This is a genomic window from Endozoicomonas sp. ALB091 (assembly GCF_049310265.1).
In the GTDB taxonomy this organism is placed as follows: domain Bacteria; phylum Pseudomonadota; class Gammaproteobacteria; order Pseudomonadales; family Endozoicomonadaceae; genus Endozoicomonas.
The window spans coordinates 1-57671 of record NZ_JBLYNQ010000007.1; the positions used below are offsets into that span (position 1 = coordinate 1).

Annotated in this window: 42 protein-coding genes (1 of these 42 running past the window's edge); 11 read left to right on the plus strand and 31 right to left on the minus strand. The window is 51.4% G+C overall.

Going from position 1 to position 57671, the window contains the following annotated elements:
- The first annotated feature begins 440 nt into the window (after positions 1 to 440).
- From ACO6UX_RS12280 to ACO6UX_RS12290, 3 genes are all read left to right on the plus strand, one after another.
- On the plus strand, positions 441 to 1280 hold the full coding sequence (locus tag ACO6UX_RS12280) for an AAA family ATPase (RefSeq protein WP_422447965.1): 840 nt from the start codon (positions 441 to 443) through the stop codon (positions 1278 to 1280).
- A gap of 18 nt (positions 1281 to 1298) precedes the next feature.
- On the plus strand, positions 1299 to 2474 hold the full coding sequence (locus tag ACO6UX_RS12285; RefSeq protein WP_422447967.1) for a vWA domain-containing protein: 1176 nt from the start codon (positions 1299 to 1301) through the stop codon (positions 2472 to 2474).
- A 305-nt stretch (positions 2475 to 2779) separates the two neighbouring features.
- On the plus strand, positions 2780 to 3391 hold the full coding sequence (locus ACO6UX_RS12290; protein WP_422447969.1) for a hypothetical protein: 612 nt from the start codon (positions 2780 to 2782) through the stop codon (positions 3389 to 3391).
- Positions 3392 to 3671: 280 nt separating this feature from the next.
- Here ACO6UX_RS12290 and ACO6UX_RS12295 read toward each other — a convergent pair whose 3' ends face one another.
- The 4 genes from ACO6UX_RS12295 to ACO6UX_RS12310 form a co-directional block, all read right to left on the minus strand.
- A complete protein-coding gene (locus ACO6UX_RS12295; RefSeq protein ID WP_422447971.1) occupies positions 3672 to 4622 on the minus strand; it encodes a hypothetical protein in 951 nt (316 codons plus the stop codon).
- A gap of 147 nt (positions 4623 to 4769) precedes the next feature.
- Positions 4770 to 5465 carry a Sir2 family NAD+-dependent deacetylase gene (gene cobB, locus ACO6UX_RS12300; RefSeq protein WP_422447973.1) on the minus strand — a complete coding sequence of 232 codons (696 nt, stop codon included), beginning with the start codon at positions 5463 to 5465 and terminating at the stop codon, positions 4770 to 4772.
- A 15-nt stretch (positions 5466 to 5480) separates the two neighbouring features.
- Positions 5481 to 6854 carry a hypothetical protein gene (locus ACO6UX_RS12305; RefSeq protein WP_422447975.1) on the minus strand — a complete coding sequence of 458 codons (1374 nt, stop codon included), beginning with the start codon at positions 6852 to 6854 and terminating at the stop codon, positions 5481 to 5483.
- 118 nt (positions 6855 to 6972) lie between these two features.
- Positions 6973 to 8817, minus strand: coding sequence for a beta-ketoacyl synthase (locus ACO6UX_RS12310; RefSeq protein ID WP_422447977.1), 1845 nt, complete (start codon positions 8815 to 8817; stop codon positions 6973 to 6975).
- Between the two features lie 181 nt (positions 8818 to 8998).
- Here ACO6UX_RS12310 and ACO6UX_RS12315 point away from each other — a divergent pair, with 181 nt between their 5' ends.
- The 3 genes from ACO6UX_RS12315 to ACO6UX_RS12325 are packed head-to-tail and all read left to right on the plus strand — an operon-like array spanning position 8999 to position 11055.
- On the plus strand, positions 8999 to 10024 hold the full coding sequence (locus tag ACO6UX_RS12315) for a GlxA family transcriptional regulator (protein WP_422447979.1): 1026 nt from the start codon (positions 8999 to 9001) through the stop codon (positions 10022 to 10024).
- A gap of 46 nt (positions 10025 to 10070) precedes the next feature.
- Positions 10071 to 10514, plus strand: a complete 444-nt coding sequence (locus tag ACO6UX_RS12320; protein ID WP_422447981.1) for a DUF2147 domain-containing protein — start codon at positions 10071 to 10073, stop codon at positions 10512 to 10514.
- Between the two features lie 22 nt (positions 10515 to 10536).
- Positions 10537 to 11055, plus strand: coding sequence for a hypothetical protein (locus ACO6UX_RS12325; protein ID WP_422447983.1), 519 nt, complete (start codon positions 10537 to 10539; stop codon positions 11053 to 11055).
- 13 nt (positions 11056 to 11068) lie between these two features.
- Here ACO6UX_RS12325 and ACO6UX_RS12330 read toward each other — a convergent pair whose 3' ends face one another.
- From ACO6UX_RS12330 to ACO6UX_RS12350, 5 genes are all read right to left on the minus strand, one after another.
- The gene (locus ACO6UX_RS12330) at positions 11069 to 11440 is read right to left on the minus strand and encodes a hypothetical protein (RefSeq protein WP_422447985.1); all 372 of its coding nucleotides are present in this window, start codon (positions 11438 to 11440) and stop codon (positions 11069 to 11071) included.
- Positions 11441 to 11701: 261 nt separating this feature from the next.
- Positions 11702 to 11959 carry a FeoC-like transcriptional regulator gene (locus ACO6UX_RS12335; RefSeq protein WP_422447987.1) on the minus strand — a complete coding sequence of 86 codons (258 nt, stop codon included), beginning with the start codon at positions 11957 to 11959 and terminating at the stop codon, positions 11702 to 11704.
- Positions 11960 to 12035: 76 nt separating this feature from the next.
- Positions 12036 to 14369, minus strand: coding sequence for a Fe(2+) transporter permease subunit FeoB (gene feoB / locus ACO6UX_RS12340; RefSeq protein WP_422447989.1), 2334 nt, complete (start codon positions 14367 to 14369; stop codon positions 12036 to 12038).
- A complete protein-coding gene (locus ACO6UX_RS12345) occupies positions 14366 to 14599 on the minus strand; it encodes a FeoA family protein (RefSeq protein WP_101747532.1) in 234 nt (77 codons plus the stop codon). The genes feoB and ACO6UX_RS12345 overlap by 4 nt, the downstream gene beginning before the upstream one ends.
- Positions 14600 to 14979: 380 nt before the next feature.
- Positions 14980 to 16413 carry a glyceraldehyde-3-phosphate dehydrogenase gene (locus ACO6UX_RS12350; protein ID WP_422447992.1) on the minus strand — a complete coding sequence of 478 codons (1434 nt, stop codon included), beginning with the start codon at positions 16411 to 16413 and terminating at the stop codon, positions 14980 to 14982.
- Positions 16414 to 16671: 258 nt separating this feature from the next.
- Here ACO6UX_RS12350 and mfd point away from each other — a divergent pair, with 258 nt between their 5' ends.
- Both mfd and ACO6UX_RS12360 read left to right on the plus strand, forming a co-directional pair.
- Positions 16672 to 20130 (plus strand): transcription-repair coupling factor, encoded by a 3459-nt coding sequence (gene mfd, locus ACO6UX_RS12355; protein ID WP_422447994.1) that lies wholly within the window; start codon positions 16672 to 16674, stop codon positions 20128 to 20130.
- A gap of 108 nt (positions 20131 to 20238) precedes the next feature.
- Positions 20239 to 21075 (plus strand): CsiV family protein, encoded by an 837-nt coding sequence (locus ACO6UX_RS12360; protein WP_422447996.1) that lies wholly within the window; start codon positions 20239 to 20241, stop codon positions 21073 to 21075.
- A gap of 232 nt (positions 21076 to 21307) precedes the next feature.
- Here the strand turns inward: ACO6UX_RS12360 and ACO6UX_RS12365 are convergent, their stop codons facing one another.
- From ACO6UX_RS12365 to ACO6UX_RS12395, 7 genes are all read right to left on the minus strand, one after another.
- The gene (locus ACO6UX_RS12365; protein WP_422447998.1) at positions 21308 to 21748 is read right to left on the minus strand and encodes an ATP-binding protein; all 441 of its coding nucleotides are present in this window, start codon (positions 21746 to 21748) and stop codon (positions 21308 to 21310) included.
- A gap of 2 nt (positions 21749 to 21750) precedes the next feature.
- Positions 21751 to 22083, minus strand: a complete 333-nt coding sequence (locus ACO6UX_RS12370; RefSeq protein WP_101747520.1) for an STAS domain-containing protein — start codon at positions 22081 to 22083, stop codon at positions 21751 to 21753.
- A 50-nt stretch (positions 22084 to 22133) separates the two neighbouring features.
- Positions 22134 to 23303 (minus strand): PP2C family protein-serine/threonine phosphatase, encoded by a 1170-nt coding sequence (locus ACO6UX_RS12375; protein ID WP_422448000.1) that lies wholly within the window; start codon positions 23301 to 23303, stop codon positions 22134 to 22136.
- Between the two features lie 36 nt (positions 23304 to 23339).
- Complete coding sequence (locus ACO6UX_RS12380) at positions 23340 to 24389, minus strand: mechanosensitive ion channel family protein (RefSeq protein WP_422448004.1); 1050 nt, start codon at positions 24387 to 24389, stop codon at positions 23340 to 23342.
- A gap of 134 nt (positions 24390 to 24523) precedes the next feature.
- Positions 24524 to 25543, minus strand: a complete 1020-nt coding sequence (gene nagZ, locus ACO6UX_RS12385) for a beta-N-acetylhexosaminidase (RefSeq protein ID WP_422448006.1) — start codon at positions 25541 to 25543, stop codon at positions 24524 to 24526.
- 26 nt (positions 25544 to 25569) lie between these two features.
- Positions 25570 to 26052, minus strand: coding sequence for a L,D-transpeptidase family protein (locus ACO6UX_RS12390; protein WP_422448008.1), 483 nt, complete (start codon positions 26050 to 26052; stop codon positions 25570 to 25572).
- Between the two features lie 34 nt (positions 26053 to 26086).
- Positions 26087 to 26716, minus strand: coding sequence for a TetR/AcrR family transcriptional regulator (locus ACO6UX_RS12395; protein ID WP_422448010.1), 630 nt, complete (start codon positions 26714 to 26716; stop codon positions 26087 to 26089).
- A gap of 146 nt (positions 26717 to 26862) precedes the next feature.
- Between ACO6UX_RS12395 and lexA the strand changes: the two genes are divergently transcribed.
- Together lexA and ACO6UX_RS12405 are read left to right on the plus strand one after the other, a co-directional pair.
- Positions 26863 to 27459, plus strand: coding sequence for a transcriptional repressor LexA (lexA, locus tag ACO6UX_RS12400; protein ID WP_422448012.1), 597 nt, complete (start codon positions 26863 to 26865; stop codon positions 27457 to 27459).
- 194 nt (positions 27460 to 27653) lie between these two features.
- Positions 27654 to 28085: a hypothetical protein gene (locus tag ACO6UX_RS12405; protein ID WP_422448014.1), complete on the plus strand. Its 432-nt coding sequence runs from the start codon at positions 27654 to 27656 to the stop codon at positions 28083 to 28085.
- A 20-nt stretch (positions 28086 to 28105) separates the two neighbouring features.
- On the opposite strand, the gene ACO6UX_RS12410 is transcribed toward ACO6UX_RS12405, so the two are convergent.
- From ACO6UX_RS12410 to ACO6UX_RS12445, 8 genes are all read right to left on the minus strand, one after another.
- Positions 28106 to 28348, minus strand: coding sequence for a hypothetical protein (locus ACO6UX_RS12410; protein WP_101747527.1), 243 nt, complete (start codon positions 28346 to 28348; stop codon positions 28106 to 28108).
- 128 nt (positions 28349 to 28476) lie between these two features.
- Positions 28477 to 28953 carry a DUF6586 family protein gene (locus ACO6UX_RS12415; protein ID WP_146000036.1) on the minus strand — a complete coding sequence of 159 codons (477 nt, stop codon included), beginning with the start codon at positions 28951 to 28953 and terminating at the stop codon, positions 28477 to 28479.
- 282 nt (positions 28954 to 29235) lie between these two features.
- Positions 29236 to 31878: a type I DNA topoisomerase gene (gene topA, locus ACO6UX_RS12420; protein ID WP_422448016.1), complete on the minus strand. Its 2643-nt coding sequence runs from the start codon at positions 31876 to 31878 to the stop codon at positions 29236 to 29238.
- Positions 31879 to 32657: 779 nt separating this feature from the next.
- On the minus strand, positions 32658 to 34910 hold the full coding sequence (locus ACO6UX_RS12425) for a hypothetical protein (RefSeq protein WP_422448018.1): 2253 nt from the start codon (positions 34908 to 34910) through the stop codon (positions 32658 to 32660).
- A gap of 240 nt (positions 34911 to 35150) precedes the next feature.
- Positions 35151 to 36665, minus strand: coding sequence for an FAD-dependent oxidoreductase (locus ACO6UX_RS12430; RefSeq protein WP_422448020.1), 1515 nt, complete (start codon positions 36663 to 36665; stop codon positions 35151 to 35153).
- Between the two features lie 388 nt (positions 36666 to 37053).
- Complete coding sequence (locus tag ACO6UX_RS12435; protein ID WP_422448022.1) at positions 37054 to 37755, minus strand: hypothetical protein; 702 nt, start codon at positions 37753 to 37755, stop codon at positions 37054 to 37056.
- 22 nt (positions 37756 to 37777) lie between these two features.
- Positions 37778 to 38266 (minus strand): hypothetical protein, encoded by a 489-nt coding sequence (locus ACO6UX_RS12440; protein WP_422448024.1) that lies wholly within the window; start codon positions 38264 to 38266, stop codon positions 37778 to 37780.
- Positions 38239 to 38646 (minus strand): hypothetical protein, encoded by a 408-nt coding sequence (locus ACO6UX_RS12445; protein WP_422448026.1) that lies wholly within the window; start codon positions 38644 to 38646, stop codon positions 38239 to 38241. The genes ACO6UX_RS12440 and ACO6UX_RS12445 overlap by 28 nt, the downstream gene beginning before the upstream one ends.
- 454 nt (positions 38647 to 39100) lie before the next feature.
- Here ACO6UX_RS12445 and ACO6UX_RS12450 point away from each other — a divergent pair, with 454 nt between their 5' ends.
- Positions 39101 to 41500: an ankyrin repeat domain-containing protein gene (locus tag ACO6UX_RS12450; protein WP_422448028.1), complete on the plus strand. Its 2400-nt coding sequence runs from the start codon at positions 39101 to 39103 to the stop codon at positions 41498 to 41500.
- Between the two features lie 55 nt (positions 41501 to 41555).
- On the opposite strand, the gene ACO6UX_RS12455 is transcribed toward ACO6UX_RS12450, so the two are convergent.
- The 7 genes from ACO6UX_RS12455 to fadA form a co-directional block, all read right to left on the minus strand.
- Positions 41556 to 44762 (minus strand): hypothetical protein, encoded by a 3207-nt coding sequence (locus ACO6UX_RS12455; RefSeq protein ID WP_422448030.1) that lies wholly within the window; start codon positions 44760 to 44762, stop codon positions 41556 to 41558.
- 960 nt (positions 44763 to 45722) lie between these two features.
- Entirely contained in the window at positions 45723 to 47216 is a 1494-nt protein-coding gene (locus tag ACO6UX_RS12460; RefSeq protein ID WP_422448032.1) for a hypothetical protein, read from the minus strand.
- 207 nt (positions 47217 to 47423) lie between these two features.
- Positions 47424 to 47708 (minus strand): IS66 family transposase, encoded by a 285-nt coding sequence (locus ACO6UX_RS12465; protein WP_422448034.1) that lies wholly within the window; start codon positions 47706 to 47708, stop codon positions 47424 to 47426.
- A gap of 114 nt (positions 47709 to 47822) precedes the next feature.
- Positions 47823 to 52226: a hypothetical protein gene (locus tag ACO6UX_RS12470; RefSeq protein ID WP_422448036.1), complete on the minus strand. Its 4404-nt coding sequence runs from the start codon at positions 52224 to 52226 to the stop codon at positions 47823 to 47825.
- 197 nt (positions 52227 to 52423) lie between these two features.
- A complete protein-coding gene (locus tag ACO6UX_RS12475) occupies positions 52424 to 55267 on the minus strand; it encodes a hypothetical protein (protein WP_422448038.1) in 2844 nt (947 codons plus the stop codon).
- A gap of 171 nt (positions 55268 to 55438) precedes the next feature.
- Positions 55439 to 56911 (minus strand): LDL receptor domain-containing protein, encoded by a 1473-nt coding sequence (locus ACO6UX_RS12480; protein ID WP_422448040.1) that lies wholly within the window; start codon positions 56909 to 56911, stop codon positions 55439 to 55441.
- A gap of 495 nt (positions 56912 to 57406) precedes the next feature.
- Positions 57407 to 57671 carry the final stretch of an acetyl-CoA C-acyltransferase FadA gene (fadA, locus tag ACO6UX_RS12485; RefSeq protein WP_422448042.1) on the minus strand. 908 nt of this gene lie beyond the right edge of the window, so 265 of the gene's 1173 nt are visible here — the last part of the coding sequence; its start codon lies off the right edge, out of view — the gene reads right to left on this strand; its stop codon occupies positions 57407 to 57409.

Below are 57671 nucleotides of genomic sequence, written 5' to 3' on the forward strand. Positions count from 1 at the left end.
GTAGACATCCTGGCACAGCAGCATGGCTCTGTATCACTTACTCAAACGCGGGGGGCAGGTGAGCGATATGTTACTGCCGATAAAGGATGGCAAGATCACTGTGACTTAACTAACGAAGGACATTCAGTAAAGCAAACAGGTAAACCAAAAAGTAGAAAAAAGAAGAGAAAATAAGGCCAATAACCTCTTCCCTTCCATCATGACTCAAGAACCGTTTTCACATTGCTGGGAAGGCGGGCTTCCAACTTTTCAATACCTGCCATCCAGGATGGTATTACTGTTTGCATTCATCAACTGAAAAGATCCCCCCTGACAACAGCCGATGACTATCCATCCTCCTCCCTTTTGCGTTACCCTTACCCACAACCTGATGCACGATAAATAAGAGAAACACGTCTGTTGTATTGCGTATTTCCGAATAAAAAGAAGATAACTGCCTTATGAGCTTTGAAAGTACCGACCAGTATATCGCTACCGATGACCTGAAAATGGCCGTCAATGCTGCTGTAACGTTACAACGCCCTCTCCTTATTAAAGGAGAACCCGGCACCGGCAAAACCATGCTGGCAGAACAGGTGGCCCGCTCCCTGGGCAAAGAGCTGCTGCAATGGCATATCAAATCCACCACCAAGGCCCAGCAGGGGCTCTACGAATACGATGCGGTATCCCGCCTTCGAGACTCTCAACTGGGTGATGAGCGGGTGCACGATATCAGCAATTACATTGTCAAAGGCAAACTCTGGGAAGCCTTTGAGTCAGACCAGCAGTCGGTTTTGCTGATCGATGAGATAGACAAGGCAGATATTGAATTCCCCAATGACCTGCTGCAAGAGCTGGACAAGATGGAGTTCAATGTTTACGAGACCCAACAACAGATAAAAGCCCGACAACGCCCTATAGTCATTATCACCAGTAACAACGAGAAAGAGCTGCCCGATGCGTTTTTAAGACGCTGCTTCTTTCATTACATCAGCTTTCCTGATGCAGAAACCATGAGGGAAATTGTCCGGGTACACTTTCCTGACCTGCAGAAAAAACTGGTCGATGAGGCCCTTCAGGTATTTTTCGAACTCAGGGAGATCCCCGGTCTCAAGAAGAAGCCCTCGACTTCCGAGCTGATCGACTGGCTGAAACTGCTCAATTCCGACGATATCCCGGCAGATATTCTTCAAAACCATGATACCAGAAGTGCCATTCCCCCGCTGCATGGAGCGCTGGTGAAAAATGAGCAGGATGTCCATCTGCTGGAACGGCTGGCCTTTATGAGCCGACGCGGTTAACCGGCCTGAGGACTCACCATGCTGACCAATTTTTTTGCAACCGTCCGGGCATTTGGTGTACCTGCCACCACCCGGGAATATCTCGACCTGCTGGCAGCACTGGATGCAAAACTGATCTACGCCGATCAGGAAGGCTTTTACCAGTTAGCGCGAACCATTCTGGTCAAGGATGAAAGGCATTACGACAAGTTTGATAAAGCCTGCCAGGCTTTTTTCAACGACCTTGACGCCATGGATGACATACTGGAAGCACTGATACCTGAAGAATGGTTAAGGCAGGCGTTTATCCGACAGTTGTCCGATGATGACAAGGCAAACATCCAGGGCATGAAAAACCTCCAGGAATTACTCGATACATTCCGACAGAGAATGGAGGAACAGAAAAGTCGTCACCAGGGCGGTAATAAATGGATTGGCACCGGCGGAACCTCACCGTTTGGCGCTTATGGCTATAACCCTTCCGGCATTCGGATTGGTCAGGATCAATCCAGACACCGTAAAGCCACCAAAGTCTGGGATAAGCGGGAGTTTAAAAACCTGGATGATAACGAGCAACTCGGCAGCCGCAATATGAAAATGGCACTGCGCCGATTACGCCGCTTTGCCCGCCAGGGGGCAGCAGACCAGCTGGATCTTGACGATACCGTCCGCTCAACCGCCAGCAAGGGTATGCTGGATATCAAGATGGTGCCTGAACGCCATAATGCCGTGAAAGTGCTGCTGTTCATGGATATTGGCGGCTCAATGGACGATTACGTTCGCCTGTGTGAGGAGTTGTTTGCCTGCTGCCGAACCGAGTTTAAACACCTTGAGTTCTATTACTTCCATAACTATCTCTATGAAAGTGTCTGGCAGGATAACCGTCGTCGCCAGCAGGAGCGCATCAGCCTCTGGGATGTGATTCACCGCTACGGCAAGGATTACCGGGTGATTTTTGTGGGCGACGCCGCTATGTCTCCCTATGAAATTACCTCACCCGGCGGCAGTGTCGAACATTTCAATGAAGAGGCCGGTCAGGTCTGGATGTCACGGCTGAAAGCGCACTTTGACCGGGTCGCATGGCTGAACCCCTCCCCGGAACATGCCTGGCAATATACCTCATCAACACGACTGATTGATGAGCAGATGGAAGGCAAAATGTTCCCGCTGACCATTAATGGCCTGGAAGAGGCAATGGGCTATCTTGCTGGATAAATAATTTTTTAAAGAGGGAACGATTTTCGTGTCAAACAGTCCGATTAGGTAAGAGTGTATCAGTAAGAGTTTCTGAATGATTCATTACTCTTCACCATTCGAATGTTAAGTAGCTGGCCATATGGAATCATATATTTCTGGCTACTTGGGCAGGTGCTATGCGAGGCACAACGGAGGGAGCATAGCCGTAGCTATGTGACCGGAGTTGTAACGAAGCAGAGTGCCTGAACAAGTAGTCAGAAATATATGATTTCATATGGTTAGCTACTTAACATCTACTTCTAATTAGCGAGGAAGGTCTTTCAATGCTGAACCCACCAGGAAGTTATCGCCTGCCACAATCACCAGATTTCAACTCTTATGCAACTGCAATAAGTGAAGAGGATCAGGGGAAATTTAATGATTTTGTAACAAAAATTATCAAAACGGCTGATGATGGTATTGAAAATGCCGCTTTAGAATTAGGCTGCACACCCAAACAAGTTGTCCAACCATTGAGTGATTATTTGATAAAGCATTATTCATTGTCAGCACCGCAAGATTCGAGGATCAGTACCGCTTCAAAAAATCCTGACAACCCCGATAATTGGAGATGGGATCTCTGGGAAAAAAAACTTTATACGCCTAAGGGTTATTTTGTATCAGATGAGATAGAAAGGAAAATTTCTTTTGCATTTGATGGTGAGCTATTCGGGAAAAAGCTTCAATCATGCAAAGATGCGTTGCCTCTCATGCATGTAGCTACACCAAGTTCAGCTTATGAATGTAAAAATGGTTATGCAATCGTAACCAAATTCTGTCAAAATTTAAAACCGATTACCCCATTGATTCGCTATTGTATTAGTAAAGGTATGTTCTCATATGAATTCATTAATAATTTGTACAAAATGTCCGAAAAAATAAACATGGAAACATGAAGTACACAAATTTTCATGACGATGGTTTCTCACCCTCTGTCATGGAAGCTTTAGCCACAGAGTCACGGAGACACAGAGGAAAAGCTTTTTTCTCTCCTCCGTGTCTCTGTGCTTCCGTGGCAATTTTCTTTCACGGCAAAGAACACGAAGGAAAAGAAAATCTCTTCTTTGTGTTCTTCGTGGCTTCGTCTTCAACCTCCCGAAGCTGGGAGTAAGCGCTTAATGTTTTCCCTAAGAGTGCCGCCGAGCTCAGATATACAACTTACAGGTAGCACAACCATTAACACCTGTACGACAGTATCCGTAATGGATTGTTCTTGTAATGGTGTTCAATACGCTCTTCAATTTCTGATGTGGCTGCTTTCCCTCCCAACAGCTGCCATTGTTTTGCCTGGGTCAGATCCTCGTCAGATACTGCCGCCATTAAATTTTGGTTAAGTTTGTCCTCAGGATAAAACCGCGCCAATACCTTATCGTATTCCCCAACCTGGAAAAGATTATTTTCTGCAGCGTACCTTAACTTATCATCCAGAAACTTGTCGTCTATTCGGCCACCGAATTCAATCCAGGCTTTGATATTCTCAGCAGGAGTCTCCACAGCCATCGAACGTCTCAGACAGTGATCTTTTTCCTCTTGAGTAAACGTGCTGATGCCTAGCTTTAACAGCGTCTGTGCGACAGTAAAATCCGCTGACTTAGCAGCTTCACTGCGGACTTCCGGAATTATTTTCTCAACTTTCGGCCCACCTGCCTTCAACGCCCATTTTGCTGCTTCCGTATGGCCCATAAATACAACCTCCCTGAAAAAATTCTCAATAGGATCATCTTCATAGATTTCCCGACTAAGTGAACGAATATAAAAAAGGAATTCAATATAAGATAAATTTATGCCTGGTTCTTTATGAAATGGTCTAAACAGACGTAATAGACTTTTTAATTTATCATCAACTAACTTACCATGATGACCAGATAATAAGCTCGGTTGTATTTGTCGGTGACATGAAACAGGAAGCCCCAGGCTCTTGGCGTCGATTGAAATCATTGACACATCAAGTAATGCCCTTCTGATTACTCTTGCTGATAATTCTTGCAGTGATTCAGTTCCGGTTATTTCAGACTCACCTGAATTTATTATATAAGTTTTAAGAGTATCTACATCTTCAGCTTCCAGAACTCTTTGATATTTAAAAAAGGCAGGCGCTTCTCGCGCCTCACGGGCTTGTTCTTGCACAAGCCCGGGATCCTGTCTATGCCGATATGTCGATAGTTCAGCAAGAGAGAGATTAGCAACATTGTCAGGTAACATTTTCTGGTTCTCAAGCAGAAATATATTTCTGCATCAGACCAATTTTTCTGCATTAAGTTTCCCAAACCCATATCACAACAGCGAACTGAAGAAACGGTCAACCACTTTGGTAGCTGCACCGTAATACTGTTCATCAAAAAAAGAGCCGTGATTGCCCGGCTCAAGGTTCAATTCAACCGTCTTTGCTCCTGCAGCAGCCGCCTCCTGAAAGAACCCGGCAGCGGGATAGACGTTTCCCGACGTACCAATGGAAACAAAGAGATCACAGACGGACAGTGCCTGATAAATCTCATCCATCCGTAAAGGCATCTCACCAAACCAGACAATATGTGGGCGAAGATTACCGGCAACACCGCAGCATTCACAGGGAGTGTCGACGGTAACATCCTGATCCCAATAAAAAACCTGCCCTGTCTCCTGGCAGTGAACTTTCAATAACTCACCATGCATGTGAATCAGCCGGTTGCTCCCTGCCCGCTCATGGAGATCATCAACATTTTGCGTCACCAGAAGAAAACTTCCGGAGAAATGACGTTCAAACGCGGCAAGTACCTGGTGAGCACGGTTTGGTTTGACTGACTTCAGCTGCCGCCTTCGGTCGTTGTAAAAGCGTTGTACCAGTGCGGGGTTTCTGGCATAGCCTTCAGGGGTTGCCACATCGTCAACAGGATGATTCCCCCAGAGCCCGTCACTGGCCCGGAATGTTCTGATTCCAGACTCGGCGGAGATACCCGCACCGGTCAGAACAACAATGGATGAATAGCGCAAACCAACCTCCTGTCATCAACGACGGTATTTAGTCGTATAATGTATGGTTTTGCGGGTACCGGCAGCCACCTCAACACGAAGCTGATCCGGCTTTTCCAGCGTGGCTCCCCTGACACTGTCGAACTTTATCAGGTTGCTGTCACGCTCTCTTAACAACAGCGTAATACTGTCTTGCTGGTCATTAGAGACCGTTGCCTGCCATTTTACCACCAGCTCTTTATCACTCTTCTGTTCAAGATCAAGACGGTTACGCTCAACACGAACGGCCAGCGCTTCTCCCATGGTCAACCAGGCACTATCTCCTGAGGTAGTTTTGGGTAACCATGAGTGACCACTGATGATATAGCCACCCTCCGGATCCTGTTCATACAGACGAACCTGTGCAGGTGGGAGATCCAGGGGGGCCGCAAATTTCCAGGTCAGCCTGGGTCGTTCAACCGTGGCCGTTCTGCCACCGGTGGAGCGGCCATATACGTCAAGGGTATACAGCTTTTCAAGATGCAGTGGTTCTGAGAAAAGATCCACCAGCTGTCTGCTATTGGCGGGAAGAACGGTGTCCTTTGGTAAGGTGGTCAGCAACACTTCACCGACACGCTCCCCGTAGTCAACGGTTTCTGCCATCGCCGAGGCTTTAAGCATCCGGTTCTTTTGGTAAAACTCGGCAACGCCTCCTTCACCACCGGCCACAAGGCGAATGGTTGCCTGATCGAAGTTGATATTGGCACTGTTGGTTAGCAGCGTTTTTAATTCCAGACGTCCCTGGTTGTGGGATAAAAGCGTTAACCGATAATGGCTGTCATAGCTTAATTGAGGCGTAATATACGAGAGCTTCAGGGAACCACTCACCGGCTGCTGGCCAAAATCCGCCTTTACGTACTGGAGATTTTCTCCCTGAGTCTCCGAAGCGGCCAGTGACAGTATCCTCAACCCCTGGGGATCATGATAATCAATCAAATACTGACGGCCATTGTTGCCTTCCACCAGCCCGATTCCCTGCTGGTAGCTGACCAGTTTTCCCTGAATGGCAACGTTAAGACCGCCACCAAACAATTCAACGTTTTTGCCAAGCTGATTCCGATAGTAATTATCGCGATCCAGGCCGCCCTGATGCCAGAAAACGTCATCAGGCCGGTAAACGGTATCACCATCGACGTATTCAAGATTCAGACTGCCATCAAGCCGGTTGATCGGCAGACCGGCAATCTTCAGGCTGCCCTGCCCATCGGGTCGGGTATCGAACCTCTGGCTGACCAGGGCTTTATCACTGTAGAGCGTCACTACCGTTGACTGTGGTTGCTCAACGTTCAATCTGCCTGGTAAAGATTCACCTGATGCCCGGGTTATCACGAACCCAGACAACAGCAGAATCAGTAATAAGTGCTTAAACATAGTGGCTCACCTGTAGGCCGCTGAATTGATAGGTTTGCAAGCACTTTAAAACGAATAGATTGCGTTGTCTCGCAACTTCACAGAAATGAGCGAATCACTGAGGGCAGCCCCCAGGATGTTATCGATTAAACTGCCAGAACGGGTTTTCCATCTCCAGATCTAGCGCCTTTCCATAGCCCGGAACATTTACCTGTTTTTCCGAAAACGTCAGGTCAGAACCGTCCAGCACACCCTCACCAAACTGATAAATGGGGTTTGCTTCACCGCTCTGGCAGCGCTGTTCATAGTCATGCTGCTGCTGGGTGACTGTCTCATTTTTCTGTTGCCACTGCGTCATGGCCTTATCGCCATGGCGGGCTTTGAGCATTTTTCGGGTTATTTCCGGGCTGAGCAGCAGGGCTGTGGCATTGTTGCCACCAAAACCCTTGGCATTAATCAGGGCAAGATCCATCTGATCAGCTCCGGTTTCCAGGTGATTCAGCAGAATATTGAGTTTTTCCGAGTAGACGTCTTCAGCCAGGCCATTGATCGTTCTGATACCGGGAATAAATCCATGCTTCCAGACGCCGAGTGTCGCCATAATCTGATCACCACCCGCTGCGCCGATGGAATGACCAAGGTAACTTTTAACCGCAGCCACCGGCCAGCTTTCCATACCAAACACTTTTGCGGTTTCACTGAGAATCTGTGACTCGGTCACCCGGTTCTGCGGCGTTCCTGTGCCATGGGCCTGAACAAAGCTCCGGTAACGAAGGGCGTCTTCGCCAGCAATGGCTCTGCCCAGGGCGGCAGCCCGGGCCACGGTCAAATGATTACCGGCTCCCGGGGCAGAAATAGACTTCTTGAAACCATCCGCATTAATAAAGACATCCGCCACCGATCCCAGGATCTGTGCACCACATTCAAGGGCCAGTTCGTCATCCATCAACACCAGAAACTGGCTGGATTCGGCAATGGTGAAACCGGCATTGTCGGCAAATGGGCGACAGGCTCTGCGCCAGTCCGGATGGTCAGAATCCGACAAACCATCCAGTTTCCGCAGTGCTGCATCCGTGGTCAAAGCCCCCATGGTGGAATAACCTTCCATGACTTCCGGGGTAATTGGCGCTTCACTGTTGCCCACAATCACCAGACGACGACGGCCACTGCGAATGTCAGCAGCGGCCTGTTCCAGGTTGTAAAGCATGGTGGCACAGGCTCCCATACTGGTACCCGTGCCACCCAGAGAGCCAAGGATATAGGCATTGATAAAATCCGCCGACATCTCGGCAAAACCCAGTGGACACTGTTTGGAAGTGACCCGCTTTCCCAGCAAACGGGACTGAAGCAAACCGCCATTGCCGTTAAAATCCAGCTGGCTCATGGCACTGCCGGAATAGACCGCAACCTGTTCAGGGCTTAGCTTCTGCTTGACCGCAGGCCAGTCCATACCGGAAGAATAAATCGCATCGGATGCACCGAACACCGTCATTGTCAGTGACCTGGGGTGGTTCCGGGACTGGTACAGCTTTTCCGGGGCAAACCCGCTGGGCAGCTGACCCGCGGCATTGACCAGTGATTCACGGATGGAAGGAATCATTAACGGCTGGCCGACTTCGATTTTCACCTTGATCTGGCCATCTTCCAGTTTTTCTAACTGCCAGCCATCCGGCAGTGGATTGGGTAAACGACGGCCCTTCAGAATAATTTCCGATCCGGACTCCGCCTGAATGGCCTGATGAAAAGGAATGGCTTGCGGATTAAACAGGTTGTTTTCCAGCCGGCGAATCAATGTTCCCGACAGAATATCTTCCCGACTGCTGTCTTGTGGCAGATTTCTCAGCGTGCGAAGCGCAGCAAGGGTTTCGTGCTGCGACCGGTCACTCAGGCATTCCAGCACCAAACGACGGTAGCCATGAAAACCAGAGGTTCTTCCAGCTGGGCTGACCCCACCTTGAGCAACAATAACGGGTAATCTGGACAAACCACACTCCTGTATAACAACTGAATGATGCGCCACTCTGAGTAGCGATCAGGTTGTTATGAATGCAAATTAAGAATTAAATGAAGTTGGCACTAGTTTAATGATTTCGTGATAAACTTAACTGGATGAAAAAGACACGAATACGGACAAAAAAGACACATCACTGAGCAGTTTTACGCCAATGTTCCAACAATCCCCCCCAATCCAGTTAAACCGGGTACTGATCCCTATGGTGGAGCATATGATCAGTACCAGTGTGACATTACCCCTTGAGATGCTGGAAGCGGCAATGACCTACACCCGACTGTCAGCCAATAAAAAAAGTATTGAAGTTCATTTCTGTGCCAGTACGCCCGCCCCCATCACCACCACTGGCGGCCTGAGACTGACACCGGACAGAACCTTTAAACAGAGTGGCTATGGTGATCTGATTCTGGTTCCTGCGCTCTGGCGCAACCCGATTCCGGTGGTCAGGAAACACCCGGAAATCATTGCATGGTTAAAACACCAACACGATGCCGGTGCCGTATTTGCCGCAGCTGGTACCGGGGTGGCGTTTATGGCAGAAACCGGGCTTCTGGATCAAAAACCAGCCACAACCCACTGGTTTTACATGGAAAAACTGCAACGTTTTTTCCCGGATATTGAGTTCAAACCCAATCACCTGATCACCCGGGCAGGTCGTATTTATTGCGCTGGCAGTGTCAATTCGGTCGCTGACCTGATGGTGCACATGATTGGCGTAGCGTTTGGCGAGTCCATCGCCCAAAAGGTTGAACAGCAGTTTTCCCATGAAATCAGAAAGCCCTTCAAAGACACTTATTTTGCTGAAGATCATGCCACAACCCACCAGGATGAAGTGATCGTCTCCCTGCAGGACTTTATCCACCATCACTTCGCCAGTGAAATCTCTCTGGCTGCCCTTGGCAGACTGTCGGGCTTGAATGCCCGGACACTGAATCGTCGCTTTCAACAGGCCACCGGTTCCCCGCCAATGGAGTATGTCCGCAAAATCAGGCTTGATCAGGCCAGCGATCTATTAAAGAATACCAACCTGGGCATTGCCGAAATTGCCCAGCAGGTGGGATATGCCGACGCTGATTATTTTTCCAGATTGTTCAAACGTCGCTACCAGCTCACGCCTTCTGAATTTCGCAGAAGTGTCCGGGGCAAACTGTTCTACCTGAATGACACCACAATGGAATGATTACAATAAACGCCGGAAAATTCCGGGGTTTTGGAGACTCCCTCGCATGTTCCCGAGAAAACGCGCCCTGGGCGCTGGATTGTTGTCCCTCTGCCTGTCCTCGTTCAGCCTGGCGGCTTCGCCCCTGGGGCTATGGAAAACCATTGATGACAGCACGGGTAAAGCAAAAAGTTATGTCACAATCTTCGAGGAGAATGGCAAACTGTCTGGCAAAGTGACACAGATTCTTGACCCTGCCAAACAGGACAGCATTTGTGACCAGTGCCAGGGCGAGCTCAAGGATCAGAAAGTTCAGGGCATGACCATACTCTGGGGCATGAAAAAGCAAGGCAGCAAATATGATGATGGAAAAATCGTCGATCCTGAATCCGGGAAAGTCTACAGCGCTAACATGAAAGTGCTGGAAGATGGCAGTAAACTGGAAGTCCGTGGTTATATCGGGTTCGCGCTGATTGGCCGTTCGCAAACCTGGGAACGTGTTGAAGATTAACGCATAATTGAACTCATTAATAATGACCACCGCGTTTCTGGTGGCAGCCGGTCTGATCACCGGCTCTGTTCTCTTCTGGACCCTGCGCCTGGGCATTGGCCCTACTCCCACCTCGCGAAAAGTCAGGGCGGCGATCAGAGATATCCTTCCAGATGACGTGTCCGGTCATGTTATGGAACTTGGTTGTGGCTGGGGACACCTGATTCCCATTTTAAGAGAAAAATACCCTGACAAAAAAATTGAGGCCTGGGAACGTTCTCCGGTTCCAGCCCTGTTTACTGAGGCAAGGTACGGGATCGATGTTATAAGAGCGGATTTCTTCCAGGCAGCCCCTGGTAACGTCGGCCTTGTTGTTTGCTATTTGTATCCCGGAGCGATGGAACGTGTTGAAAGAGAATTGATTCCTCAAATGCCACCTGGTTGCTGGTTACTTACCCACACCTTCAGTTTATCAGGCAGAGTGCCGGTAAAGACGCTTAAGGCCAACGATCTTTACCAGACACCTGTTTTTCTTTATCAAGTTCAGCCAGCTTCATCTTAAAGGACTTAATCAATTAATCTTTGCCTGTGTTCAGATAGGCAGAAATAAAATCAGTTACAAGGGTACATACTCTTGAAAAGACACTCTCTGATGGTTCAGGAACGGGGGTGGCACTGTATAATCCAGCAAACACTTTAGGGTTTTTATCCCGCAGCGTCAGAAGCGTACCTTTTCCTGCCACCATAACAAAACCTTCATCAGCAGTATCTGATTTCACAGATCCTTCAAAAAGAATAGAATCAAGCTCACCCTCATCTATATTTTCTAATTCAAGGGAGACTCCAACCTCCTCAGCAACTGTCATTCCAAATACATGCCCGGTCTTTACAACAGGTGGAACTAATTGATTCCCAGGGGGAGCTCCGTGTATAGCGTCAATATTCATAGTCTATTTCCTACTCCATAAGAAACTTTTCAGAAAACTGAAAAATCTGTGGATTTTGTTATTTGGACTATCGTTTGTTTCGAAAGTTCCATCATGTTACCGGGTAATAATAATTAAACATCTGTTTGACTATTAAAATGGCAAAGAAGCAGGCAAGCGTTATGTAAAAAACGCCAGCTATATCATGATGATGTAATGGTAAAGGAGCTCAGGGGTAAAGAGGTTTTTTATGCAGAACAGCAAATATGCTGTGAAAGTCCGTCAGCCGATGAGACTCAATGGAATATGTTGAGACTTCCCCTGCCAGCGATAGATCTCCAACTCGGCAGGGTCACAGGAAACACACCCCTTTTTGCAGGCCACAAAGCAACCCGGCTGTTCACAGCTCAACTGACCTTTCCTTAGCCAGTGTGAGAGCATCCCTCTCATGGCCTCAGGTGTGGTATTGAATTTCACACTGAGGTCAGCCAGAGAGCACACTTTCTGCAGTTTCAAATAATCGCGGATTTTGATCAGCATGGTCAGCGCCTGTCAGGTTCCGGTTAATGGCCAAAAGCACTGAGGGTGCTTTTGGCCACGCTTTGCGTTTACGATGTCATTGCGGGCTGACATCCATCCGCCCTTGCAGTACTGAGGCTCCCATGCGTTTCATCAAGGTAACCACAATAAACATCATCAGCATGATCGATACCACCCAAAGTAGCGTTTCGCCAGGCTGCACAGATACCAGGGACAACTGGTAATAAATAGTGGCAACCGCATAGCCAAGGAAGAAAGTCCATCCGGAAATGAACAGCGTCCAGCCCAGGGTGGTTTCCCGGTAAATAGCACCCAATGCTGCTACGCAGGGAGTATAAAGAAGGATCATCAATAAGTAGGCAATGACTGCAGCATGACTGGGGAACAGGCCAGCCATAACAGAGAACGTGCTGACCTTGACTGCCTGCTCTTCGGCAACCGCCTCCAGATCGGTCAGATCGCCAACTTCGACACCCAGAGGATCTGCCAGTGTGCCACTTAAACCACTCAGATTGGCTGGAATAGTGGCAACGGCTTCCTGCAAGCCTGCCAACAGGTCAAACGTCGTTTCACTCTCGGTGTCAGCGTTTTCAGACGCGGCAATAGCACCGTACATTGAGTCAAGCGTACCCACAACGGCTTCTTTCGCCAGAATACCTGTAAACAGTCCCACAGCCGCTGGCCAGTTTTCTTCCGTCATGCCCATGGGGGAAAATATCGGGGTAATGGTTTGGCCAATCTTGCTGAGCATGGAGCTCTGAGTGTTCTGGTGACCGAAAGAGCCATCGGTACCAATAGCATTCAGGGTGTTCAGCACGACCACCACCATCACAATCGCTTTGCCTGCACGCAGGATAAAAGCCTTGAGACGATCCCAGGTGCGTAACATGACCTGAGTCACCGATGGCAAATGGTAATTGGGCAACTCCATAATAAACGGCGAACTGTCGCCACTAAGGATGCTCTGCTTGAGAATCAACCCGGTAAATATTGCCGCCAGGATACCCACCAGATACAAAATAAACACCACATTCTGGCCGGACTCCGGGAAAAAGGCAGCGGCAAACAGCGCGTACACCGGCAATCGGGCACCGCAGGACATAAAGGGAGCCATGGAGATGGTCAATAGCCGGTCCTTTTCATTGTCCAGTGTCCGTGCTGCCATAATCGCAGGCACGTTGCAGCCAAAGCCCACCAGCATGGGAACAAAGGCTTTGCCCGGAAGCCCCAGAAAGCGCATGAGTCGGTCAATGACAAAAGCAGCCCTGGCCATGTATCCCGAGTCTTCCAGTATGGAAAGAAACAGAAACAGGAAAGCAATCACCGGGATAAATGTCGACACTGTCTGGATACCACCACCCACACCGTCCGCCAGTAACGTCACTGCCCAGGCGGGAGCACCAACCGAGTTCAGCCAGTGGCCCAGTCCGTCCACCAGCAGAGTCCCGGTAAAGATATCGAAAAAGTCGATAAAGGCACTGCCGAAGTTAATGGTGAACATGAACATCAGATACATGACACCCAGGAAAATGGGGAACCCAAGCACCCGGTTCAGTACCACACGATCAATGGATTCACTCAGCCGGTGACTGACCACGCCCCGCTCACGAATCACTGACTCCATAAGCTGACCAACCACATCGTAACGTCGACTGGCCAGAATAATATCCAGCTCTTCCTCAAGGGCAGCCTCAATGATATGACGCTGCCGGGTAGCCTCATTGACCACCTGCCAGGTCAGTTCCGGCAGAGGCACAGTGTCACCTTCCAGTAACTTCAGGGCATACCAGCGTCGGGACAGCGGACTATCAAGATTCACAGACGCTTCAAGAGTCGCTTCAATAACGGCAATGGCCTGTTCCAGCTGTTCACCAAGGTTCAATGGTGGGGCTACGGAGATACCATTATTCAGAAAATCATTAATATTTTGTAAAAAGGCTTTGATATTGCCTGACTTGCTGGCAACCAGGGACAGCACCGGACAGCCGAGTTCCTCAGCCAGCTTGTCAATATCAATGTCCATGCCCTTTTCCCTGGCAACGTCCATCATATTGAGCACAACGATGACCGGAGCACCCATATCCAGCAGTTGAGTGGTCAGGTACAGATTTCTTTCGATATTTGAAGCATCAAGAATATTGATAATTAAATCAGCTTCACGCTTCAGGATATAATCCCGCGCCACTTTTTCATCAAGAGAAACGTCACTGTCAACCACATCAAGACAGTAGGTTCCTGGCAGATCAACCACTTCTATGGCGTTATCAGCAAAGGTATAAAAACCACTGCGTTTTTCCACAGTAACGCCTGGCCAGTTACCAACCCGCTGCCGGGCACCGGTCAGCGCGTTAAACAGCGTTGTCTTACCACAGTTAGGATTTCCGACAATTGCAACAACGTGTTTTTTCATGTTCTGGAAACCTCTACAACAGCGGCTTCATCCTTTCGAATCGATAATTGAAAGCCCCTGACTTCCAACTGGATTGGGTCCCCCAATGGCGCAACACGACAAACCGTGAACCGGGTTCCGGGCGTCAGGCCCATTGCCAGCAATTTCCGCCGGTAAGCACTGCCAGCATCCGCAAAAGCGGTTACCCGGCCACATTCACCGGTTTTCAGTTCACCCAATGTCACCTTCATGTACATCTTCTCCACAGGCATCATAAAGTCAGTTTTGTACGCGTTTTTTCTGCAAAGCAGGTAATAACTCGCAAAAATGACCCAGATATTTGCACCTAAATCATCTGCCAGGGCCAGAACCTGTTTTTTGTCGGGGTTTTAGTGTGGAATGGTTGCTGCCTGACAAAATGTCAATTGATCTGAATATATACGCAAATGAGAATGGTTACAATTTAGAGGACGACCAATCTCACTCATTGTTGACCCATATCAATGTTCGCAGGTCGTAATGGTAAATCGGGATAAGATATGAAAAAGGCAGGATCTACAGAGTGACTGATTAGCCGAACCACTAATCAGTCACTCTGTGAAGTGTTCATCACTACTGACAAACGAGTGTTTTATGGAACCGACGGGTACATCGCACCAGACATAAACTGAAGTATCCGGTTGACCTGACAGCTGTAACCGAACTCATTGTCATACCAGACATAAAGCACACAGCGTTTGCCGTCAACAATAGTGGCTTGCCCATCCACAACGCCAGCTCGACGGCTACCCACAAAATCACTGGAAACTGCTTCAACAGAGGTGACGTAATCCACCTGTTTCTGAAGGCTGGAATACAGTGAGGTCTCCCTGATAAAGCGATTAAGCTCTTCAACGGTGGTGGCCTTGTCCAGGGACAGGTTAAGGATGGCCAGGGAAACATTCGGGGTCGGCACCCGAATAGCATTCCCCGTCAACTTACCTTCAAGTTCAGGCAACGCCTTGGCAACGGCTTTCGCTGCCCCGGTTTCGGTAATGACCATATTCAGTGCAGCGCTGCGTCCACGACGCTCACCCTTGTGGTAATTATCAATCAGATTCTGGTCATTGGTGTAAGAGTGAACCGTCTCTACATGACCGTGTTCAACACCAAACTCATCATTAATGGCCTTCAGCACCGGTGTGATCGCGTTAGTGGTACAGGAGGCGGCGGAAAGAATCTGATCTTCCGGCTCAATATCGTTATGATTTACCCCATAAACAATATTCTTGATATCCCCTTTTCCCGGTGCTGTCAGCAGGACCCTGGATACTCCCTTTGATTGCAAATGCAGGCTCAATCCCTCTTTATCACGCCATTTACCGGTGTTGTCGACAATCACGGCATTGTTAATGCCATACCGGGTGTAATCGATGGAATCCGGGCTGCTGGAATAAATGACCTGAATGGCCACACCGTTGGCATAGATAACCTTATTCTCTTCATCAACAGATATAGTGCCCTGGAAAGAGCCATGAACCGAGTCGCGACGCAACAGGCTTGCCCGCTTCTGAAGATCATTGCCTGCACCGCCGGGCCTGACAACCACGGCCCTCAGGTTAATACCAGAGCCACTGCCCGCGCGCTCAATGAGGATTCTGGCCATCAAACGGCCAATCCGGCCAAAGCCATACAATACGACATCCTGACCCGGGCCCAGGGTCTGTTTATGGCCATTAGTCACTGACGCTACTTGACCGGTAACGTACTCTTCCAGTGACAGGCCTGCTGCTTCCGCCCGGTAGCCAACGGCCAGCTTGCCAATATCAATACGGGATGGCCCCAGATCAAGGCCTGCCAGAATTTCCAGCACAGGGTAAGTCTCACGGACAGAGAGACCATTGTCCTCAATCTGTCGAACAAACTTGTGCGCTTTCAGCAAGCTGATTACGGAGCGGTTAATGACGGGATGCCCAAACACAGACGTGACAACATGGTGATTTCTATACAGCTTGCCGATCAGAGGGATCATTGACTCAGCCAGTGCTTCACGCTCTTTCCAGTCCTGAAAACGATCTGCTACCACGATAAATTCCCGTTTATTATTTCTGTTTTAAATACAATCCCTTATTTGGGACTTATGTTCTGTTGGTATTATCCTTGTTGATGGTGTTCGAGGCAACAAAGATTATCAAACATTAACACCGCCAATCTTTCTGCCTTTGATTTTCCTCCTTATTCCACCATTTCCCGCTGGCAATACTGGGAGAACAGGATCACAACCGCTACAATCCACCACTTATATCTGTATTTGGGGTAAATCAGGAGAGCCTTCAGGATTTTCATGTTTCAACACACTATTCCTCTGCCAACCCACCCCGGCGACAAGCTTCAGTGGGGAAATCTCGCGAAAGCCGGGCCTGCCTTGACCATTTCCTGTGCTGCGGTATCGGACAACCAGCCGCTGATGATTATTACGCCGGACAGTTCATCAGCAAACCGGCTGGAAGAAGAGCTGGCCTTCTTCCTTGCTGAAGAAGCCAACATCCATGTTCAGCAAATGCCGGACTGGGAAATACTGCCCTACGATACCTTTTCACCCCATCAGGATATTATTTCCCAGCGACTGTCAACGCTCTACCACCTTCCCCTGACCGACAACCGTGGCCGAAAAAAAATTCTGATTGTGCCCGTGACGACGCTGTTGCACCGCCTGTGTCCGAAGAACTATCTGCTGGGCAGCTGCCTGTCGTTGCAACCGGGCACCCGGTTTATCATTGATGAACGCCGGGGCCAGTTTGAACAGGCCGGATACCGCTGTGTGGACTCAGTGATGGAACATGGCGAGTTCGCTATCCGTGGCTCGATTGTTGATATTTTTCCCATGGGGGCTGACACGCCCTATCGGGTCGACCTGTTTGATGACGAGATAGAGTCACTGAGAACGTTTGATCCTGAAACGCAACGCTCCATTGAAACGGTTGAGGAGATACAACTGCTACCGGGGCATGAGTTCCCCCTGGATAGGCAAGGGATAGCGTTATTTCGCAGTAATTTTCAGGAAACCTTTGACGTTAACTATCGTGAATGCCCGATTTACCAGGATATCAACAAAGGTATTGCCAGCCCGGGCATTGAATACTACCTGCCTCTCTTCTTTGAGGAGACGTCAACGCTTTTCGACTACATGCCACAAAACACCCGAATACTGATCTACGACACCGTGGGTTCATCGCTGGATCATTTTTATTCGGATGTTCATGCACGTTACGACAACCGCCGTGTTGATCCGCAAAGGCCAATACTTCCGCCATCCCGGGTTCTGATGCCCTCGGAGGAGCTATACAGCAGACTGAACGACTTCCCCAGAGTCACACTGTTTGAGCAGCCTGTTGCACCCAGGGCCGGTCGATTTAATTTAAATCGCGAGGAATTGCCGGAACTGACCATTAATGCCCGGCTTGAGCAACCACTGGCTCACCTCAAAACCTTTATAAATCGCATTCATCATGTCCTGCTGGTCGCCGAAAGTGCCGGACGGCGGGAAGTACTCCTGGAGCTGCTGAGCCAGAATAATATAACGCCTGACCTGTGTGATGGCTGGTCCGCATTTCTCAAAGAAAAGCCCGCTCTGGCGGTCAGTACCGGGCTACTGGACAACGGACTGTATCTACCGGAAGAACAAATTGCTGTTATCCCGGAAGCGCTTTTGCTCGGCCAGAGAGTACAACAGACCAGACGGCGGAAGACAGAAGACGAACACAGTGCCGACCAGGTGATTCGCAACCTGACCGAGTTAAGAATCGGAGCCCCCGTGGTTCATATTGACCATGGGGTTGGCAGATACAGAGGGCTGGAAACACTGGCAGTGGATGGCCAGACCACGGAGTTTCTGACCCTGGAATATGCCAACGAAGCCAAACTCTATGTACCTGTTGCTTCTCTCCACCTGATTTCCCGATACACTGGTGCCGATGATGAACTTGCCCCGCTGCACCGGCTGGGCAGTGAGCAATGGAGCAAGGTGCGGCGTAAGGCCGCCGAAAAAGCCAGGGACGTGGCCGTTGAACTGCTGGATATTTATGCCCGCAGAGAAGCACGAAAAGGGTTTCCTTTCACTGAGCCGGAGCAGAACTATCTGGCTTTCGCTGCCGCCTTTCCGTTTGAAGAAACGCCCGATCAGCAACAGACCATTGCCGCCGTTATTGGTGATATGTGCGCACCAAAACCCATGGACCGCCTGGTCTGTGGTGATGTGGGCTTTGGTAAAACAGAAGTTGCCATGCGGGCCGCTTTCCTTGCGGCCCATAGCGGTAAACAGGTGGCCATTCTGGTTCCCACAACGCTGCTGGCGCAACAGCACTACGAAAGTTTCCGCGATCGATTTGCGGACTGGCCCGTAGAAATTGATGTTATTTCACGCTTCAAGTCACAAAAAGCCGTGGATCAGGTAAAAGAGCGGCTCACTGAGGGCAAACTGGATATCATTATTGGTACCCACAAAATTCTCCAGGGCGACCTGACCTTTAAAGATCTTGGCCTGCTCATTATTGATGAAGAACACCGCTTTGGGGTCCGACACAAGGAAAAGCTCAAGTCATTGAGGTCCGAGGTTGATATCCTGACCCTGACCGCAACGCCCATTCCAAGAACGCTCAATATGGCCATGTCCGGTATTCGCGACCTGTCCATTATCGCGACACCACCGGCACGGCGACTCTCGGTTAAAACCTTTGTCCGGCAATATGATCAACCCCTGGTGAAAGAAGCGATCCTCAGGGAGCTGCTGCGTGGCGGGCAGGTGTACTATCTTCACAACCAGGTGGAATCCATTGAAAAAGTAGCCAGCGACCTTCAGGAACTGATTCCTGAAGCACGGGTCATCACCGGTCATGGCCAGATGCGTGAGCGTCAGCTTGAACAGGTGATGTCCGATTTTTACCACAAGCGCTACAACGTTCTGGTATGCACAACCATTATTGAAACCGGCATCGATATCCCTAATGCCAATACCATCATCATCAACAGGGCTGACAAGTTTGGCCTGGCCCAACTGCATCAGCTTAGAGGCAGGGTTGGTCGCTCACACCACCAGGCTTACGCTTATCTGTTAACACCGGCACCGAAATCGATGACGACTGATGCCGCGAAACGTCTTGAAGCCATATCGGAAGCACAAACCCTTGGTGCCGGGTTTATGCTGGCCTCGAACGACCTGGAGATCAGGGGTGCGGGTGAACTGCTGGGCGAAGGCCAGAGCGGCCAGATACAGAGTGTTGGCTTTACGCTCTACACCGAGATGCTTGAGCGTGCCGTTAACGCCATCCGCAACGGCGAAACGCCCAATCCGGATCAGCCCTTGAACCATGGCACAGAAGTGAACTTACGGCTTCCGGCCCTGTTGCCTGAAGACTATATTCACGATGTCCATAGCCGCTTGATTCTCTATAAGAGAATTGCCGCCGCTGATAATGAGGAAAAGTTAAAGAACCTTCAGGTTGAGCTGATTGACCGGTTTGGCCTCTTGCCCGACCCGGCCAAAAACCTGTTCCGTCAGATGAAGTTAAAACTCTGTGCCCAGAAGCTGGGCATCAAGAAACTGGATGCCAGCAGCAAAGAAGCAAGGGTCGAGTTTGAAGAGCAGCCCAATGTCGATCCTATGCTGATTATTAACCTTATCCAGTCAAGCCCTCAGCAGTTCAGGCTGGAAGGCAGCAGCATCTTAAAGTACATTGACGCAATGGAAACTTCGGAACAGAGGTTTAAGGCAACGGAAACGTTGCTGGGCAGGCTTGCGGGTTAACAGCTGATATCTAACAATAGCCACCTGGCTGGTTTTCAGACAGTCAGGAGCTGCTGCACAAAAGCCACAATCCCTGATTCCGGATTGGGTGATCCAAGGAAATTCTGTATGAAAAAACTTCAGCTTATCGCATTGTCGATAGCACTACTGGTTAATGTACCGCTTTCTGCTGCACAGAACGCGAGTGATGGAGGACCTGATATCCCATGGTATCAGGTGGATCTTGTGGTTTTTCGTTACCTCAACAATCACAGTGGCGAAGCCTGGCCTCCCGTTGCCGGTTACCGGGCACCTGGCAATGTAATCAAACTGCAAACTCACGCTGCCGACCCTGATGATAGCAGTCCTCTGTTTGACATTATTGAGCCTGTAAAGCAGAGCCATCCTGATGTTATGCGTGATGCCTACATCGACCTGCCAGCCAATGAAAGGATTCTGAACAGCCAGGTAACTGCACTTGAGAGAAATCGCAATTATCAGGTGATTACCCATAAAGCCTGGCGAATGCCTGTCAGCGCCAGATCGGGTAAACGACCGATTGAAATCCGGGCTGCTATCAGCGGGCAGGACAATCTGTTGCTGAATGGCACGGTCAGCGTCAGTGAAGAGCGCTTTCTGCATGTTGATATTGATCTGTGGCTGAATAAATTAAGTCCGGAACCACTGTACTCCGCCCTGTCCGGAAACAATTACGAACAAAAGACATCTGACGTTCTGGCTGCTTCTGATATAGGATCTGACAATCTGGTGAGACTGGATGATGGCTCCCCGCCTTTGCGTATAACCGATAATTTTCAGATAAAGCAGCGAAGAAGAGTTCGGAATGTAAAGGAAATTCAATACATAGACAGTCCGGAGATTGGCGTCCTGTTCAAACTTACGCCCTATGATCGCCCTGAGGCGCTGGTGGAAACGGGAATGATCATTTCAGAAAAAAGCAGCTGACGTTGCTAAAAATGAGTGAACAGAACAGTTCATCATTTCAATAAGCTTCATGTGGACAATCTCCGTTCACCCTGAGCGGAGTCGAAGGGTGACTGGCACAGTCTTTATTCAGGGTATGGATTTTATGTCCTTCGACTCCGCTCAGGACGAACGGAGTTTTGAAACCCAGAAATGTGTAAATTATTTCAGGACAGCTCCTAAATGACCCCATCAAATGTATTGAAACTGTGTACTAACTCCTGATCTGCTTACTCATGATAAAACTGTTTTTATCCCCAACAGTCTGATACTCAACGTTATCCATCAAACTCTGGACGATCGGCAACCCTCTACCGCTGCACAGCCACGCCGCAGGATTGTCAGGATCCACTGACATATCCCTGCTCCCCAGCTTACCCTGATCCATTGGCTTACCCCAATCACTGATGGTCAGCATTAAGCAAGCCTGCAAAAGACTGACCCCAACCTCAACCTTATGCCCCTTTTCATTACCATAGGCGTGCTCGATGGCATTATTCACAATCTCAACCACACACAGCTCCACACGATTCACCTCAACCGGGGACAGTGTTGTCATGGCACAAAGGCCCCGGACAGCCATGGCAACCAGGGTGGTATTCGCCAGCTCACTGTCAATCTCAAGCCTGACAGCCTGCCCCTTTTCGTCGGTCATGATTACTTCTCCTTAATGGCCTCGGTCACTGTAGGGAGAATGGTAAACAGCTTGTCCATAGAGGTAAGACTGAAAAGATCCATAACCGCAGGCTGGGCACTGGCCAGCTTCATGGAACCGGCTCCCCCCATTTTTTTCAGACCTGCCACCAATGCCCCCAAACCACTGCTGTCCATAAAACGCACCTGGGATAAATCAATCACCAGGTTATCGGAGCCATTGTCGATCTGGTCAAACAGATAAATCCTCAGAGGCTCTGATAAAGATGCATCAAGCCGGGTTTCGTCGATTGATACGATGGTATGCCCAGCATCATTTTTAGAATCAAATGGCATGTCGCTCTCCTTGCGTTATAAACGTTGCGTAATTAATAAGGCAAGCCTGGTTACGGCTGCCACTCCAGTACCAGATAAGTTACATCATCCTCAAAAACATCCGCTCCGGTCCAGTTAGTGATGTCCTGCTCAACCCGGCTGATCATGGCTTCAAGGGTGTGATCAAAAGCATCTTCCAGAGAAGCTACCAGCCGGTCTTCACCAAACATTTCACCGACATTGTTTTCACACTCCGTCACCCCGTCGGAGTAAAGAAAAAGTCGGTCACCAGGTTGCAGTGCAATAGTGACATTTTTATAGGTCATGTCCGGCATCATACCTATCGGTACGCCACCACAGGCAATTTTTTCGACAGATTTTGAACCGCTTTTCAGCCACAGTGATGATGGATGGCCAGCCTGTGACAACGTAACAGAACCGGTGCGGCTGTTGATTATCCCATAGGCAATGGTGAAGTAGAGCATCGACTCAGGTTTTGCCTGAAACTGCTCATTCAGACTCACCAGCACTTCATTGGGTTCTTTTATCCGATAAAAAGGTGGCTCGCTGAATGACGCCTTAACCAGCGATCCACTCCCGTCCTCACGAAGGGTATTGTTCAATGAAAAAGAAAACAGTGCTGAAGGAATACCATGTCCGGCTACATCCAGTTGATAGAAGCCCAGTGTCTCTCCATCAAGTGCCTGATAACCAAACATATCGCCACCAAGAATGCGGCTTGGTTTGAAATACCAGTTAAAATCCACACTCTGAATTTTCGCTGGCTCAGAGAGCAGACGAGCCTGTGTTTCTGCCGCCGACTCCAGGTCTTTTTCTATGGTATGTATTTTATGTTCAAGCGCCGCTTTTAATTCGATAATTCGAATGCCGGCATTCAGGCGCGCACCAAGCTCATCAAAATCCACTGGCTTATTGATAAAATCATCAGCACCACGGTTAATTCCTTCCACCACGGCCTCACGATCCGAGTTACCCGTTAGCAGCATGAAATAGATATAGTACCCAAAATCACTGTTACGGATCGCCTCACACAGCTCGATACCATCCATATTGGGCATCATCCAGTCGCTGATGACAATCCGGATATCAGGATGGTTTTCCAGAACATTCAGTGCTTCATAGCCGTCTGATGCCTCAAAAACACGATGCCCCTGCTTTTTCAGAACCACAGACAGAATCATTCTCTGGTCACGGGCATCTTCAACAATCAGTATATCCATTAGCCTTGTTATTAATTTTCATCGTATTGAATATAACTACTGTGTTATCGACCCATCGGAAAGAATCCTTCGAGTCGGATAAGCGAATAACGCCCCTTCCTCGTTAACAACCGCTGCAATCAGAAGCAAAATAGATTGTTGAGCTTTTAAAAAACCAACACGATCCGTTCTTGTGATATGCACCCGAACCTGACATAAAAGGGCAGAATCATCATAACGGATGAAAACGGCATAATGAGGCTCACGACTGTCAACCTCGGGAACCTGTTGAACAAGATCATCTATGCGACTGAGAATGCGGGGTATTTTGCCAATATCCTCGTAACGAAGAGCAAAATTTTCAATCATTCGGCGGTTTTTCATTCGAGTGGCATTCTCCACCACGATGCCGGTAAAGATTGAGTTTGGAACATAAATAGGCCGTCTATCAAAGGTTCGTATTTTTGTCAGACGCCAGCCAACCTTTTCGATATGCCCTTCAATGGATCGGTCCGGAGAGCGAATCCAGTCACCCTCGGTAAAAGGGCGATCCAGCATCAGCATTAATCCACCGAAAAAATTGGCCAGCCAGTCCTTGGCAGCAAGACCCAGAATAATACCGCCAATACCACCAAAGGCCAGAAGGGTTGACAGGCTATAGCCGAAGGCCTGGGCAAGACTCAGCAGTGTAGAAACAACGATAATCAGCTGCACGGAACGGGCAATCACTGAAGGCGATAGGCGCTCGCGCCACCGCTCACCCATGGAATCCAGCACCTCTGGCATATTCAGGCTGATTTCCCAGATAAACCAGGCCGGATAGATGGTCAGAATGAGTTTTTGAATCAGTTGCAGGGTTTCGTTGACATCCGACCGCTCAAGCCCCGGCCAGTAATGCGCCGAATAGAGAATGAACAACACCCAGGGCAGCGTCAGCAAGGGTCTGTGCAGTATGTTGATAGCCAGGCACCAGAAGACCCGTTCCGGCCCTTTTGGCTCACCATGGGCCAACCACTTTATGCCATAAAATGAAGCACCAGACAGCAAAAAGGCAATCATCAAATGAGAATAGAACGAGATAAATTCGGGGTTCATAATCGAGATCATTCAGGGATTTCAGTTGGTTATTTTTATAAATTGTAGCCAGTTTGTTTACTATCCTCTTTCAAGCATTCCCACAACCGCTCAGAAAGAAAGTTACCCTGAATTCCCGGACGGTGATGGCCATGGCACCATTAAAATCAGCCTGTTCCGAAGGCCTCTGCCAGCATTTTACGCGCTGTCCTGTAGCGCTCTGACTGTTCAAGAGACGCCCAGTCAGTGTAAGAGTCAGGCATCAAACCATCCGGACCGACACCCTGTAAACCCGAGCCGTCTATCTCAGCCAGTACCTCCCGAACCCCCTGACGATTACAGATAATCAGGAGATCACAACCAGCATCCAGGGCTGCCCTGGCCCTGGCAGGATAACTGCCGGTTTTCGCCGCTCCCTCCATCGACAGGCAATCGCTGATAACCAGCCCCTCAAATGACAGCTGATTGCGTAACACCCCTTTCAGCCATTCTGAAGAATAACCCACCGGATGCCGGTCAATAGCGGGAAACAGGATATGGGCCGGCATTAATGCCTCAACCCCCTTTTGAATCATTACCCGGAAAGGCTCCAGGTCCGACTGACAGATCTCATCAAAAGTACGATCATCCAGGGGAAGGCTCACATGGGAATCAGCATCCACATTCCCATGGCCCGGAAAGTGCTTGATAACCACAGACATTCCCGCTTCATGAACCCCATCAATCCACAATGAGGCCAGGTGATTCACCTGCTCAATCGAACGCCCAAAAGCCCGATCTCCCACGATCGACGTTTTACCATGATCAATATCCAGCACCGGCCCCAGGCAAAGATCTATCCCGCAGGCCAGCAACTCAGAGGCCATCAGCCAGCCTGACTGATAAGCCATCTGATACTGCTGATCCGGGTCAAATGCCCCATAAGCCTGCGCCGGGGGTAGACGGGTAAATCCGTCCTTGAAGCGTTGCACACGCCCACCTTCCTGATCCACACAAATTAACAGATCCCGACGAACATTCCGGACAGAACGAACCATGGCAATTAACTGTTCCCGACTCTGATAGTTCCTGGAAAAAAGGACAATACCCGCAACACCGGGCAGGGAAAGCAGCTGGTGTTCTTCGGCGGTCAGCTGCACTCCCTCGAGATCAATCAAAAGAACACCACGGTTCAGGCCTGTTGGCACGACTCTATCCTCTAAAAAAAACGGTATCAGCTAAGCTGTATATCTATCCTGGTACCGGTATCTACACGGTCAAACAGATCGATAATATCTTCCCCATGCATTCGGATACATCCCCGCGAGCCGGGTTCACCCATCACTGCCGTATCCGGCGAACCGTGGATATAGATATAGCGACGCATGGTATCAACATTACCCAGCCGGTTATATCCGGGCTCCAGGCCACTGAGCCATAAAATTCTGGTTAATATCCAGTCCTTTCTTTCAGGGTACTGCTGACAAAGCCCGGGGGAATAAATCTCACCGGTAAAGCGACGTCCGACAAATACTGAATTAGTCGGCAGACCGGCACCAATTTTCGCCCGGATAACATGCTGACCAAGAGGTGTTTGCCAGCTCCCCTCCTGCTGCCCGACTCCCTTGCTGGCAGTAGACACAGAATAAACACGGCGCTTGCCGTCCTTCTCATGCAGCACCATCTCCTGACTGGCAATATGAACAGTAAGATGCATCGGTAAATCAAGCTCTGTATGGTTAAATGATCCGTCAGGTGTGCGATCTTAGACCTGCCGCCATGAAAGGCACCATCTTTCTCATGATATCTTCCAGTTCAGTCCTGACCCCATAATCGCTTTCCGCAATAGCCCTCAGTGCATCCGCTCCTGAAAGGGTAAACACAGCGGAACCCAGAATAAAATAGACGCGCCAGAACAGGTCATTCAATGGCAACTCAGGACACGCTTTTACCAGCAACTCCAGATAAGCCTGGAATACTTCCCCGTAGACGTCGCGCAAATATTTCTTCAGATGCCCCTGGCCCTGTGTGTAGGCCAGGCCAATCATCCTCATACAAACAGAGAGATCTTCAGGGCTGCGGGGTTTAACCGCCATGATCTGATCCACCAGTAAATGAAGTATTTCTTCCAGATCAAGAACGTCATTATTATCCTGATATCGCACAAGAGCCCCGGAAAGATTGCTGACAAAAGGATCAAGAAAACGGGAAAAGACCGCCTGGATCAGGGATTTTTTGGAGCCGAAGTGGTAATTAACAGCGGCCAGGTTAACACCCGCCTGACTGGTAATTGAACGCAGCGAGGTCTCTGCGAACCCATGCTCAGCAAATAACTTCTCGGCAGCGTCCAGAATCCTGTCTACTGTCGCTGACTGTGACATGTCTGTAAAACCTCCAATGTAAACATTTGTTTAAAACTAACGTTTGCCAACTGAAACATCAAGTTAGATTAATAAGACAGGGGTGGTTGCAGTCAGCAAAATACTGTATATAATTACATGTACTGTATAAAAACACAGATTTAATCATGTATAAATTGACCAAGCGCCAGACTGAGATTCTTGAACTGATCAAATCTCATATAGAAGAGACCGGTTTCCCCCCCACTCGTGCAGAAATCGCACAGACCTTCGGGTTCCGATCACCCAATGCAGCAGAAGAACATCTCAGAGCCCTCGCCCGCAAGGGAGCTATCGAGATCACCCCCGGAACCTCAAGAGGTATCCGAATCCCCGGCACTGAATCTTCCGGCCTGCCTATTGTAGGACAGGTTGCTGCAGGAAGCCCCATTCTTGCCCAGGAACATATTGAAGACCACCTGTCCATCAACCCTGATTTCTTTTCCCCCAAAGCAAACTTCATGCTTCGGGTAAAAGGGATGAGCATGAAGGATATCGGTATTCTTGACGGGGACCTTCTGGCTGTCCATAAAACATCAACCGCAGCCAATGGCCAGATTGTCGTTGCCAGAATTGACGACGAAGTAACGGTCAAACGTTTTGAACAGGTTAAAAACAGAATTTACCTGCACCCGGAAAACAAAGAATTCAAGACAATCGAAGTAGACCTCAGCGTTGATACCTTTGCTATCGAAGGACTGAGTGTGGGGGTTATCAGGAACTAGTGCGGCTAAGCGTTATTACCCGTAAACCACGTTCACCCTGAGCGGAGTCGAAGGGTGCTTGGCACGATCTATCAGAGTCCGGAGTTTCCGCCTTTAGGCCCTATGGGTCCTTCGACAAGCTTCAGGACGAACGGTATGGGCAACAGCGCTTAGCAGCACTAGACCCTGACGATCTCTGATGTAGAGGACCTGACATGCAAGCATTAACACCATCATCCAGTCAGAACGGTAACGCTCCCTGCATTGACAGTGAACCTGTCAGCTTTATTGATGAGCTGATTCTCTCAGGCCCGCCCTGGCAATCAGGACGTTTTCTGAAGACTGTTCTGTATGAGCTGGCTAACCATCAGGATCAACGCTGGCTTACCCTGATACTGTCCAGTGAACAGGCAAAAAGCACCATAAACTGGCTGAAGTCATCGGGCATCAGCAGGCAGCGCCTTCAGGTTCTCAACCCTTCCGCAGTGGCAGACCCACTGAAACTCACTCGCAAGGCACTGGCCTCAGGCACCAGCCACACCGTGGTCAGCTGGATCGAGCAGATGGATAGCATCACACTCTCTGAACTCGAGACCGCCGCTCGCTCAGGTCAATGTCAGGGACTGGCAATCAGGAACAGAGGATAACTGGAGGGTTTGTATGACAGTCAGTGAAGAACCCGGTTTTCAGGGATGTATTCTCCAGCGTCAGCTTCTGTTTTACGCCCGACTTCTTCTATGCAGGCATCCAGCATAGCCTTGGCTACCTCCACCTGATCTCCCTGGAGAAAGTCAAGCAACTCCCGGGAGAATGACATGGTAACCAGGGGCTCGGCGTTCTCCTCATCACTGCGACGCAAAACGATTTCGCCGGAAGGCAGTTCAACAATTTCAAGAAACGACGCTGACATAAATAGTGACACCGGGATTTTAGGGTTAGCGGTGAAGCATTGTGCATTAGCCAGCAGAGGCTTTCAAGATATCAGCCCTAAAGAGCTGAATATGGCTGGCAATGAACAAACCTGAAAACATCAGAAACCTACCACTCCAGGCTGAAGTTCCGACTATAGGTAACCAGCTCCTTCAAGGACTCAAGCACAGAAAGAAAGCCTTCTGACTGATCAAACCGCACACTATTGGCATTAAACAGAGGAATTTCATTCCGCTCAACACTTTTACGCTGTATAGGCATGGCACAGTCCTGATGACTTTTTAATAACGCCGACAACCAGGAATCATGTTGCTCAAGACGTTCAATGTACTGCAACTCAGTAGACACCTCTCCTTTGTGATGAACACTGTTCATTGCCTCGTCAAGAGAGGGTAGTTGATTTACCGGCAAACGGTAATTCGTCATAATTTCAGCCAGTAATGACCGGTAAGCCTGAACCATTGCATTCAGACAGGCCTCACGAAATGCCGGCTTGGCAAGATCATCAGCATCTTCCCAGGCATCCAGCAACAAACGGGCGTGAAAGAGCATTTTATTGGTATATCCCTGCCAATTGTTTGTCATAACCAACTCCATCAATCTTTCGGGAACAACTTGTGCTTTGTCGAGCTCAAAGTTTATAAGTAGCTGGCCATATGAAATCACATATTTCTGGCTACTTGGGCAGGAGCTATGCGAGGCACAACGGAGGGAGCATAGCCGTAGCTATGTGACCGGAGTTGTAACGAAGCATAGTGCCTGAACAAGGAGTCAGAAATATGTGATTTCATATGGTTAGCTACTTAACAGCCATAATACAACAGGGCTTCATAGCCCTGTCTCACGAAACTGGGGTTTGAGATCAATCTAACCGGACTGGCGCTTTTTAGACTGCTTTTCATGCCAGCGGCCATCTTCAAATACCGCACTCCAGCCCGTTGCCTTACCATCAAGCTCGGACATAACGTACTGCTGTTTGGTCTTACGGCTGTAACGAATAATTGCCGGATTGCCATCAGGGTCCTGACGGGGAGCATCCATCAGATAACCGTATTTAGGGTCGATCATGGCCTGATGGGGCAATAGCTCCGCCACCAGCGGAGCACGGGTCTCTCTGTTCTTGGGAAATTGACTGGCCGCAAGGAACAATCCGGACGCGCCATCCCTGAGCACATAATGGTCATCAACTTTTACGCACTTTAACTCAGGCATGGGCACTGGCTCCATTTTGGGTGGAGCAGGCTCACCACTTTTCAGCAACTTTCTGGTGTTCTTGCATTCACTGTTGGTACAACCAAAATATTTGCCAAAGCGCCCGGTTTTCAACTGCATTTCACTGCCGCACTTATCACAGTCAAGTACGGGGCCATCATAACCTTTTAATTTGTAACTCCCCTTCTCCACCTCAAAGCCGGAACAATCAGGGTTGTTACCACAGACGTGTAACTTTCTCTGCTCATCAATCAGATAGCTTTCCATCGCGGTAGAGCACTTGGGACAACGACGCATGGCTCGCAGGGCATTAACCTCGGCGTATTCATCATCGGCGTCTTCCACCTCTTCACCGGGAACCAGGTTAATCGTCGTTTTACAGCGTTCCTTCGGTGGCAGTGAATAACCGGAACAACCCAGAAACACCCCGGTCGATGCAGTACGAATCATCATGGGTCGATGGCAAGTAGGACACTCTATATCGGTCAGGGAGGGTTCATTTGCGCGCATCCCTCCTTCACTCTGTTCAGCCTGGGTTAACTGAAGGGTAAAGTCGGTATAAAAATCATCAAGAACCTGCTTCCAGTTTTTTTCACCTTCAGCAATATCATCGAGTTTCTCTTCCATTCTTGCCGTGAAGTGAAAGTCCATGAGCTCATTAAACGACTCATTCAGACGATCAGTGACAATATCGCCCATTTTTTCCGCATAAAAGCGGCGATTCTTCACTGAAACGTAACCACGGTCCTGAATGGTGGAAATAATCGACGCATAGGTCGACGGCCGACCAATACCCTGTTTCTCCAACTCCTTGACCAGTGCCGCTTCGCTGAAACGGGCCGGTGGGCGGGTGAACAGCTGTTTGGGGTCCAGTTTTTCCAGGGTCAGGGCTACCCCTTTTTGCAGATCCGGCAGAATCACATCTTCGCCTTTTCTGGCCAGAGGCTTTTGCACCCGGGTATAGCCATCAAACTTCAATGTCCGTCCCCTGGCTTTGAGCTGATAGCCGTTAACGTCGACGACCAGAGACGTACTGAGATACTCAGCAGGCGTCATCTGACAGGCAACGAACTGACGCCAGATCAAATCGTACAAACGCTCCGCATCCCGCTCCATTCCAGACAGATCATCAGGCTTTAACGTAACACTGGATGGTCGAATCGCTTCGTGAGCTTCCTGGGCACCTTGCTTGCTGCTGTACAGATTTGGCTGCTCCGGACAGTATTGATCACCATACTGTTTGGCAATAAAGGACCGGGCACTGGCAACCGCATCCTGACTCAGATTGGTGGAGTCGGTACGCATGTAGGTGATGTAACCCGCCTCATACAGGCGCTGCGCCAGCATCATGGTTTTCTTGACACTGAAACCCAGGCGCGTGCTGGCCGACTGCTGCAGTGTTGATGTGATAAAAGGTGCCGAAGGCTTGCTCTGGGTTGGCTTATCTTCCCGGCTGGTCAGAGCGTATTGACCCTGCTGTAACTGAGCCAGGGCTTTATCCGTTTCCGCCTTGCCTGTTGGCCTGAAATTTACCCCGTTCTCTTTCACCACCTGAAAACGGACGGCATCACTCCCGGCAGCCTGGAGATCGGCATAAACTTCCCAGTACTCTTCAGGAATAAAACTGCGAATTTCCCGCTCACGCTCCACCACCAGCTTGACAGCAACGGATTGAACACGCCCGGCAGAGAGCCCACGGGCAATTTTTGCCCAAAGCAGCGGGGAAACCATGTAACCAACCACCCGATCCAGAAACCGGCGGGCCTGTTGAGCGTCAACCCGATCCTGATTTAACTGCCCGGGGGATTCAAACGCAGACTGGATGGCTTTCTTGGTAATTTCGTTAAAGACAACACGGCGATAGCGCTCCGGGCTACCACCAATGGCCTGCTGCAAATGCCAGGCAATGGCTTCTCCCTCACGGTCCAAATCCGTTGCCAGATAAATGGTGTCAGCGTTTTCTGCCAGACGGGCAAGTTCGTCAACGACTTTTTCCTTGCCCGGCAAAATCTGGTATTGCGCTTCCCAGCCATTATCGGGGTTGATCCCCATACGGTCGATCAACTGCTCACGGGCCTTGATTTTCTTGCGGCGCTCACGCTCCTCAGGTGAGAGCTTTTTAGTCTCGGCAGCTGCCCTGGCCCTGGCCTTGGCATCCACGGTTTTCTTCGGCCCACCCGCTGTTGGCAAATCCCGAATGTGACCCACACTGGATTTGACAACAAAGTCTTTGCCCAAATATTTGTTGATCGTTTTCGCCTTTGCAGGCGACTCCACAATAACTAGCGATTTACCCATGCTGCCTTACACGTCCTGTCATCTGTTCCAATGTTCTGGCTGGTCAGATCTGTGAGCAGATAAATCGCCCATCATACTCAATAATCAGACCTGCTGAAATAGAGTCTACTCGCCAGAACAAGAAAAGCCGGGATAGAAATTGCTTCAATATATAAGGCGAAGTCAATAATCGGTCAAGGAAAACCATCAACCTCGTTCCCGTAAAGGAGTGGGTTATTTTCCTGTATGATCCGGTACAGAGCCTTATTTCCAGTACCTTAAAGCCACTTTCCGACTCGAATATTCTGGTCACATTTCCTCCGGGCAACTCAGCACTCAAACACCTGTAACAAAATCAGGCTGCCTGACTTACCCATCACTTTTTTATGCAAACCAGCCATGCGAACCAGCATATTTTCATGGTAATCAGTAACGGCTGAAACCCTTAAACGCTTAACACGGTTTTACCTGTTAACTCAACCATAACTATTCAAAAGCCTGATTTCCGTTTGAAAATCATCCGGATAAAGCAAGCCTGCCCCAGTCATTTTCGATTGGCCATACAATCAGTTTTGTAAATATAACCCGCTGACAAAAAAGCCCGGAAAAATCGGGTTACCGGAGTAGGAAGTGATTTGTTGCTATAACAGCTTGTGTAATCGCACTTGTCCTGGCTGCATTAATCATCAGGCTATAAAGCGGTACTCATTCTGCGGGGATTGCAAGAGTCAACATCTTCATATTCGCCAACATCTTCATTTATGTGTTCATGACAGGGCATCACCTGTTCCCGGAGTTCCTCATAAAACGGGGCCCCTTGCCCGTATGGGTGGTTGTTCCGGTAGTAGTGGTTTTTTCAGTCCGAGCGGCTCTTGAGGTGGCCTTCCGGATCGTTGTTCACCGGCAGGTTCCCCTCTTGCCTCTCCCCTGAAGGTTTCTATCATCGGTTTATCAACCTCCTCCTGTACCGCAGTATTATTGATTGTCACCAATTCCTGCAGGTCATCCGCATCGGCGGGGGATGACCTGCGGTGATAATGACGATAGATGTACACCCCTGCCACACCAGCAACCACAAAGGCTGCAGCCCCCAGGGCGATACCGGCTATTGCGCCGGTACTCAGGGTAGCCGCCAGCGGTGTACTGGTGGGCACTGCCATGGTGGTCCCCGACAGGCCGGAAAAGTTCATGGCGGGGCTTGATATCGTCGCATGCGGTGCCGCACTGGTGGGCAGTGCCATAGTGGTCCCCAGCAGGCCGGAAACGTTCATGGCGGGGTTTGATACCGTCGCCTGCGGTGCCGCACTGGTGGGCAGTGTCATGATGCTGGCCCCCGACAGGCCGGAAATGTTCATGGCGGGGTTTGATACCGTCGCCTGCGGTGCCGCACTGGTGGGCAGTGCCATGATGCTGGTCCCCGACAGGCCGGAAACGTTCATGGCGGGGTTTGATACCGTCGCCTGCGGTGCCGCACTGGTGGGCAGTGCCATGATGCTGGTCCCCGACAGGCCGGAAACGTTCATGGCGGGGTTTGATACCGTCGCCTGCGGTGCCGCACTGGTGGGCAGTGCCATGATGCTGGTCCCCGACAGGCCGGAAACGTTCATGGCGGGGTTTGATACCGTCGCCTGCGGTGCCGCACTGGTGGGCAGTGCCATGGTGGTTCCCGACAGGCCGGAAGAGACAAGGTTGCATAACTCCACCCGCTCATCCGAGCCATCGTAGCAATTGTCTATACCATCACATATCAAAGCGGTAACACATTCGTTATCATCGCAGAGAAAGTTATGTCCCCGCTCAATACAGTCAGCCAGTGTGCAGTTCTCATCGGAGCCATCATCACAATCAATATACCCATCACATTGCCAACCGGCGCTAATACAGCGGCTGTCGTCGCATAAAAAGGTACGGTTCAGCCTATCACAGTCAGCTAGTGTGCAGTTCTCATCGGAGCCATCCTCACACTCCGCATCCCCATCACATTGCAAAGCGTCACTAACACATTTTTTGTTATCATCGCAGAGAAAGTTATGTCCCAGCTTAATACAGTCAGCTAGTGTGCAGTTCTCATCGGAGCCATCCTCACACTCTGCCTCCCCATCACATAGCCAACCGGTTCTAATACAGCGGCTGTCGTCGCAGAAAAAGGTACGGTTCAGCTTATCACAGTCAGTTTGTGTGCAGTTCTCATCGGAGCCATCGCCGCAATTTTTCTTCCCATCACATCGCAAATCGGCACTGACACATCTTTTGTTATCGTCGCAGAAAAAGTTACGTTCCAGCCTGTCACAGTCAGCCAGTGTGCAGTTCTCATCGGAACCATCAGCGCAATCGACCTCCCCATCGCATTGATGACCGGCATGAATACATTCGCCGTTGTCACAGGGGAACTCACCATCAGCGCATGCTGCCTTAGGCTCTGTGGTTGGGGCGGGCGTTTTGGTGTGTGCAGGTGTTGTTGCTGATGACCCGCCGACAGCGGAAAGGCTGGCCAGAGCTCCAAGTGCCAGGGCCATGTTTGGCAACTGGCCAGTCCGGGCAGAGGCGGTGGCCGGTGGGCTGGTCGGCTGAGGTGTTTGCTGTGATTTCTTTTTTTTCTTGCCTTTGTCGTTTGTTGGGGAGCCGTCCACCGTACTGTCCGCCCGGCTCTGCCCTGGTGCCAAAGCGGTAGCCGACCCACCAAAAAGATTCCTGAGCCGGGCCGCCGTGGAAAGGGTGACAAAGCCCTCCAGCAGAGTGCTGATCTCCTCTGGCAGCACTGTGTAAGGCGACACCAGCCGGGCACCCAGCGCAACACTCTGGAAAAAACTACTGTTCTGCCCATCGGAACTGCCAATGGTGAACAGTGGACCTTCATCCCCTTGCGCCGACTGCAGCACCCCGGGGGGGTTATAATCAGGATGCAAAGAGTGCAATAACGGGATCACAACGTACTGGGTGGCGACCTTAAACCTTGACCATAGCCCCCCATTTCCCCCTTCCCCTGGCTGAACCGCTACGGACCCGGGAACGGTGGCTGTGCCCGTTGGCTGAATGGTAGTTTGGGATATCAAAGTGATTACCTCGCAAAATAAGGCAAGAATAGGCAAGACTCAGACGGTGAAAAGAACCGTTTGAATTATCAGTGGAAATTTTAGAGCCTTGTTGAAACTTTAAACAGAACAAAGCCACTGCCAAGAACCGTAGCCGTTAGCAGCTTCAAGGTACTCCCTGCATTGCAAGGCACAAAGAAGGGAGCATAGCCTTAGCTATGTGACCGGAGTTGTAACGCCGCAGAGTGACTGTCCAATTGGTCAGAAAATACGAGATATGATTTGTTTGATTAAAAAGGGTATGTTCAGCGGAAATGAGCTGGCTTTTCTGGGTGTGAATGGAATTGCCAAATCTTTCACATCCTTATCCGCGTTTTTCAAACCCTCGGCAAAGAAAAAATTGGGTGTCTCTTTTGCATCACCAATAGCTTCACTCTTGCCAAAAGGGAGTGCCACGGAAGGTTGTGCCAGCTTTTGTTTCTCTACAGTGAAAATGGCATGGCTCAAGTTCTCCTTTTTTGACCCTCGTGCGGTATGGCTGTCGGTATCGACGTAGGTTGGTGCCATCAGGCAAGCCCGCCTCGTCGGAGTCACTGTCGCTGCACAAATCAGTGCATTCCACTCAAGCTGTTGTTCGGGTTTGAGGTTTGTGGGGCACTGTCCGGAAATCCACAATTTCTCAGAGTTGGCATGGGATAAGAAAATGTAGCACTGAGGGTAATAGTTGCTGCTCCATCCCAGCTTCTTGAATTCAGGCAGCAGGTCAGCAGGTATTTTTTCCTTGGCCTTGAGGAGGGCACCGGTTTTGATCTCTGCCCAGCTTGGATGATGGATATAGGCGCATTGGCATCTGCCGCTAAAAGGGGTATTGACCGTTATTTTTTCCAGGCTGGCCCCCAATTCTTGTAACGATTGGCGCGATGTTCCATGCACGCCATCGGCATGAATAATTGAATCGAAAGCAATACGCCCCGATGGTTGTAAATCCATGGTTTGAATCCATGGGTTAAAAGAACCGGCTCTGGCTTGATGCTTGATATCTATCAAATCCGGATATTTTGTTTTCGCGTATTCTATATAGATACGCTGGATAACGTCGGTCTGTAAGTTGATATAGCTGTTGCGCCTTACTTGTTCCCGAATGTTTGCCAGGCTTTTTGGATGCGTTATATCCGATTTCTTTCTGTGAGAAAAAACGTATCCCGGGCCGTGAGTGCTTTCCAGAGCGTCCAACATCTGATTAATTGCATAAGTTGCTTCTGGCCCTAAAGCCATAACGCTTGAGCGGATATCCCACTCCTCTTCATTGCGGCCTTCACACAGACAAACCTTGTGACCTTTCCTTGCCAGCTCTACCGCTGCCATCAATCCTGTCGGACCGGCACCGGCCACTACCGCATCATAATGGGGAATTTTCTCCTTGCTTAACAATTTGGCTCTTTGCTGAGCTAATGATGCCCGTTGCTCACCGATAAGAGCGTTACTTTCGTGAAGCTGTTTAACCTTCTCGCCCAGCTGATCCAATGATTTAATTGTTTTATCGGCTTTGAGGATCTTAATCTTTTTCTGCTGAATGTTTTTGGGTTCAAGACTTGATAGATTATTGTTTTTTTGAGTCGTTAAACTGCTGGTCTGGTTATTATTAGATCGGGCAATTTTTCGGCCAAATCGTAGAAAGCTGAAATTGAATCGGGACTTCTTGGCAGGCTGTTCAGAGCGTGGTGCTGTTGTTGTGGGAGGTGTTGGTCTTTTATCTGATGGAATCAAAGTCCCCATGTGCCATCTCTCAAGAGTTGTTTTTATCGATATGTTGGCGTAATAAACAGTTTAATCGGCATGTCATAGGAAAAATGGTGGTTCAGGCATAAAAAATGCCGATCTATGCCACCATTCTCCAGTTTTGCTACCTCTGCCAAAGCGAGCCTGTCAAAGCCTGTGCTGCTGTTTTGCATGAGTGTTAACGACCCGTTGCTTCCATGGCAATAAGGAATAGTCCTTGAATAATTTCCACATTTCGGAGCCTCCAAACTCCGTTCGTCCTGAGTGCTGAGCTTGTCGAAGCATCGAAGGGCGTTAACTCCGAAGCATGATAGATCGTGCCTGGCACCCTTCGACTCCGCTCAGGGTGAACGGAGATTGTGCATATCAAACTCATTGAAATGATCTACTTTACAGCGGTTCTTATTCTGCGGAGATTGCGAGTTTCAATCTCTTCATATGCCTGCCCCACAGTATTGATGGCCACCAACTCCTGCGGGTCATCGGCAGCGGATGACCCGCGGCAATAACGACGATAAATGTACCTCCCTAACTCCACGCCTGCCACCGCAAAGGCAGCAGTCCCCAGGGCGATACCGACTACTACGCCGGTACTCAGGGTAGCCGCCAGTGGTGCTGCCGTGGTGGGCAGCGTCATGGTGGCCCCCGGCAGGCCGGTTAAGTTCATGGTGGAGTCCGCTACCGTCGGTGCCGGTGTGGCCGGTAATGGCTCCCTGGCTACGCCTGAAGAGTAACCTGTGCTCCTGGCAAAACTGTTCATCTGCGTAGTATCGGCAACCACGGCCCCGCGCCTTGTGGCGACTGTTGGCACTGTAGCGGCTGTTGTCGCTGTAGCGGCATTTACCGGGCAAGCATCACTGTACGAAACATCCAGCGCATCGTACGAAAAATCCAACGCATCCAGAAATTCAGTTCTCAAAGAGCAATCGGCTGTTAACACACGCAGGTCTGCTTTTTGGCAAAGAAGCTGATCATTGGAGATAGAAGAATTCCCCTCTTTAATGCCATTGACATAGCTGTTCACCGCCGTGGTGTTGGCAACCGTTCCTCCACGGTACCCCCCCCGATGCCGGCGTCTGCATTCCAACCCGAGGTTTCGACCGTGCTGTTCACCGCCGTGGTGTTGGCAACCGTTCCGGAAACCTGCCCCCCCCGATGCCGGCGTCTGCATTTTTACCCAAGGTGAAAATATGAACATTTTCGGCCCAGATATCACTGACTGTGCCATTAACATCAACAACACAGGCTGCTAACCCAGCCACCTCCTTGGAATTTATATTGGCACCAGTAAAGTGAAGGTGATGGATGCGGCCTTGTTTCAGAGTGTCAACAAAACATTTAGACAGGTTGCTGATGGTACGGCACTGCCCATCGTACTCCCCGGTAAACGGATCGTTCTTATTACCAATGGACTGGTTTAGCTGGCTACCATCAATATCCGCCGTCTGCCGGTAAGTGCCATTCAGTGGATAGTCCGGATCACGGCCAATCTTGCCCAGGGTTGTGGCATTCGGCACCTTAATCCACCCTTCGGTTTTACTGCCGGATGGGGATGCAGCCGCCGCAGCGGTCAGGCCAGACAGGGCACCCAGTGCCACGGCAGCGTTCGGTAGCTGGCCAAGGCCGACGGAGGCGCTGGCCGGTGGGCTGGTGCGTTGTGGTGTTTGCTGCGGTTTCTTTTTTTCCTGCCTTTGTCGTTTGTTGGCGAGCCGTCCACCGGGCTGTCTGCCTGGCTCTGCCCTGGTGGCAAACCTTTAGTCGCACCAAAAAGATCCCTGAGCCGGGTCGCTGAGGAAAGCGTGATAAAACCCCGCAGCATCGTGCCGATCTCCGCTGGCAGCACCGTATAAGGCGACACCAGTCGGGCACCCAGCGCAACACCCTCGAAAAAGCTACTGTCCTTCCCACCGGGGCTGCCAAAAGTGAAGGCCGGACCTTTATCCGGTTGCACCGACGACTGCATCTTGGGGGGGTACATAATCAGGATCCCAGGACTGCCAAAATGGAATAAAACCATCCCAGAAAGCGACCCTCATCCCTGCCCATACGCCCCATTTCTCCCCTGGCTGAACCGGTATGGAGCCCGAGGCAGTGGCTGCGCCTGTTAACTGAACAGTAGGTTGAGATATCAACGTTATTCCCTCGCAAAATAAGGGCAAGGGTAGACAAGGCACAGGCGATGCAAGGAACCGTTTGAATTATTGGTAACGGGCAATGGGCAAGAAATCTTATAAAACAGGAAAAAAGCCGGGAATATAGTTTGAGGTAATAGTTACGTTCTATTTATTTCGTACCCGGGAACTTTCCAGTTTATTTAATGCCTTTACTCAAACTCTTGATTTTCTGATTCAATACCTTCTGATGCTATGAAAACCATTGATAGCACCCCAGCGACTACCCCCCCCGTATGCAGGATTTGCCATGAAAGCAGTATGGGCAAGTCAGGACCAAGGGAGATGGTCACCACCGCCTGTCATCACCGTTTTCACTTGCGGTGCATTACCAACTGGCTTGATGAACAACCACTGCATGGACGGCACTGCTATGTCTGTCAGCAACCGGTAATACCGCTGATTCGTCAGGCTCCGGTGGGATATCGGTTGCCCAACAAATATTGCGAGGCAGCGCCGGTCCAGGCTTGCACGATCGGTGATCTCGAGACCCTCCAGACGTTTCTGAAATCCTGTCCGGATATTGTGCAGCAGTCCTTCAAGTCGCAGGTTACCGGTAACAACGTGTTCTTGCTGTTTGTCGCCGTCAGCCATGGCCATGAGAAGATTGTCAAAACCCTGGTGGCCGCTGGGGCAAACCCCAATATCTCCGGTGAGGACTGTGCTCCACCGCTCTATGTTGCCGCCCTGAAAGGCCATCCCCCTATGGTCCGCCTCCTGCTCAGTCTTGAGGCTGACCCCAACACGGCCTTCCAGTATCGTTCAACTGCACTGCATATTGCCGCCGAAAAAGGGCATGAAGAGGTGGTATTCGCCCTCGCCAGGGGTGGGGCAAATCTCAATGCCGTCCTGAAGCGCGGAGAAACGCCCCTGTTTCTGGCCGCCCGCGCAGGCCATGTAAAGGTGGTTGCCATGTTGCTCGAGTGTGGGGCCGTTCCCGATGCCTGCTGCAAGGATGGCTCAACGCCCCTGTATATTGCCGCCCGGGAAGGCCGGGAAGCCTGTGTACAAGTGCTGCTGGCTAACGGCGGATCTCCTGGCCAGGCCAGCAAGAGTGGCTGGACCCCACTGCTTATCTCTGCCCACCAGGGACATGCAACCATCGCACAACTATTGCTGGATGCCGGGGTTCATCCCAATAAGGCTCTGAAGGACGGAACCACCCCACTCCATCTTGCTGCTCGCCATGGCCACAGGCTGTGTTTGCAGACCCTGCTCGGCGATCCCCGGACTGATCCAAATGCGGCCACCCATGATGATGATTGGACGGCACTGCACATGGCCGCCAGCAGTGGTTGTGAAACCTGTTTGCAACTGTTGGCTGAGGATGCCCGGACCCGGCTCAATGGGATCTGTGAAGATGGCTATACTGCCTTGCATTTGGCGGCACGGGCTGGCCACCTGGCGATTGTGCTGGCCCTGATCAACAATGCTGCAAACCTTGATGCTGCCAGTAACGATGGTACTACTGCCCTGCACCTTGCTGCCCAGTACGGCCACGCCAGTATCGTCATGGCCCTGGCGGAGAGGCAGGCGAATATTGAGGCCCGATTGGTGACCGGCGAAACTCCCGTATTCATCGCCGCCCAGTATGGCAGCCTGCGGTGCCTGGTAACCCTGATCAAGGCCGGGGCAGATATCCATGTTGCCCGGAATAACGGCGAAACACCGCTATTCAGTGCCGTCCAGCAGGGACTTTTTCCGATCGTCGAGCATCTGATTGCCATTGGGGCGAGAGTTAACTTTACCGCCATGGACGGTTTGACGCCTTTACACATCGCGGCAGAGGGTGGCTTCCGGGATATCGCAGGGGCCCTGATAACCAAAGGTGCCGATCCCGGGGCAGTTTCTGACAACGGCTTAACGCCGCTGCATGTGGCCGCCCGGCATGGCAAACTGAGCGTCCTGCAGGTTCTGCTGGCAGACAGCAGGGCAAATACTTTTATCAATGCGGCCCTGAACAATGGCAAAACCGCGCTGTACATTGCCACACTTAAAGGCTTTGAGGCCATCGCCCAGGCCCTGCTCGAGGCCGGGGCTAATCCCGGCATTGCCCACAACAATGGCCTGACACCCTTGCATCTGGCCGCCAGTGCTGGCCATGAGAGGATTGTGGAAGCGCTGATTGCTGCCAATACGGACATCAATGCCCGACTGAGCACCGGTGAAACGCCCCTTTACCTGGCGGCCCAGGAAGGTAGAGTCAAGATCGTCCAATACCTGATCAGGCAGAAGGCCGAACTTGACCTTACCAGTAGCGATGGCTGGGCAGCCCTGCATATTGCCGCAAAACGTGGCCACCTGCCCATTGTCACCCGCCTGTCCAATGGCTGGGCAAACATCAACCTGGCCACTGAAGATGGCTCAACGGCCCTGCACCTGGCAGTAGAAACGGAGAACAAGGCCATTGTGAAATTTCTGCTGGACAACGGCGCGGATACCAATATCGCCCGCCAGAGTGGCAAGACCCCCCTGCTCAGTGCCGTCCTCAAGGGGTCTGAGAGTTCCGTGCTGGAATTGCTGACAAAAGGCGCAAACCCCAACCTCGCCGACCGCAACGGCACCAGCCCCCTTGATCTGGCCTGTCATCAGGGCAACCAGCCGATCATAAAAATACTGCGTAAGGCCGGGGCAAAAAAACATAATTGCCCCGTTCAGTAACCGTGCCGGTTTTTTCAGCCCGGGCGGCTTTGGAGGAGAGGTTTCGGAGCGTGGTTCACTGACAGGTTCCTCTTGCCTCTTTACTGACGGCTTCTATCATCGACTGGGCACCCGCCTCCTCTGCCTGCCCCACAGTATTGATGGCCACCAACTCCTGCGAGTCATCGGCAGCGGCAGGGGATGACCCGCGGCAATAATGACGATAAATGTACCTCCCTGCCACCACCCCTGCCACCACAAAGGCGGCCGCAGCCCCCAGGGCGATACCGGCTACTGCGCCAGTACTCAGGGTAGCCGCCAGCGGTGCCGCCGTGGTGGGCAGCATCATGGTGGCCCCCGGCAGGCCGGAAAAGTTCATGGTGGTGTTCGCTACCGGCGGTGCCGGTGTGGCCGGTAATGGTCCCCCGGCCACGCCTGAAGAGTAACCTGTGCTCCTGGCAAAACTGTTCACCTGCGTGGTATTGGCAATCACGGCCCCGCGCCTGAACCGGCCTGCAGCAATACCCACCAAGGTCTCATTACCGGAGGCGGTTACTGTGCTGTTCACCGCCCGGGTATCAGTAACGGTGCCGTTGCCCCTGATCTCCCCGGCACCGATAGCGCTATCGGCACCGACTCCCGAGGTTACCACCTGGCTGTTGTCAGACCGGGTGCCAGCCATCCTTGCCCGGGAATCCATAGCCCCGGTCCCGATAGCGGCATTGGCATCATAGCCGGAGGTTGTAACCGAACTGCCCCGGGCCAGGGTATCGGCGATCCTTGTGTCACTGCCCATGGCCCCGACGCCGATAGCGGCATTGGCATTATTGCCGGAGGTTTCCACCCGGCTGTTCAGGGCCGTGATTTGGGAAATCGCTGCGCCATTGCCAATACTCCCGGCACCGATACCGGCATCGGCTCCCTCACCGGCGGTGGTCACCGTGCTGTTCACCACAGTGGTGTTGACCACCGTGCCCCCCGACAGGACTCCGGCCCCGATACCTGCGTCGGCATCATTACCGGAGGTTATGACCTGACTGTTGTCCACAAGGATGTCATGGATTTTGCCGTTGCCGCCCAGTCCACAGGCCACCACACCCGTTGGCTTGCTGGCGCTGATACTGGCGCCGGTAAAGTACAGGTTGCCAATATCACCCTCAAGGTTGTCCACCAGGCAGCAATCCAGGTTGGTAATAGCATGGTGCTGGCCATTGTACTGGCCGGTAAAGTGCCTGATAGGTTGGCTCAAGCTGCTGGCATCGATATCGGTGGTTTGGATATAGGTGCCGTTCAGTGGGTAGTTATGGTCAGTGCCGATTTTAACCAGGGTTTCGGCGTTGGCGACTTCGATCAGCTGGTTAGTGACTGTTGGCGACGTTGGGCTGTGTGCAGAAGTTGCTATTGCTTCTGGTGTTGTGATTTGTCTGGGAGTGGTTGAGATGGTTTCCAAGGCAACAGGACATGACGCAAACCCGGTGAAAGTGTCATTTGTTAATGCCCATGAATAACAGTCACCGGGCTGGCAATTCGGCTTCAACAGGCGGGGGTCAGTATCTTCACAGAAATGATCGAGCAAGTAGAGGCAATCCCCGGCGGTGTCTGGTTGCAGTGTACCGTTAATGCGAACATTACAGATAGTGGGGTTAAACCCTCCCCGGATACTTGCATCGGCATATCTGCTTTCGACAGTGGTGTTTACCGCCTTAGTGTTGAGCACAGTGCCGCGCCTTGCTGTCCCGATACCTGCATTTGCAGTTTTTCCTGAGGTTTTAACCTTGCAGTTGAATGCCATGGTGTTAGCAATGTTAGCAATGGTTCCATAATCAATGCTCCCCGCACCGATACCGGCATCAGCACCATCACCGGAGGTTTCCACCGTGCAATTTATCGCCATGGTGTTAGCGACGGTGTAAGCCTGGCGTCCAATAACTTTCCCCACACCAATACCAGCATCACCTCTACCGGAAGTTCCCACTGTGCAATTTATCGCTATGGTGTTAGCGACGGTGTTAGAAACGCCTCCGCCAGAATCAGAATAACGAGAATAAACTGCCCCCGCCCCGATACCGGCATCACCATTACCATAACGGAGCGTTTTGACGTTGCAGTTAATTGCAATGATGTTGGCAATGCTTCCAAAAACCTGGCCTGCCCCGATACCGACATCATAAAAATTTAAATAATAACCGGGGTTTTCCACCGTGCAGTTGATTGCTGTGATGTTAGCAAGAGCTCCCTTTGATAAGACAGCTCCTCCGCCGATACCAGCATGCTTTCCAGCGCTGACAGAGCAATCAACTGCTGTGATATTGGCAACCTTTCCGTCGATTTCACCCCCTACAATTGCCGCATTATCCCATCGGTTGTCAACATGTGCATTTTCAACCCGGATATTACTGACTGTCCCACCGCGTGAAACTTTACAGGCCACCACCGCAGTTGGACCAGAGCTGGACCCTATACTGGCATCAGTGAAACGCAGGCCATCAACCTCACCCTTCAGATTTTTCACAAAGCAGTCCCGGAGATTCTCAATGGTATATCCCTGACCATTGTATTTACCGGTAAATGCTTGACCATCGCTGCCAATGGGTTGGAGTAATTCACCACCATCAATATTCGCAGTCTGGAAGTAATTACCACTCAGTAGATAGTCCGGATCACGGCCAAACTTGTCCAGAGTTTTGGCATCCGGCACCGGCTTCCACACTTCTTTACTGCCGGATGGGGATGCAGCCGCCGCAGCGGTCAGGCTGGACAGGGCACCCAGTGCCATGGCGGTTTTCGGTAGCTGACCAGTGCCGATGGAGGTAGTGGCTGGCGGGCTGGTTCGTTGTCGTGTTTGCTGCGGCTTCTTGTTTTTCCTGTCTTTGTCGTTTGTTGGGGAGCGGTCCTCTGAAATGTCTGCCCGACCTTCCGTTGGAGGAGAACCTTCAGTCGCTCCAAAAGCGCCCAAAAGATCCCTGAAACGGGTCGCTGCGGAAAAAGTGACAATGCCCTCCAGCATCGTGCGGATCTCCGCTGGCAGCACTGTATAAGGCGACACCAGCCGGGCCGCCAGCTCAACACCCTGGAAAAAGCTGCTGTCCTGCCCATCGGGGCTGCCAAAAGTGAAGGCCGGACCTTCATCCGGTTGTGCCGACGGCTGCGTCCCGGGAGGAATATAACCGGGATGAAGCGACCGCAAAAACAGGATCGGAACGCGCCAAGGGGCGACCGTTAAAAACCCGGCAAATAGCCCGTCACTTTCCGTTGGCTGATCGGGTACGGAGCCAGAAGCCATGGGTGCGCCTGTGGACTGAACGGCAGGTTGGGATATCAAAGTTATTACCTCGCAAAATGAGACAAGGATAGACAAGGCTGAGGCATCAAAAAGAACCGTTTGAATTATCTGCAACTGATAATGCGCAAGAATCTTATAAAACAGAGAAAAGCCGGGGGGGGGGGCAGGTCCCGAACTGCGTAAAAAGCTGGGGTCAAAAAAGCTGGGGGCAGGTCTTCGTAAAAGACTTTTTCTGACATCAAAACCGGGGGCCGCATAATCTCCCGGGATAAATCTGCAAGTGAATTCCGAATGCTGTGCAGGTGGTGTCCGGCGTATAGGTGGCATGAATCTGTGCCGGGCTCTTCTGTGGAACTGCGGGAACCAGTCGCGTGGATGCTAAGGGAGACTCCCAAGTGGCTGCAACCACAAGAGATTGAGTACCGATGCCATGCACTGGGACGGAGCTGCTAGTAGTAGTGATGAAGCCTCTGTAATGGAGGTGGAGCAAAGGGGCAGCGTCAGGTTGTTTTCAATAAGGATCAACGGAATTATTGGGATCTTGTCTGGATGCCTGTTTATGGTGTAGCCAGCAACCTGATAAACCGGAGGAGTTCGTAGTGAAAACAGGGTTACTTTCATATGGAGTTAATTGGGTAGGTTGTCCTGCATGGCTGCAAGCTGTCTATCGAATTGGTTCACGAGTATGAAATTAACCTGCCCGATGGGAACGGTATGAATCGAGAGGTTCACGTACCGTTCTGCGAGGAGCTGTCGGGGAAGTTCCGACGGTCTACTCTCCAAATATCTTTGTTAACAGCATAAACGACATTTGTCATACATAATTAAAGACCTGACCCCGATTCCCTTTGAGACCTCACCCCAAAGGCCGGATATATGCAAGCATTACTCTTTAACGTCATGATGGAAAAATTTTCCTTGCAATGCGGGGCGGACCATATACGACACGGTTTCGCGGGCTCACGCGGGATCATAAACAGCCTTACCCCACCCGTTGGATTTACAAAAATCATCCACTGAATTAAATCGGTTAAAATAAACATCGCGTAATTTAGTTTTATTGGTACATCCTGATTTTTTCTTGATAAGGGCTAAGCTACTGCAGCGAGGCGGAACTCCTCCGCTTGGACCGCTTCTCCAATAATCTTGGTATAAGCCACGTTTATCTCCACAACAAACCGGAGAAACATTATTGTTTTTTGAACATGTAACTGTTTCTACTATAACGGTCGGAACTGTGGTGGGCGGCTTGGCGGTCGTCAATATTCCAAAGGTCGGCGTTTTGGTGGTCGGCGTTTTGGTGGTCGGCGTTTTGGTGGTCGACGCTTTGGTGGTCGGCGCTCCGGTGGTCGTTGCTCCGGTGGTCGTGGCTCCGGTGGTCGTTGCCTCGGTGGTCGTTGCCTCGGTGGTCGTTGCCTCGGTGGTCGTTGCCTCGGTGGTCGGCGCTTCGGTGGTCGGCGCTTCGGTGGTCGTTGCTCCGGTGGTCGTTGCCTCGGTGGTCGTTGCTCCGGTGGTCATTGCCTCGGTGGTCGGCGCTTCGGTGGTCGTTGCCTCGGTGGTCGGCGCTTCGGTGGTCGTTGCTCCGGTGGTCATTGCCTCGGTGGTCGGTGCTTTGGTGGTCGGCGCTTCGGTGGTCGTTGCTCCGGTGGTCGTTGCTCCGGTGGTCATTGCCTCGGTGGTCGGTGCTTTGGTGGTCGGCGCTTCGGTGGTCGTTGCTCCGGTGGTCGTTGCTCCGGTGGTCATTGCCTCGGTGGTCGGCGCTTCGGTGGTCGTTGCTCCGGTGGTCGGCGCTTCGGTGGTCGGCGCTTCGGTGGTCGGCGCTTCGGTGGTCGTTGCTCCGGTGGTCATTGCCTCGGTGGTCGGCGCTTCGGTGGTCGTTGCTCCGGTGGTCATTGCCTCGGTGGTCGGCGCTTCGGTGGTCGTTGCTCCGGTGGTCATTGCCTCGGTGGTCGGCGCTTCGGTGGTCGTTGCTCCGGTGGTCATTGCCTCGGTGGTCGGCGCTTCGGTGGTCGGCGCTTCGGTGGTCGTTGCTCCGGTGGTCATTGCCTCGGTGGTCGGCGCTTCGGTGGTCGTTGCTCCGGTGGTCATTGCCTCGGTGGTCGGCGCTTTGGTGGTGGTTGCTGCGGTGGTCCTGGTATCGGTGGTTACATTTCGACGAGTCAACACCGTTACATCAGAAGCTGCTGTACCTGAGAGAGTTACATTTCTGCCCGATAACGCCGTTGCAACAGGAGCTGCTGCACCTAAAAGGGTTAAGCCATAAATGCCACCAGACGCAGCGCCAACCAACCCAATGGCTCCAGCAGTTGCCAGAAAAGGGTGACGGACAATCCATTTAAACGCCCTGGTCCCACAACTTCTTCGATTATCCTGCCTCACACCCGATTCGGCATCGCTTTGTGGAGCCTTTACGAAACTACGAAGCTCAATATTTGAAAATGCTGCTTGATTCATGAAAATGGCCTTTTTATGGTTAACTCATTTTAACGATTAAAATAGTCAGATAAGTCAATCAGTAAAAAGTTCCCGGTAACTATTCAGTGAACCCTGCAAACCAGCTTACCAGACTGGTAAGGAATACCTGCCTTATAATAGCTACGGACCTGGATGAACTTTTTTCAGCCAGGTGGGTCATGGATTCGCAATTCTTTGAGACGACTTTCATCCCAGTTCTTTATCTCGCTGAGAGGCTATGTGTTCAGCATGTTTTTCCAGTCTCAACTGGCGGGTCGGCCACTGCTTTGGGTCTTCCCGAACAAGAAGTCGTTGCTCGTTTAAATAATATAAACGAGCAATTCTATCTACCCAGGCAATGCTCCATTTTTCTAAATCCGGGTCACCACGACTGGCATCAATAAAGTCTCGCCTGACATGAGCCCAGCAGAAGGCCAGAACAAAGTGACTTGAACAAGGCTGAAAGGAGTACAGGATTGTTCTGAAGTGCATTCAGGCGTAGTGATTTCAAGCATCTATCAAGGATAGCTGAACAGGGCTATTGATGCTTGAATAATGGATTTAGCGAATGGTTACCTAAAGTTTTTCGATATAATTCTGACTGCATTAATAATCAGGCGCTACTGCGGTTCTCATTCTGCGGGGATTGTAAATGTCAATCTCTTCATATATGTGTTCATGCTGGTGCCCCCCCCTATCCCCGGGTTCCTCAAGTAACATCATCGGTTGATCAACCGCCTCCTGTGCCTGACCCGCTTTATTGACTGCTACCAACTCCTGCGGGTCACCGGCATCGACGGGAGACGGCCTGCGGCAACAATGACGATAGATGTACCCCCCCACAACACCTGCCAACACTAAGGACACAGCAGCCCCCAGGGTAATACCGGCTATTGCGCCGTTACTCAGGGTAGTTGCGAGCGGTGCCGTACTGGTGGGCAGTGTCATGGTGGCCCCCGGAAAGCTCATGGCGGTGCTCGATGCCGTCGCTGGTATGACCGGTTCGCATGCCAGCACCCCGGGCCAGCCTGTGTACACCTCCGTCGTATTGGTAACCACGCCCCCTGGCTCAATCCGGCCTGCGTCAATATTCGCCGAGGCATTATTACCGGAGGCAGTTGCCCTGGGGTTCACCGCCCGGGTATCGGTAACGCTGGCATTGTCCCTGATCATACCGGCACCGATACCGGCATGGGCACGGACTCCCGAGGTTTCCACCTCACTGTTGTGAGACCGGGTGCCAACGATCCTTGCCCGGGGATCCATCAACCCGGCCCCGATACCTGCATTGGCCTCAGCGCCGGAGGTGGTCACCGACGAAAAGCATTGTGCTGAGGTATTTTCCATCCTGGCACTGCGGCCCATCCTTCCAGCTCCGATACCGGCATTGGCACCATCACCCGAGGTGGATACCTTAGAGTTTTTCGCCAAGGTATTGGCTATCCCTGTGCCATTGCCCATGGCCCCGGCCCCGATACCGGCATTGGCCCGGTCACCGGTGGTCTTCACCCTACTTCTGACAGACCGTGTGCCAGCAATCCCTGCCCCGGAATCCATGAACCCGGCCCCGATACCGGCATTGGCCTGGTCACCGGTGGTCTCCACCCTGCTTTCGACAGACCGGGTACCCGCCATCCTTGCCCCGGGATCCATCAACCCGGCCCCGATACCGGCATTGGCCTCAGCGCCGAAGGTGGCCACCGACGTAAAGCGTTCTGCTGAGGTATTCTTCAGCATGGCACTGCGGCCCATCCTCCCGGCTCCGATGCCTGCGTTGGCACCATCACCCGAGGTGGATACATCACAGCCCTGCCCCAGGGTATTGGCTACCACTGTGCCACGGCCCATGGCCCCGGCCCCGACACCGGCATTGGCCTGGTCACCGGTGGTCTTCACACCGTTGACGAATGCAGTTGTGTTGGTGACAGTGCCACCGTTATCTACCTTGCCACCGCCGATGGCGGCATGGCTCCCCTTACCGAAGGTGGTTACCTCGCTCCAGATTGCGGAAGTGCTGGCCACGGTGCCGTTCACATAACCTGCGCCGATGGCGGCATTGGCATTATTACCGACGGTTTTCACTCGGCATCTCAAGGCTTCGACATGGGAAATCACAGCATCATTGCCAATACTGCCACTACCAATACCGGCGTCGGCCCCCTCACCGTGGGTGACCACCGTGCTGTTTTTCGCCAAGATGTCCACTACCGCCTCCCCCGACAGGACTCCCGCCCCGATACCTGCATCGGCATCATTGCCGGTGGTTATGACCTGGCTGTTTTCCACAAAAATGTCACGAATGGTGCCGTTGCCGCTCACTCCACAAGCCACCACGCCCGCTGGCCGACTGGCGCTGACGATATTGGCACCAGTAAAGTGCAGGTTACCAATGGTCCCGCCACCCTCAACGGTATCCACCAGGCAGCAACCCAGGTTGGCAATCGTAGTGGTATAGTTCTGGCCATTGTACTGGCCAGTAAAGCGGCTGATGGGTCGGCTCAGGTTTCTGGCATCAATATCTTTGGTTTGGATATAGTTGCCGTTTATTGGATAGTTGGGGTCGATGCCGATTTTACCCAGGGTCTCAACGTCGGTGACTTCAATCATCTGATGGGTGACTGTTGGCGGCGTGGAGCTGGAAGTCAGGGTGTGCGTAGAAGCTGTCATTGCTTCTGGTGTTGAGGTTTGTGCAGATGCGGTGACTTGGCTGCCAGTGGTTGGGATGGCTTCCGGAGCAACAGGACATAACTCTAACCCGGCGAGACTGTCACCTGTTAATGCCTCAAAATAGCAGTCACTGGGCTGGCAATTCGGCTTCACCAGGGGAGGGTCAACAGCTTCACAGAAATTATCCAGCAAGTAACTGCAATCCCCGATGGTGTCTCGTTGCAGTTTATCGTTAACGCGGACATCACAGTAAGTGGGGTTACGCCCTCCCCCGATATTATTCGGAAAACTGGTCTGACTACTTTCGACAGTGCTTTTTACCGCCTTGGTGTTGACAACATTGCCAATAAACGCAGAACCGATACCGGCATAGCCAGAAGCACCGGAGTTTTTAACCGTGCTGTTGAATGACATTGTGTTAGCAACAGCTCTATAGGTTCCACCGGTTCCACGAGGAGGAGTAAAGACCCCCGCCCCGATACCGGCAAAACTGGAAACACCGGAGGTTTCCACTGTGCAGTTTATCGCTGTGGTGTTGACAGCAGCCCCCATACCCACTCCGATACCGGCACTACCACCATCAGAACCGTGGTTTTCCACCGTGCAGCCAATTGCCAGAGTGTCGGCTGCAGCCCCCTTACCCACCCCGATGCCGATATTACTCGAATTACCGTAGGTTTTTACCGTGCAGTTCATTGCTGTAGTGTCGGCAGCGATGCCGCCCCCCACCCCGATGCCGGCATTACCCTCAATACCGTAGGTTTCTACCGTGCAGTCCTTTGCTATGGTGTTATCAGCAGTACCTCCATCCCCCGACCCGATACCGGCATTACTCCCCTCACCATTGGCTGTTACCGTGCAATTCATTGCCGTGGTGTCGGTAGCGCCCCCATTCCCCACCCCGATACCGGCACTAACGTAAGAACCGGAGCTTTTCACATTGCAGTTCATTGCCGTGGTGTCGACAGCGGTACCACTCCCCACCCCGACACCGGCATTACCAAAAGAACCGGCGCTTTCCACCTTGCAGTTGAATGCCCTGGACCTGGCGACGCTTGACGAAATCTCACGCCCCGCTCCGATACCGGCATTGCCTCCGGACGTTTTCACCGTGCAGCCCGTTGCACTGGTGTCGGCAACGCTTCCTTCATCAACACGGCCCGCCCCGATACCGGCATTATTGGAGGTTATCACCTCGCATTTTTCTGCAGTCGTGCCGCTAACCGTTCCATGAGTCACATATCCCGCGCCAATACCGGCATTCGCATCTGGGCCGGAAGTTTGCACATTGCAGTTTACTGCGGTCGTGTTTCTAACAGTTCCTTGATTAACTTCGCCCACGGCAATACCTGCGCTTGCATAATTACCCCTGGTATTAAGGGAAGCACTTTCAACGTGAATATTGCTGACCACGGCACCGCCTGACATTTTACAAGCGGCTACCCCGGTTGAAGCTTTCTCACGTGTTGTCTTTATATCTGCTTTTGTAAAGCGCAGGTCATCAACTTCACCCGTCAGATTTTTCACCAGACAGCGGCGAAGACCATGAATGGTATTACCCTGACCATCGTACTTACCGGTAAATGCATGGGTTTTATTGCCAATGGAGCGGGACAAGCGGCCACCATTAATATTTGCAGTCTGCCGGTAAGTGCCATTCAGTGGATAGTCCGGATCACGGCCAATCTTGCCCAGGATTGTGGCATCCGTCACATTAATAATCGGCCCTTCTGTTTTACTGCCGGATGAGGATGCAGCCGCTGCAGCGCTCAGGCTGGACAGGGCACCCAGTGCCACGGCTGTTTTTGGTAGCTGGCCAGTGCCGATGGAGTTGGTGGCTGGTGGGCTGGTTCGTTGTCGTGTTTGCTGCGGTTTCTTTTTTTTCCTGCCTTTGTCGTTTGTTGGGGAGCCGTCCTCCGAAATATCTGCCCGACTTTCCGTTGGAGGAGAACCTTCAGTCGCCCCAAAAGCGCCCAAAAGATCCCTGAAACGAGTGGCTGCGGAAAAGGTGACAATGCCCTCCAGCATCGTGCGGATCTCCGCTGGCAGCACGGTATAAGGCGACACCAGCCGGGCCGCCAGCTCAACACCCTGGAAAAAGCTACTGTCCTGCCCATCGGGGCTGCCAAAAGTGAAGGCAGGACCTTCATCCGGTTGTGCCGACGGCTGCGTCCCGGGAGGAATATAACCGGGATGAAGCGACCGCAAAAACAGGATCGGAACGCGCCAAGGGGCGACCGTTAAGAACCCGGCAAATAGCCCGTCACTTTCCGTTGGCTGATCGGGTACGGAGCCAGAAGCCATGGGTGTGGCTGTGGACTGAACGGCAGGTTGGGATATCAAAGTTATTACCTCACAAAATAATGAGGCAAGGATAGACAAGGCTGAGGCATCAAAAAGAACCGTTTGAATTATCCGCAACGGGTAATGTACAAGAATTTTATAAAACAGGAAAAAGCCGGGGGGATCAGGTCCCGAACTGCGTAATGAGTCAGTCGCCGACTGCCTTGCTAAAGTGTTTCGATATAATTCTGGCTGCATTAATAATCAGGCGCTCTGGCGGTTCTCATTCTGCGGGGATTGTAAATGTCAATCTCTTCATATATGTGTTCATGCTGGTGTCCCCCCTTATCCCCAGGTTCCTCAAGTAACATCATCGGTTGATCAACCACCTCCTGTGCCTGACCCGCTTTATTGACTGCTACCAGCTCCTGCCAGCCACCGGCAGCGTCGGGGGATGATCTGCGACAACAATGACGATAGATGTACCCCCCCACCACACCTGCCAACACAAAAGACGCGGCAGCCCCCAGGGCAATACCGGCTATTGTACCGGTACTCAGGGTAGTCGCCAGCGGTGCCGCACTGGTGGGCAGTGTCATGGTGGCCCCTGGGATGCTCATGGTGGTGTTCGATGTCGTCGGCACCGGTGCTGGCGTGGTCGTTACTACAATGGTGTTGTTCGATGCCGTCTCCACCGGTGCTGGCGTGGTCGATACTACTGTTGGTGACGTTGGGCGGGAAGTTGGAGTGTTTGTAGAAGTTTTGGTTGGGATGGTTGTCGGTTCAGGAGGACAATCATCAAAGGAACCGGAGACAGTGTCACTTGATAATGCCGAAGAATAACAGTGCGTGGGCTGGCAATTCGACTTCACCAGGCGGGGGAACAGGTGGGGGTCAATATCTTCACAGAAATGACCCAGCAACCTATCGCAATCCCTTAAACTCTTGGAATTGTTCTCTTGCTCTATGCCGTTAAATCTGACATTACAGAAAGTGTGTTGAACTCCTGCTCCGATTTTATGACGTATACTGCTCTGATCACCTTCGACGGTGCTCTTTACCGCCATAGTGTTGTCAACATTGCCATTTCCGACCCCGAAACCGGCAAGACCACTGGATTTAACCGTGTTGTTGAATGACTTGGTGTTATCAACGGTTTTATGGGTTTTATAAGGAACGGAACTCCCTGCCCCGATACCGCTATAAGCGGAATCACCGGAGGCTTTCACTGTGCAATTGATCGCTATGGTGTTGTCAGCAGCCCCTTTTCCCGCCCCAATACCGGCTGTTGTATCACCGGTTATTTTACCGCTGCGACCGAAGTTTTTCACATCACAGTTCATTGCTGTGGTGTCGGTAGCGTATCCTTTACCCACCCCAATGCCGATATTCCCCTTGGAACCGTAGTTTTCCACCTCGCATTTTATTGCCAGAGTATTGGTAGCTTCATCTTGTCCCGCCCCGATACCGGCATTACTCCCATTACCGAAGGTTTCTATCCTGCAGTTCATTGCTTTGGTGTCGGAAGCTTTACCAGACCCCACCCCGATACCGGCATTACCGAAAGAACCGTAGTTTTTCACATTGCAGTTGACTGCTTCGGTCTTATCGACTCCTTTCCTATCATCAACACGCCCCGCCCCGATACCGGCATTACCTCCGGACGTTTCCACCTTGCAGTTCGTTGCTTTGGTCTCTAAAACCTTGCCCTTATAAACACGCCCAACCCCGATACCGGCATTTCCGAAAGAACCGGAGTTTGTCACATTGCAGCCCTTTGCTATGGTGAGGCGAACCCTGCCCTCATCAACACGCCCCGCCCCGATACCGGCATTACCTCCGGACGTTTCCACCTTGCAGTTCGTTGCTTTGGTGTCGAAAACGCTGCCATTATTAACACGCCCCACCCCGATACCGGCATCACTGGAGGTAGTATTCACCTTGCAGTTTTTTGCATTCGTGTCATAAACCTTTCCACCATTATGCACATATCCCGCGCCAATACCGGCATACGCAGATGAACCGGAAGTTGTCACGTTGCAGTTTACTGCGGTCGTATTTCTAACAGTTCCTCCCTTAACTTCGCCCACGGCAATACCCGCGCTTGCCTTTTTACCCTCGGTATCAAGGACAGAACCTTCAACGTAAATATCCCTGATTACGGCTTTGGTGCCTGACATTTTACAAGCGGCTACTCCGATCGAAGCTGTTCTACCTCTTGTCTGTACATCTGGATTTATAAAGCGCAGCTTAAGAACTTTACCCTCCAGATTTTCCATCAGACATTGGCGAAGACCACGAATGGTATAATCCTGACCATCGTACTTACCGGTAAATGCATCGGCTTTATTGCCGATTGAGCGGAACGAGCGGGTAACATTAATATCCGCAGTCTGCCGGTAAGTACCATTCAGTAGGTAGTTTGGGTATTTCGGATCACCAATCTTGCCCAGGGTTGTGGCATTCGGCACATCAATAATCGGCACTTCTGTTTTACTGCCGGATGAGGATGCAGCAGCCGCAGCGCTCAGGCTGGACAGGGCACCCAGTGCCACGGCGGCTTTCGGTAGCTGGCCAAGGCCGACGGAGGCGGTGGCTGGTGGGCTGGTTCGTTGTGGTGTTTGCTGCGGTTTCTTGTTTTTCCTGTCTTTGTCGTTTGTTGGGGAGCCATCCTCCGAAATATCTGCCCGACTTTCCGTTGGAGGAGAATCTTCAGTCGCCCCAAAAGCGCCCAAAAGATCCCTGAAACGGGTCGCTGCGGAAAAGGTGACAATGCCCTCCAGCATCGTACGGATTTCCGCTGGCAGCACGGTATAAGGCGACACCAGCCGGGCCGCCAGCTCAACCCCCTGGAAAAAGCTGCTGTCCTGCCCATCGGGGCTGCCAAAAGTGAAGGCCGGACCTTCATCCGGTTGTGCCGACGGCTGCGTCTCGGGAGGAATATAACCGGGATCAAGCGACCGCAAAAACAGGATCGGAATGCGCCAAGGGGCGACCGTTAAAAACCCGGCAAATAGCCCGTCACTTTCCGTTGGCTGATCGGGTACGGAGCCAGAAGCCATGGGTGCGCCTGTGGACTGAACAGCAGGTTGGGATATCATAGTTATTACCTCGCAAAATGAAGCAAGGATAGACAAGACTCAGGCATCAAAAAGAACCGTTTGAATTATTCGCAACGGGCAAAGCGCAAAAATCGTATAAAACAGGAAAAAGCCTGGGGATAGGACCTGGACTGCAAAATGAGTCAGCCGACGGGTCCCCTGATACAAGGTTTACACCTTAGACTCCTTGTAATGATCTATAGCAGTTCTCATTCTGCTGGAATTACTAATATCAACATATTCATATATGCCAGTATCTTCACCGAAAGGTTTCTCTCTTGCCTCACTCCTGGCGGCTTCTATTATCGGTTGACCAATCGCCTGTTGTGCCTGACCCACAGTATTGATGGTCACCAGCTCCTGCGGGTCATCGGCAGCGGATGACCTGCGATAACAATGACGATAGATGCATACACCTGCCAGCACAAAGGCAGAAGCCCCCAAGGCGATACCGGCTATTGCACCAGTACCCAGGGAACTCGCCAGCGGTGCCGCACTGGCAGGCAGCGCAATGGTACCCCCCGGCAGGTTGGTAACTTCCATGGTAGTGTTCGACGCCGTCGCCATCGTTTCTGTCACCGGTGAGGGTGTGGCCGTGACTATTGGCGGCGTAGGGCTGGAAGATACAGGGCTGGAAGATACAGGGTTGCATAACTCCGCCCGCTCATCCGAGCCATCATCACAATCTTCAACGCTATCACATTCATAATAGGCAGGAAGACATTCGCCGCTATTACAAATAAACCGCCCTAAGTTGCTACATTCACCCTCTGTGCAGTTCTTTTCATCGGAGTCATCATCACACTCGAAATAACCATCGCATCGAGAGCTGTCAGAAAAACATTGCCGCCCGTTATCACAAATAAAACGCTTTAAGTTGTTACATTCCTCCTGTGTGCAGTTATATTCATCGGAGCCATCAGTACATTCCACCTCAGGATCTTCAGAACTTCCATCACATCGATATTTGTTACTAATGCATTGGCCGTTGTCACAGCGGAATTGATTAACAGCGCATGCCGCCTGAGGCTCTGTGGCTGGGGCGGAAGTTACAGTATGTGCAGACGTTGTATTCTCTTCTGGTGTTGCGACTTGTGCACCCACAGCGGTCAGGCCGGACAGGACACCCAGCGCCACGGCGGCTTTCGGTAGCGGGCCAGTCCGGACGGAGGCGATGGCTGGTGGGCTGGTCCGTTGTCGTACTTGTTGCGATGTCTTTTTTTTCCTTCCTTTGTCGTTTGTTGGGGAGCCATCCACCGGGCTGTCTGCCCGGCTTTGCTCTGGTAGCGAACCTTTCGTCGCCCCAAAAGCGCCCAAAAGATACTTGAGCCGGGTCGCTGCGGACAGGGTGACAATGCCCTCCAGCATCGTGCTGATCTCTGCTGGCAGCACAGTATAAGGCGACACCAGCCGGGCACCCAGCTCAACCCCTTGGAAAAAGCTACTGTCCTGCCCATCGGGGCTGCCAAAAGTGAAGATCGGACCTTCATCCGGTTGCGCCGACGGCTGCGTCCCGGGAGGAATATAACCGGGATGAAGCGACCGCAAAAACAGGATCGGAACGCGCCAAGGGGCGACCTTTAAAAACCCGGCAAATAGCCCGTCACTTTCCGTTGGCTGATCGGGTACGGAGCCAGAAGCCATGGGTGCGCCTGTGGACTGAACAGCAGGTTGGAATATCATAGTGATTACCTCGCAAAATAAGGCAAGGATAGACAAGACTCAGGCAGTTAAAAGAACCGTTTGAATTACTTACAACGGGGTTGCGTAAGAATCTTATAAAACAGGAAAAATGGGGTTCTACATTGGCAAAAAGGTTCGGTATGCATTCCCAAGGGGAGGGTGGGAGACTAGTACATGGTTTCAATGAGTTTGACGTGTACAATCTCCGCTCACCCTGAGCGGAGTCGAAGGGTGCCTGGTACGATCTATCAGAGTCCGGAGTTTCCGCCTTTAGGCCCTATGGGTCCTTCGATGCTTCGACAAGCTCAGCACTCAGGACGAACGGAGTGCGGAGGCACGACAATCCGCCAAACTCATTGAAACCACATACTAGACCGTTGACCAAAAAAGCCCGGACAAAACCGGGCTTATGTATGGTAATAGAAAGTGATTAAAACAGACGCCTCAAAACGCCGTTCAAACCCTTTCAAAAATGGTAGTGATACCCTGACCAAGACCAACACACATGGTTGCCAGCCCCAGGGTGCCGCCATTCTGTTTCATCACATTCAGCAGCGTTCCGGAAATTCGGGCACCGGAGCAGCCAAAGGGATGACCGAGCGCAATGGCACCACCATTGAGGTTAACCTTTTCCTCCATCTTATCCAGCACTTTAAGGTCTTTCAGGACGGGCAGTGCCTGGGCAGCAAACGCCTCATTCAGCTCGATATGATCAATATCA

What these genes read in the sequence shown, in the direction of transcription:
- ACO6UX_RS12280 (WP_422447965.1), top strand. Translation starts at nt 441, where the DNA reads ATGAGCTTTGAAAGTACCGACCAGTATATCGCTACCGATGACCTGAAA.
- ACO6UX_RS12285 (WP_422447967.1), top strand. Translation starts at nt 1,299, where the DNA reads ATGCTGACCAATTTTTTTGCAACCGTCCGGGCATTTGGTGTACCTGCC.
- ACO6UX_RS12290 (WP_422447969.1), top strand. Translation starts at nt 2,780, where the DNA reads ATGCTGAACCCACCAGGAAGTTATCGCCTGCCACAATCACCAGATTTC.
- ACO6UX_RS12305 (WP_422447975.1), bottom strand. Translation starts at nt 6,854, where the DNA reads ATGTTTAAGCACTTATTACTGATTCTGCTGTTGTCTGGGTTCGTGATA.
- ACO6UX_RS12315 (WP_422447979.1), top strand. Translation starts at nt 8,999, where the DNA reads ATGTTCCAACAATCCCCCCCAATCCAGTTAAACCGGGTACTGATCCCT.
- ACO6UX_RS12320 (WP_422447981.1), top strand. Translation starts at nt 10,071, where the DNA reads ATGTTCCCGAGAAAACGCGCCCTGGGCGCTGGATTGTTGTCCCTCTGC.
- ACO6UX_RS12325 (WP_422447983.1), top strand. Translation starts at nt 10,537, where the DNA reads ATGACCACCGCGTTTCTGGTGGCAGCCGGTCTGATCACCGGCTCTGTT.
- ACO6UX_RS12330 (WP_422447985.1), bottom strand. Translation starts at nt 11,440, where the DNA reads ATGAATATTGACGCTATACACGGAGCTCCCCCTGGGAATCAATTAGTT.
- ACO6UX_RS12335 (WP_422447987.1), bottom strand. Translation starts at nt 11,959, where the DNA reads ATGCTGATCAAAATCCGCGATTATTTGAAACTGCAGAAAGTGTGCTCT.
- feoB (WP_422447989.1), bottom strand. Translation starts at nt 14,369, where the DNA reads ATGAAAAAACACGTTGTTGCAATTGTCGGAAATCCTAACTGTGGTAAG.
- ACO6UX_RS12345 (WP_101747532.1), bottom strand. Translation starts at nt 14,599, where the DNA reads ATGAAGGTGACATTGGGTGAACTGAAAACCGGTGAATGTGGCCGGGTA.
- mfd (WP_422447994.1), top strand. Translation starts at nt 16,672, where the DNA reads ATGTTTCAACACACTATTCCTCTGCCAACCCACCCCGGCGACAAGCTT.
- ACO6UX_RS12360 (WP_422447996.1), top strand. Translation starts at nt 20,239, where the DNA reads ATGAAAAAACTTCAGCTTATCGCATTGTCGATAGCACTACTGGTTAAT.
- ACO6UX_RS12365 (WP_422447998.1), bottom strand. Translation starts at nt 21,748, where the DNA reads ATGACCGACGAAAAGGGGCAGGCTGTCAGGCTTGAGATTGACAGTGAG.
- ACO6UX_RS12370 (WP_101747520.1), bottom strand. Translation starts at nt 22,083, where the DNA reads ATGCCATTTGATTCTAAAAATGATGCTGGGCATACCATCGTATCAATC.
- ACO6UX_RS12375 (WP_422448000.1), bottom strand. Translation starts at nt 23,303, where the DNA reads ATGGATATACTGATTGTTGAAGATGCCCGTGACCAGAGAATGATTCTG.
- ACO6UX_RS12380 (WP_422448004.1), bottom strand. Translation starts at nt 24,389, where the DNA reads ATGATCTCGATTATGAACCCCGAATTTATCTCGTTCTATTCTCATTTG.
- ACO6UX_RS12390 (WP_422448008.1), bottom strand. Translation starts at nt 26,052, where the DNA reads ATGCATCTTACTGTTCATATTGCCAGTCAGGAGATGGTGCTGCATGAG.
- ACO6UX_RS12395 (WP_422448010.1), bottom strand. Translation starts at nt 26,716, where the DNA reads ATGTCACAGTCAGCGACAGTAGACAGGATTCTGGACGCTGCCGAGAAG.
- lexA (WP_422448012.1), top strand. Translation starts at nt 26,863, where the DNA reads ATGTATAAATTGACCAAGCGCCAGACTGAGATTCTTGAACTGATCAAA.
- ACO6UX_RS12405 (WP_422448014.1), top strand. Translation starts at nt 27,654, where the DNA reads ATGCAAGCATTAACACCATCATCCAGTCAGAACGGTAACGCTCCCTGC.
- ACO6UX_RS12410 (WP_101747527.1), bottom strand. Translation starts at nt 28,348, where the DNA reads ATGTCAGCGTCGTTTCTTGAAATTGTTGAACTGCCTTCCGGCGAAATC.
- ACO6UX_RS12415 (WP_146000036.1), bottom strand. Translation starts at nt 28,953, where the DNA reads ATGACAAACAATTGGCAGGGATATACCAATAAAATGCTCTTTCACGCC.
- topA (WP_422448016.1), bottom strand. Translation starts at nt 31,878, where the DNA reads ATGGGTAAATCGCTAGTTATTGTGGAGTCGCCTGCAAAGGCGAAAACG.
- ACO6UX_RS12430 (WP_422448020.1), bottom strand. Translation starts at nt 36,665, where the DNA reads ATGGGGACTTTGATTCCATCAGATAAAAGACCAACACCTCCCACAACA.
- ACO6UX_RS12445 (WP_422448026.1), bottom strand. Translation starts at nt 38,646, where the DNA reads ATGTACCCCCCCAAGATGCAGTCGTCGGTGCAACCGGATAAAGGTCCG.
- ACO6UX_RS12450 (WP_422448028.1), top strand. Translation starts at nt 39,101, where the DNA reads ATGGGCAAGTCAGGACCAAGGGAGATGGTCACCACCGCCTGTCATCAC.
- ACO6UX_RS12455 (WP_422448030.1), bottom strand. Translation starts at nt 44,762, where the DNA reads ATGGCTTCTGGCTCCGTACCCGATCAGCCAACGGAAAGTGACGGGCTA.
- ACO6UX_RS12460 (WP_422448032.1), bottom strand. Translation starts at nt 47,216, where the DNA reads ATGAATCAAGCAGCATTTTCAAATATTGAGCTTCGTAGTTTCGTAAAG.
- ACO6UX_RS12465 (WP_422448034.1), bottom strand. Translation starts at nt 47,708, where the DNA reads ATGCACTTCAGAACAATCCTGTACTCCTTTCAGCCTTGTTCAAGTCAC.
- ACO6UX_RS12475 (WP_422448038.1), bottom strand. Translation starts at nt 55,267, where the DNA reads ATGATATCCCAACCTGCTGTTCAGTCCACAGGCGCACCCATGGCTTCT.
- ACO6UX_RS12480 (WP_422448040.1), bottom strand. Translation starts at nt 56,911, where the DNA reads ATGGCTTCTGGCTCCGTACCCGATCAGCCAACGGAAAGTGACGGGCTA.